Below are 57671 nucleotides of genomic sequence, written 5' to 3' on the forward strand. Positions count from 1 at the left end.
GTGTTTCTAAGAATGGGGATGTAAAGCTAGGCTCTTTATCGTCTTCCCCACGCACGTGGGGGTGTTTCCAGGCTGCACAGGTTTTATATCTGTCAGTGTAGGTCTTCCCCACGCACGTGGGGGTGTTTCCCTTTACCTTCAGATTTAGCCTGTAGAGTGCTTGTCTTCCCCACGCACGTGGGGGTGTTTCGATGTAGTCAGGGTTATACATGAAGAGTTGACCGTCTTCCCCACGCACGTGGGGGTGTTTCTTGGGTTGGTCGGCATCTTTTATCGCGGAGTTGGTCTTCCCCACGCACGTGGGGGTGTTTCTTACTTTGTCAAGAGGTTCTGTGAAATGAATCTGTCTTCCCCACGCACGTGGGGGTGTTTCCACTTTCGACGCTCTATCGTCTTCAGTGTTGTGGTCTTCCCCACGCACGTGGGGGTGTTTCTTACGATGGCTCTTGGTTTATTTATAAAGGCCCGTCTTCCCCACGCACGTGGGGGTGTTTCCAAACTATGGCATTCATCAATAACAAAGGTTGCGTCTTCCCCACGCACGTGGGGGTGTTTCTGCGGCGGCGCTCCTTGCGGTTTTCCTCGTTTAGTCTTCCCCACGCACGTGGGGGTGTTTCTAAACAAAATAGAGAGAGTATAAAAATACGATAGTCTTCCCCACGCACGTGGGGGTGTTTCTCAGCCGTCCGATCTCCTCCCCGGCCTCAAGACGTCTTCCCCACGCACGTGGGGGTGTTTCCCGATTTTGCATTGACAACTTCAATCTGCACGCGTCTTCCCCACGCACGTGGGGGTGTTTCGTTTATTGGCGACTTTCATCACCGGGATAAAATGTCTTCCCCACGCACGTGGGGGTGTTTCCATTGGCACGCTGAAAATTTCAGACACGTATTTGTCTTCCCCACGCACGTGGGGGTGTTTCTGGGGTCGCGTTTTGTAAACAGGGCGGCGGGTTGTCTTCCCCACGCACGTGGGGGTGTTTCCCGGAGATAAAGCCGTTTCAGTTGTGGTGAGTGGTCTTCCCCACGCACGTGGGGGTGTTTCCCGGCACCTATTTAGGAAAGACCGACGATCAAAGTCTTCCCCACGCACGTGGGGGTGTTTCTATACTGATCCAGTTCCAGCCGTTCACGCTTCAGTCTTCCCCACGCACGTGGGGGTGTTTCCGTCGATGGGATTGTCTCAAATGCAATCCGAGCGTCTTCCCCACGCACGTGGGGGTGTTTCCGAGGTTATAGCGGCGGCGCGGCCATGCAGTGTGTCTTCCCCACGCACGTGGGGGTGTTTCTATACATAAACCCAAGCGATCCGGTTTTGGGTAGTCTTCCCCACGCACGTGGGGGTGTTTCCAACACATCGCGGATTACTTCTTTTGTCCTGAAGTCTTCCCCACGCACGTGGGGGTGTTTCCGCAAAACCGCATCAAGTTCGAGCAGCAGATTGGTCTTCCCCACGCACGTGGGGGTGTTTCTACGCAACATTCCCGGCTGCGCCGTCGTTCACGGTCTTCCCCACGCACGTGGGGGTGTTTCTAGATACCGCTGCTTGTGTGGCAATACGGAAGCGTCTTCCCCACGCACGTGGGGGTGTTTCCGCCTTCCGGCGCTTTGAACTCATACTTTTCAGGTCTTCCCCACGCACGTGGGGGTGTTTCCAAAATCGGCTTTCCGGTAGTTGTCGCGCTTTTGTCTTCCCCACGCACGTGGGGGTGTTTCCGGATGGGGGCCAAAAAGGGCGTAACTGATGCTGTCTTCCCCACGCACGTGGGGGTGTTTCTCAGTCGAGGGCGCGAAAGCGTATCGGCGGAGTGTCTTCCCCACGCACGTGGGGGTGTTTCTAACTTCCTTTACCTTCATCTCTCAATCTCCAAGTCTTCCCCACGCACGTGGGGGTGTTTCTCAGATTTGCGTAACGCCTGTTGTTAAGCTGCCGTCTTCCCCACGCACGTGGGGGTGTTTCCATGTCATCATTGTACTCTACTAGCGTTAATGAGTCTTCCCCACGCACGTGGGGGTGTTTCTGTCCTGCTTTTCCATGTCGCTGATCTCTGCGAGTCTTCCCCACGCACGTGGGGGTGTTTCCAGTCCAAGTCGGCGTCGGGTCCGCCGGGGAAAGTCTTCCCCACGCACGTGGGGGTGTTTCCCGTCGCTGTTCTCAGGAGCGTGGAGAAGTTTGGTCTTCCCCACGCACGTGGGGGTGTTTCTCCAGCCAGTTTGCTGCTCAGATTACTGATTGTGTCTTCCCCACGCACGTGGGGGTGTTTCCTCTGGTTCACGTTCAACCCAAACAAAGAAACCGTCTTCCCCACGCACGTGGGGGTGTTTCCAGTGTTAGCCTGAGATTCGATTGCGTCTTGCTGTCTTCCCCACGCACGTGGGGGTGTTTCTACCTTGAGGTGAGCGGACTTGGTAATCACCCCGTCTTCCCCACGCACGTGGGGGTGTTTCTCATCAGCTTGCAGATATCCGCTGGTGTGGTGTGTCTTCCCCACGCACGTGGGGGTGTTTCCTGGCATCGAATGGCTTCGAGAAAGTAGCAGAGGTCTTCCCCACGCACGTGGGGGTGTTTCTTGATATGCCAGATTTAATTGCGTTTTTTGTGTGTCTTCCCCACGCACGTGGGGGTGTTTCCCAGCGTTGCCCTTGGCAAAACCTTCAGCACCGGTCTTCCCCACGCACGTGGGGGTGTTTCTACACAGAACTTAAGTACCAGCACGACGACGCTGTCTTCCCCACGCACGTGGGGGTGTTTCTTCAATTAGCGCCGTGATTTTCGGCCAAATGTTGGCTGGCTTCATCTGTTACCGCTTGCTTGTTTTGGCTAACTAAAAGGCGTTGGTAGTATAGCGTGCCTATTTGCCAATCTAATGCGCGTGAGCTCCAGTTTTGCTCGGCGGATTCGTGCATTTACCACTGGCGGGCGCTGTCACCTTCTACCCGCAACAGCCTGCGGTAGTGTGTCCAGCTTAATTTGGGGCTCAGCGCGTTCCGAATTGGAAAGGTTTGATAAAAACTGCGCATGTAACGCAGGTTTCTAAATAACTGCGCCTAATACCGCTCCAGTTGTCGATTTCGGGTGATGTTTGTCCAGTGATCAGCAGCAGCCGGTGAAGCCGTATGGTGGCTGGTTCTCTTGACCGGAAAAGAGCAAACCTAAGCGTAGCAAGGCCTGATGCAAGATGTAGCACAATTAGGCGCAGCTATTTAGCATCAAAGCCTTTACCAAACTCAGCGGTCAGTTGTTCTGACAATTGCGTGAGTAGTTTGCTGCCATATTGGGCGCGGTGTTCACCTTGCTGTTCAAATTAAATAATGTGCTGGCCAATTTGCCAGTAGGTTTGTACCTGTATGGTATCCACCGTGAGATAGGCTTGGTTTCTAGCTTGTTAAATGATGTCTGTGAGTTGGTAAATTAATGGGTTAATCGTTAGCAGAGTCCGCTCTTAAATTAGTAATACAATTGCTGCTGAAGTTGTTTAAAAGCTGCCAATAAGTGAATGGTTTTACCGCCAAAGGCAGTCGAGGCATCGTTAACTTAAGATACAAAAGCTGTCTGGAGATGGCGGGTCAAGATCAGAATCTGGCTTTAATTTTCAAACGTTGGGGTTAATCGAAGGTGGGCAGTGGATCTAGATGGTTGCCGATCAGTCTCTCAAAAGCTGATATTTCATCAATTCCCCTCCGTAAAAAAACGAGAGGGGAATTGGTGCTGTGTTTACTGGCTTACATTATTTAACATGATATTTAAATTCTGTATTGCAGCGCGGGAGGCTCCTTTTCCGAGGTTATCGAACACCGCCGCCAAAAGAATTTTCCGGCCTCTTCATTGGCGAACACATAAATATCGAGAGAATTTGTGCCATTCAAATATTCTGGCTCTAGCTGTGTCACCTTTGCAGCCTGTTCCACTGGAATAACATTGATGTGCTTAGCGTCTGAATAAAATTCAGACAGGCAGTCATGGATCTGTTTCGCACTGATGCCGGCTAACGCGCGCTCCAGTTCTGGCTGATGGCCTCTTGCATATACCAGGTGCGGGCAGCGTGATTGTCAACTTTGCTGAGCTGGTTATAATGCGACCAACTTAATTCGAGAGACACTGTCTCCTGAATAGGAAATGTCAGATAAAACCGCCACATATTATGCAGAGTGGTGATATCAAAGCCTTTACCTAAACGCGCTATTCACTGTTTTGTGTACTTGTGCGCGTCTGTGCAATGTTGGCAGCAAATGCTATCCGCGAGGGTGGTGATGGTTCTGTTTATTGATGTTACGCAACAGAGTGAAGGGCTGGTGGAGCAAGGCAATATTGTGATGGTTTGGCCGCCCCTAATAAATCAGGCTTTAATTTTCAAACGTTGGGCGTTAATCCAAGCGGGACGCTGGATCTGGATGGTTGCCGAACAGTCTCTCCAAAGCTGCTATTTCATCAATTCCCCTCCGTAAAAAAACGAGAGGGGGATTGGTGCTGCGTTTACTGGCTTACATTATTTAACATGATATTTAAATTCTGTATTGCAGCGCGGGAGGCTCCTTTTCCGAGGTTATCGAACACCGCTGCCAAAAGAATTTGTCCGGCCTCTTCATTGGCGAACACATAAATATCGAGAGAATTTGTGCCATTCAAATATTCTGGGTCTAACTGCGTCACCTTTGCAGTCTGTTCCACGGGAATAACATTGATGTGCTTAGCATCTGAATAAAATTCAGACAGGCAGTCATGGATCTGTTTCGCGCTGATACCGGCCTGCAAAAGTCTTACATGCAGAGGCACATACAGGACTATTCCTTGCCGGTATTTTCCGTAAGAAGGCGTGAATAAGGGGGGATAGGTTAATAATGCCTGTTGTTGCATTTCCGGAACGTGCTTATGCTTCAGACTCAAACCATATCCACGAAAAGCCGCGCTGATCGGCTCGGGATGGTTTGGATCTTCATAGGCTTCAATCAATGAACGTCCGGAACCGGAATAGCCGGAAATGGCATGTACATTAACAGGGTAATCACGTGGAACCATGCCCCGTTCAGTAAGAGGACGCAGCAAAGCAATAGCCCCTGTAGGATAGCAGCCGGGGTTAGTGACTCTGTTGGCCTCCGCAATCAACGCCGCCTGGCCGGAGGTCAGTTCTGGCAGACCGTAAACCCAACCAGGGGTAGAACGATGAGCCGAGCTTGCATCCAGAATTCGCACCCGAGGATTTTTAACCAATGACACGGATTCACGTGCTGCATCGTCAGGCAGGCATAGAATCGCAATGTCACATTCGTTAAGCGCCTGGCTACGTTTCTGCGGATCCTTGCGTTCTGCACGGGGCAGCTCAAGCAACTCAATGTCATCACGGTTGCTGAGCTGAGAGTGTATCTGCAAACCTGTAGTTCCTGCCTCACCGTCTATAAAAATACGTGGTTTCATAGTGTTAGTGCCAATGTAATGGTGTAATCCAGTTCCGCACGCGGCTTCTTCTCTGGCTGCCTGAAGCTTTATGACGGATTTAAGTCCGTTAACCCCCTAATTTCCATAAATTTGTTCGAAGCGACCTGCCATAGAGTCGCTTTGATCAACATAAGGGACCGGTTTAAAAAACATATCACGTCCAAGCAGTTTCGCTAATGTTAATCTTGACGTAAACGTAGTGGCCAGCAGGCATGACGAGCTCAGTGAAACGACTTTCCGGCTTTCATAGTCGAGTTGGGATGAGTCGAGATAACTACTGTGTAAGCGTAAAGAGCCCAGACCGATACCAAAATTAATAAGCTTTTGTGCTTCATCCATTTCAGGTGAGAGTGGCGAAGTACTCTTCAAAAGACATTGGTTGAGGATCGCAGTAATGTAAGGCACCACCAAATCCGATTGGGCATGAAAACATTTAGTAACCACCGTTCAATTCATCCGGGACTAGGTATTTACCGGCGTCCATAGAAAAGTTAATGGTATACTTTTTGTCAAATTTCTCACTGCCATGAAACCCGGTGGAATGAATCACTAAAGGGTAAAAATCGGCATTCTGCTGCCCATCCGCGACCGAGATTTTGTTTTCCATGCTTTCTGCCTGATTTTTAGCGTCTTGATCATCTGGGTCGATCGCCCCGGTGTTATCCATCCATGACGTCCATTGTACAACCGGGATAAATTTATCTTTGACAACAATATTCAGCGAATCATGAGTTTGTCCATAACCCTGATTCATTGCACTCATTGATTCGTGTATTGCCCATTTCCCTTGCCCTATAGTAATAACGTCTTGAAATTGACCTCCACTCTCCTGTTCGGTCGCCAGCAGAGAGAATCCCTGCGCGGTTTTTGCAAGAACATAGTAATCAGTGGGGAGCGGCGCATTGTCATATGCTATTTCACTGACATCAGGGCACATGACAATAAGATATTGTGGCGGTTGTTGGCTAACCAATTTGTTATAGCAAATGGAATAATCCAGTGCGTCAGTTTCGTCTGGATTATTTACTTTTTTATGCCAAGGGTAATCTTTGTTACTTCCCTTTTGATAAAAGTGAGCAATAAGATCATCTGCGGTATTATAATTATTGCCCGCAAATACATGCTCGGAAAAAGCGATGGGTAGTAATACTATTATGCACATCAAGGGGTTTAGCATACTCATACTCCATTTTCTGACCTGATGTTAAATATGTCACCGTCAAAACCTAGGGCAACAGGAATGAATGTTGATTTTCGTTCCCTGCCTTGCCCATTTCAGACGGTATCTGGGGGGCTTTTCAAGTGATCTAGCGGCTAAAGGGCTTTATGCCTACTGACACCACTGGCGAATGCTAAAAATTTACGCTCACTGATATTGTAAAACAAGCGTTGTTCTGCTTTATCAAGAGCATGTGGGGGCAGATTTTTGGCCTCCCAACCCGTTGGTTCGGCTCCAGCCATCTTCATCGTGCTGGATGTACACACCTTGCAGCTCAGTGTCTCAGTCAGCCATCTTTCGACATTTCTCGGAATGATGTTCAGTAACTGCTGTGCGCTGGTGGCGGGGGAGATAGTATTGCCGGGTGCTTGCCATAGCGCCTGGTACAGACCAACCACGGCGTTAGCGGCAGGTCCGATCAATGGTTCGACTAATTTACCGAAATCTTGGGGTTCCATACTTTCCAATATGACATCACGGTCAAGATATTTACCTGAAGAGGTCATTGTTACTGTCACTTCCTGCTCTGGTAATACTTTCGTGACGTTGGAAAACCAGATCGTTTGCCAGAGCCTGAGACAGTATTCCCCGCGCCAGCGGGGATAAACCGCGACAATAACTGGTGCTTATAAGCGGCTACATTGGCTTTTATCGCCTTGAAGTCGTTGTTAGCAACAACCCAAGTCACGGTTTCCCGGCCCACACCACCATCACCTTGTCATTACCCCACTCACGCACAAAGCCATAACCTTGGGAGAGTGTCACGGTGGTTTGTTTACCCATGCCAATCGCCGGATGGCGGGCACGGAATTGACCCAGTTTCTGCCAGTGCGCTACATTGGCGGCGGCGTTACCGCCAACATCCTGCCAGTTCATCTCTGAGCGTGTGCCTTGCAGAGGATCGGAGCCAGTGGGGCCAAAGGGGCGGGCTGATTCATCACCATAAAAAATTTGCACCGCACCGGGTGCCAGTAACAGTAGTTCTGCGGCTGCGCTCCCACCCTCGCGAAAAAGGCGGGTATCGTGAGAGGAAAGGTAACTCAGCACATTGAACTGCTGGAGTTTGTCTGCCATGGTCTGCCAGGTATCATCAATATCCGCCAAGCAGTCGACGGCTTTTGCGGCCTGATCCTGATAATCAAAGTTAATCATCGCGTCAAAGCCAGCATGATAGTATTTGCTTTCCATCACCCCATGTCCCCAAGCCTCACCTGTCATCCAGAAGTTTCCAGAGTCTGGCGATTTTCCTGGGTTATCGCGTTTCCATACTGCCAGCGCGCTGCTGGCTTGGTTTTTCAGTTGCTGCCACGCAGCCAGCTCCACATGTTTCGCGGTATCGATACGGAAACCATCAATACCGTATTCCCGTACCCATCGGCTAAGCCAGTGAATCAAATAATCGCGTGGCGTATACCCGGCAATGGTTGCAGCCTGGCTATCGTGTTTGTGCTGATAAAACACGGGCAGGCCGGAAGGCTCAGTAGATTCCGTTTTCAGGTCGGGTAAAAAGGAAACGGACATCGTCAAGTCATCGAAGCCAGGCCTGTCGTAATCGCCAATATCGGCACGAACCCACGCGCTTCCCCACCATTTTTGCCAGGCATGTGGATCATTGAAATTAATGTAATCATTAAAGCTGTGCCAGGTTTGTCCTGTGCCTGGCTTCCAGTCATTCCAGTGTATACCTAAGGTTTTTTTCAGCTCGTCACCTTGCAGATAGAGTGCACCGAACTGATATTGCTGCATATCCGCAAGGGTGGCATAGCCAGTATGGTTCATCACCACATCAAACAGAATACGGATGCCACGTTTGTGTGCTTCATCCACCAGGTTGCGCAGATCAGTCTCACTGCCCATATTGGCGTCAAGACGCGTCCAGTCCATGGGGTAATACCCATGATAAGCGTAATGAGGGAAATCTCCCTGACTGCCACCTCCTATCCAGCCGTGAATTTGCTCAAGTGGTGAGCTGATCCACAGCGCATTAACACCCAACTGTTGTAAATAATCGAGCTTACTGGCAAGACCCTGTAGATCGCCACCATGGAAGGTGGCAATTTCTTGCATGCCATCTTTATGGCGACCATAGCTGTTGTCGTTGTCCGAGTTGCCGTTGACGTAGCGATCAGTTAGCACGAAGTATATCGTGGCATTATGCCAGTTAAAGGGGGCAGGGCTGGCGGTGTCAGCCTGCTCAAGTAGCAGCAGACCATTGCTGTCGGCTGCCGGTTGCAGCGTAATTTTCCCATTTTGTACCTGAGCGATTTGCCCACTGTAAAATTCCCGGACATGGCTGCCCTGAGCAAAGGTATGGCCCACCTCGATGGTTAACGGTTTACCGTCCCAACGTGGGCACTGACGGGCCAAGACTTGTGGTGTCGCGTTGTCCTCGCTGGCGACACTCAACACCAGTGTCGGCGTACTGGCTTGGGTGTCTATTTTGAGCTGGTAGTGGCCATCACGGAAAATGTGCCACTGCGGTGTGGCGTCGTGGCAGGATTCAAGTGGTAAGCTCTGATTGAGCTTAATGGCGGCGGCAGGTTGCCAACACTGTTGGTCAAAATGGATTGTTAAGGGGCGTGTCCCTTTGGGGAGTGATTGCTGGCTAATCCATTGACCGCTACCTGCAGGCGTAAAAGCAGGGAAATCGGCCGCAGTCCATGAGGCAAGTGCCATTGCTGGCAGAAAAAGAGTAGCGAAAACTGCACGTTTCATCCTGACCACCTGTGGTTGCGTTTTGTGCAGTATGCGCCTGTTTTATACAAAAAAACTCATCCATACAGGGAGCTGGGCAGGGAGGACCCGGGGGGAGGATGTCAGCACTGCCCATGTAAAGCCAACAGACATCTAACTTCAAGTATGACGAGTATATACCCAATTAACTTGAAGGTGCTTGACCAAGCCTGTTATTAGGGAAAGCGTGCTGAAGGGGTCGTAGCGGCGTGAGCCGCCGACAAATTTGCCAGGAGCAAATTTGAACGACACCGGTCGGCCCGCAGGGTGGGATACAGGGAAGTATCCCATCATAGCCCCTCAGTGCGATTATCCCGGGTATCTCGGACTCAGCAAGTATTTCAAGCAACTTGAAGTATCACGGGTATATACGTGCTATTAATTATTGGGTGGTTATCTTATTTTAACCAGCCTTCGTCTTTAAAAAATTGAGTACCTTCTGTTGTTTCCAGATAAGTGGCAAACTGCGCTGCTCCAGCATCGGCATTGGGTGAAATAGCTATGTTGAAGTCACGGTAGATCCTTCTTTCTGGCTCAATGGTTACCATATCCATTTTATCAGCATTAGCTATTGGCCAGTCACTCCAAGTGATCCAGGCATCAGCCTTCAAGTCTTGGAAAGATTTAAACGCAGCACCACTCCCTTGTTCAAAAGCAACGATATTTTTACGTACCTTCTTGATATCATCCAGTTTACCCAGACGACCCGCAATATCTTCCCACAGCCCAGTGCCTGACGTATTGTAGGTTCCCTTGCCTTCAGTAACGACGATTTTCATCGGCTGGTTAATGAGATCCTCAAAACTTTTGATGTTTTTTGGGTTACCTTTGGCAACCGCAATCACCGCTGGGTGAATGAATATAGGTATCACATCTTTGCTGGAGACAAAGGGATAGTTCTCAAGATAAGCTGTCATAGATTGCTCTGATGCACTGAAAATAATGTCGGCACGTTGTTGAGCGTCTTTTGACCATTTCTTTTCTGGTCCGTAAATGACTTCAACGTGTTGCCCGGTCTTTTTTTCAAAGCTGGCAGCTGCTTTTATTAACGCGGTATGAGGGCCGCCAGGCCCATACAAACGCACCACTCCGTCTTTAGGCTGATGGGCAATGCTAGTGTCGAGGAATTGCCCGCCAGCATAGGTGGAAAATGACGCCATAATAGTCGCAGTTGCAATGATTAACTTTTTAATTTTCATAAAAATAAGCTCTTTTTTATGTGGGTGATACAGATAGTTCAATACAAACACCTTTGAACAATATCTCGCTTTGCGGGTTTTTATTGGCCGTAATAAGAACTTCACTGCTGTTTTTTACAGCATTCCATTCATTTGGTGTCAGTAATTTAGTCTGAGAGTCTTGTAATTGAATAAAGCGCCCTAATAAGGTCAGTTGCCCCGTATCTTTATCTTTTGCCCATAACATAGCCGTTTCCATATTGGCATCGGACAGATGATGGCGGGCATTCCATTTCAAGCGCATACTTGATTTTCCAGGCTTATCTCCCTTGAAAGCCATAAGCACGAAAAAATCCCTTTTTTCTGCTGATGACATCGCTGCGATATAGCTAGGAGTGGCTATTTGAGGCTCGGGCATAAACAACATTGAGCCAGATAACAGGAATAGCAATGCCGCGCAAGCTAGAGAAAATGTTGATATTCTTTTACCCCACCATTTCCCCCACAAGTACCCTTTTTCCTGCTTACCTAACGTGGCATTAATATTTCCCCATACCCACGCCGGGGGTTTCTCAGATGTCATTGGTTCCAACCCACTAAGACGTGAATGCCACTGTATAACGAGCTCATACCAGGTTATGTCATTTGCTATCAAAGATTCGAAGCGTCTTCTCGTTTTCAGCGACAAGGTACCAAGCAGATACTGACTGACCAGATGTTCCCGTATCGCCGGGTTGCTATAGCGAGCGGGAGTCAAGCGTCTATACATTGCTTCAACTCCTGGAGACCTCTGCGGATCCATGATTTTATTGTGCCTAGCGGATGCACCAAGCGCGCAACAATTTCTTCATGAGAATAACCATGAATATAAGCCAACTTAATGGCTTGCCTTTTTTCCTGATCCAAAGAGAAAAAACAGCGGTTTAACAGGGAAATGTCATCGGCAGCATCCGTTTCATTGTCTCCCTGTGCTTCTGGTAAGATATCTGTTTCTTCAAAGCGTGGGTGAAGACGGCCATGCTGTCGAACGTGGTCAATCGCCAGATTGCGCATCAACTGACACATCCATGCCCAAGGGGATATTACTGGCCCCTGTTCAGCGATAAACCAGATTTTCAGGTAACCCTCTTGCAATAATTCCGCTGCAATATCGCGGTCAGCAACAATCTTCATCAGCAACCCGTATAGTTTGCGGTTGGTTTGCCGATACAACTTTTCAAATGCTGTTCTATCCCGGAGTTTTACCCGAGCAAATAGCACCTGCAGTTCTTCATTTGCTGTGACCACGATGACTCCGTAATTAGAGATGAATTAGATGCCAGACATTCTTCACTTTATCACCAGTGACATCGCCTGGTTGTGTATCTTTGACCCACGTATAGAGAGGCGAACCTTGATAGGCCCACTGGTAAGTTCCGTCTTTACGGGCGATGACACTAAGCTCACCGCTGCCAACATCTGCTTTTTGCGCGGTCAACGGTGGCCATTTCTTTGCACAATCGTCATAACATGACGACACATTCTTGCTATCTTTAGAAAAAGTATAGAGCGACAGACTCTCTTTATTAGTCAGAATTTTTCCAGAATCAGTGGTATAAACTTTAACCGGGGCCTGATCTGCCCGAGCAAGAGACCAGATGTTTTTGACACCTGACCCGGTAATGTCTCCAGCTTGCTGATCTTTATTCCAGAGATAAAGTGGACGATGATTTAATGTCCATTGCTGCTTGCCATCTTTACGCGTAATTTTCCCCAAACCGCTCAGCTGCGTGCTCTCGTCGTTGACTAGGAGAGGAGGCCAGGCTTTGGCACAGTCCTCATAGCAATCAGATTGGTCTGCTTTGTCTTTGTCGAAAACGTAAAGAGTCATACCTTTGCTGTCGGTGTAAACCTGGCCTAATGCTGTTTCCCTTGTTGAGATGTCGGAAGCCAGTGCAGAAAATGCCAAGAGGCCGAGCATGGCCGGAATAACACGAATTTTCATCATTATTTCCTTATGTACATTGAATGTCTCTAATACAGACGTTCAGGTCAGCGATTTGGATGCACTCAAAGGAAAATATTTTTTATGGCATATCGGGGTTTGAGGGCTAATGATGGGCGTTGGACGAACTGGAGCGGGGTTGTATTGACCTTTCTAAAATCGAAAGCCGCTGGGATGAGATGATGCGGGTTACCGTTTCTCTGAAGCTGGGCACTGTTTATGCGTTAGAACTCACTCGCTATTACACTACCGGAGGATATTATGAAGCGATGGGCAGTAATACTATTATGCGCATCAAGGGGTTTAGCATACTCATACTCCATTTTCTGACCTGATGTTAAATATGTCACCGTCAAAACCTAGGGCAACAGGAATGAATGTTGATTCTCGTTCCCTGCTTTGCCCATTTCAGACGGTATCAGGGGGCTTTTCAAGTGTTCTAGCGGCTAAAGGGCTTTATGCCTACTGATACCGCTGGCGAATGCTAAAAATTTACGCTCACTGATATTGTAAAACAAGCGTTGTTCTTCTTTATCAAGAGCATGTGGGGGCAGATTTTTGGCCTCGCAACCCGTTGGTGTGGTTGAGTCAGGTTGTTGCGGCGCTCATCACTACCCATGCAGGTTGCGATAGCGCCACACGTTGCCAATTGGGAAATTAATCTTTTATTACATATCCATAGGTTCGGCTCCAGCCATCTTCATCGTGCTGGATGTACACACCTTGCAGCTCAGGGGCGAAGCCAGGTAATAAATTAATCCCTTCTTCCAATGCCAGAAAATAACGTTGTGCCGCGCCGCCCCAAACTTCACCGGGGACAACACATAATACCCCTGGTGGGTAAGGTAAGGCCCCTTCAGCAGCAATTCTGCCTGCTGCTTGTGCCAAGGCGACTAATTCCACATTGCCACGCACTAACTGCGTATTGGCATCTTGCGGGTTCATCACCACGGGTGGGAAATGTGCTTTGCGGAACATCTCTTTTTGTAATTGCTTAACATTATGGCTGACGTATAAATCGTGCATTTCCTGGCACAGTTGGCGCAACGTATAGTTGTGATAACGCGCTTGATGGTTTTTATACACCGTCGGTAACACCTCACTCAGCAATGAATCCTGTTCGATATGCTTTTCGAAACGGGCAAGCAGTGCCACCAAGTGAGCCATTTTGGCGCTGTCTTCTGCCGGCGTCAGCAGGAACAGAATCGAGTTGAGGTCACATTTTTCCGGCACAATACCGTTTTCACGCAGGTAATTAGCCAGAATAGTGGCTGGAATACCAAAGTGGCTATATTCCCCATTGCTGGTATCGATGCCGGGTGTGGTTAACAGTAGCTTGCAGGGGTCAACAAAATATTGTGAGGCGGCATAATCTTCAAAAGCGTGCCATTTCTCCCCAGGGACGAAGTCAAAAAAGCGCAGGTCATTCGCCATGGTTTCTGTGCTGTAAGATTGCCAAGGTTTGCCATCAACCTGCTCTGGCACAAAGGGTTTAATCATCGAGCAGGTTGCCAGCAGCATTTTGCGTGTTTCAATACCCAGGTGAACGCACTCTTTCCACAGGTGTGGTCCGCTCTTGCCTGCATGCATTTTGGCATTAACATCCAAGGCGGCAAACAACGGGTAGAACGGGCTGGTGGAAGCATGCAGCATAAAGGCATTATTAAAACGTTTATGGTTGCAGTAGCGATCTTGCCCTTTGATATGTTTGTCTTTTTTATGGATTTGTGAGGTCTGCGAGAACCCAGCCAGCTGTTTATGCACTGATTGGGTGACGATAATGCCCGGGTCGTTTTCATTCAGCTCCAGTAACAGTGGCGAGCAATCTTTCATCATCGGAATAAATTGCTCGTAACCCACCCAGGCAGAATCAAACAGAATGTAGTCACACAGGTGGCCAATGGTGTCTACCACTTGGCGGGCATTATAAATAGTGCCGTCATAGGTGCCTAATTGGATAATCGCCAGGCGGAACGGGCGCGCTTCATTGGCGCGTTCAGGGGCAACTTCACGGATTTGCTGGCGCAAATAGGGCTCTGCAAAGCAGTGGGAATCAATCCCACCAATAAAGCCGAAGGGGTTGCGCGCGGTTTCCAAGTAGACCGGTGTGGCCCCCGCCTGGATCAGTGCGCCGTGGTGGTTGGATTTGTGGTTATTTCGGTCAAACAGCACCAGATCGCCACGGCTTAGCAGCGCATTGGTCACCACCTTGTTGGAGGCTGAAGTCCCATTGAGCACAAAATAGGTTTTGTCGGCATTGAATACTTTGGCGGCATATTGTTGTGCCTCGCAGGGGGCACCTTCATGGATCAACAGATCCCCCAGCTTGACATCGGCATTGCACATATCCGAACGGAAGATAGTTTCACCGTAAAAATCAAAGAACTGGCGGCCAGCAGGGTGTTTGCGGAAGAATGCTCCCCCTTGGTGCCCAGGGCAAGCAAAGGTCGCGTTACCCATTTCGACATACTTGGTTAGGGTATCAAAGAAGGGCGGCAGCAGTTCACTTTCATATTTCACTGCGGCGGCTTCCAACTGTTTGCCATACAATGGGCTGTTGTTGCTACCGAGTTCAAATACCCCATACAGAGCCGCTAATACGCTGCTCTCTAGCTCTTGTTCGCCACTTACCGTGACAAAAATCGGGATATCCAGGCCAGTTTCTGCTAACTGAACCAACATACCTTGTTGTACATCTTCAATCGCCAGGACGATGGCAGCAACATCATTAAAATCACTTTGATGCACATCGATAATTTCACGTGTGGTGGTAAAGCATCCTACCGTTTTTGTGTTGGCGGCAATTTTTAGTTTTTTCATTGGTCAACGTATTCCACTGGCAAATCGGCTCGCCATCAATCAAGCTGCAGGGGGCTTTCTCACTCCTCCAGCGGTTTGGCAAGCACTGCGTATTATTTTAAGTATTAAAGGCGGGATTATAAGGCAGAATGTATCTCCATTGTTATGACATTCTTGTAACTGAATTTGCATTTTTATGCGAGATTTGATGAGAATTATGCTGTTTAGCCTTGGTGGGGGTAATCGTTAATGATGGCTCTTGGCGGTTAAACTCGGCAATAAGATATTCTCTGCTCTAGGAGACTCAGCGTGAACCCCAGCGAAGACCAACAACACATTATCCGTTTTCTCAACCAGCAGCATCTGCTCACGTTGTGTGCTGGCAACGGTTTGGATATGTGGTGCGCCAACTGCTTTTATGTGTTTGATGCGCCGCGTATGGCATTGTGGTTAATGACGGAACCCCATACCCGCCACGGCACGCTGATGCAGCAACATCACCATGTGGTGGGCACCATTGCGCCACAACCCAAGAGCATCGCCCTGATTAAAGGGGTGCAATACGCTGGTGACATCAGGTTACTGCAAGGGGATGAAGCCCAACAGGCCAGCGCACATTACTGCAAGCGTTTCCCGGTCGCCAAGGTTATGAACACCCCGGTCTGGCAGATCACCTTGCAAGAGGTGAAGATGACCGATAACACCTTGGGTTTTGGTAAAAAGCTGTACTGGCAGCGTGCGGATTAACGGCTCACCCATCAGCTTCATTCATTACGGCAAGTGGCAGCAACAAGGGGCTGGAGCCTGTCCGCCAGCGCTTTTTTCCGCCGCGTGTTAGCTTCCCACCTGTTGTGATTCTGGCGTAACAGGGCTGTCACCAAACCATCATCAAACTACACCGTAACCGTCATATTTACCCTCTAACATGCCCCTCAAACCATAATTAATCGAGTCCAGGGGAGTGAAATGATAAAGAAAGTGATGGCAAGTGCATTGACCATGGTGGCACTGAGCCAGCAGCTCTTTGCCGCCGACAATATTGCCGATTTGGAAAAAGCAGCCCGCAGAGAAGGCCAGCTCAACAGTATCGGCATGCCTGATAGTTGGGCTAACTGGAAAGATACCTGGCAGCAATTGGGCAGTATCTACGGTATCAAGCATTAGGATACTGACATGAGTTCAGCGCAAGAAATTGCCAAATTCTCTGCCGAAAAAGCCAATGCTACCGCCGATATTGGTGACGTAGGCGGCGCCTTTGGGCAAGTAGCGGTTAAGCAAGGGGTAACCCAGCCTTACAAGCCTATCACCTGGGGTGATATTCCCAACTGGGCCAAAGATGCTGACGGCCACTGGATGCTGGCCTATACCGGCACCATTGCCTTCCTGGTCAACAAAGATCTGGTGAAGTCGACACCAACCAGTTGGCAATCTCTGCTCACCGGGGACTACAAAGTAACTCTGGGGGATGTTGTTGTGGCTTCTCAGGCCAATAACGGTGTGCTGACGGCGGCCTTTGCCACTGGCGGCAGCGAGAAGAACCTAAAACTGGCTTTGGAATTGTTCGCTCAGTTAGCCAAGCAAGGCCGCCTGTCACTGAATGACCCTACCATCGCTAATATTGAGAAGGGTGAAGTGGAAGTAGCGGTACTGTGGGATTTCAACGCCCTTAACTACTGTGACCGGATCGACCCAAACAAGTTTGATGTGGTGATCCCCAGCGATGGCTCAGTGACCGCCGGTTATACCACCATCATTAACAAGTGGGCCAAGAACCCCAATGCAGCAAAATTGGCGCGCGAATACATCCTCTCTGATGCGGGGCAAATTAACCTAGCTCGTGGTTACGCCCGCCCGATCCGCAGCAATGTGATATTGCCAGATGATGTGAAGAGCAAATTAATTGCTGCCGAGCAGTATGCCAATGCCAAGCCAGTGATTGACCAGGCGGCGCGGGAGAAAAGCTCGAAAGAACTGCCGCGTAAGTGGCAAGAATTTGTCATGATCAACATGAAGTAAGGGATGAATGTGCAACACAAGGTAATAGTGGTACTTGTTGATGGCCTCAGTGCTGAGATAGCCCATACCATGGGCTATCTGGCCGGGATGGTGGAAGCGGAGCGCGGTCTTTATACCACGCTGAATTGTGCTCTACCTTCTCTTTCCCGCCCGCTTTATGAGTGCATCCTGACTGGGGTAGCGCCAGTGGCCAGTGGCATCACTCATAATGGCATCTGCCGCCTGAGCCAACATGATTCTATCTTTCATCTTGCCCGTGCGGCGGGGAAAACCACCGCGGCGGCGGCTTACCACTGGATCAGCGAACTGTACAATCGCGCTCCTTGGCAAGCCAGCCGGGATCGTTTTACCCATGATGAGCAGTTGCCGATTCAGCATGGCTGTTTTTACTGTGATGACAGCTACCCGGACAGCCATCTGCTGATGGATGGCGAGTGGCTGAGAACCCAATATGATCCCGACTTTTTGTTGATCCATCCAATGGGTGTGGATGACACTGGTCACCGCTTCGGGCTGGATTCGCGCCAATATCGTAATCAGGCGCGGCGCATGGACGGCCTGCTGGCGGATCTTCTGCCTCAGTGGTTGGCGCAGGGGTATCAGGTACTGGTGACCTCGGATCACGGCATGAATAACGACTTGAGCCACGGTGGCATTTTGCCGGAAGAGCGCACAGTGCCGCTGTGGCTGTTTGGCGATGCTTTCGTCGCACAATGGCCTGCAGGAGCCATCATCCAGCAGACTCAGCTCTGCGCACTGATGGCGGATCTGCTCGGGGTTGCTCACCAAAAATCGCGCGGCCCATCGCTACTCAAGGCGGCCTTGTTGCCTGAGGTGCATTGATGATGTCTGCAACAACCCAGACAGTGCGGGATCAACAGCGGATCCCGCACGCTGTCCGCCGCCACTGGCTTCCGGCACTGGTGTTATTGCCTTTTGCCCTGCTGATGTTCTTGTTCCAGTTGGCTCCCTTGGTGTGGGTGCTGGTGGGGAGTTTTCAGACATCAGAAGGTTGGGGTATCGATAATTACCAAGAGATACTCAGCTCCCCTTTTTACCTGCAAGCGTTCAGTAACTCATTGAGTATCGCGGGTCTTCCTGATGAACCAAGGGAAGATAGTGCAAAGCGGCAGGCCAGACCAGATTTATACGCAACCTGCCAGTGAATTTGTGGTGGGTTTTATTGGTAACTATAACCTGTTGGGGCCGGAGCAGGGCAAGTCTCTATTTGGCGCACAGTTTAGTGGCAAGCTGGCGTTGCGGCCGGAAGCGATCACTCTGTTGCCAGTGAGTGCCGCAGTAACGCTGGCGGTAGCTCGGGATCAGCTTTGTGAAGTTGCCTAGCTGATAGTTTTTTTGTTGTGGTTTATACCAAAATGATTACCAGGAACAGTAATGTCATTAGCACTATTTGATTTGGACGATACCCTGCTCTGCGGCGACTCTTCTAGCCTGTGGATGGAATATATGGTGGCGCAACAGTTGGCTCCGGCAACGATGCTTGCTGAAGAAAAAGCCATGATGACGCTCTACTATCAGGGCAAGATGGATATGCATCAATATATGGCTTTTACCTTACAGCCGCTGGTGGGCAAGTCCCGTCAGTGGCTTGGCCAACAGAGTCAGGACTTTATTGAGCGGGTGTTGCGCCAGCGTGTTTACCCGGAAGGGATAGCCCGTATCGAATGGCATCGCCAACGGGGTGATACCTTGATATTGGTTTCCGCCACCGGGGAACACTTGGTGGCACCAATGGCCCAGATGCTGGGGATGGATCACTGCGTTGCCATCCTGCTGGAAGAAGAACAGGGTAGGTTGACCGGCCAGACATACGGTACGCTGAGCTTTCGTGAAGGCAAAGTGGCCCGCATCAAGCAGCTATTCGGCGAGCAGCCAGAGCTCTGGCAGGGCAGTTTCGGTTACAGCGATTCCCACAATGACTTGCCGATGTTGCAGGCAGTAGCCCACCCCTACGCCGTCAATCCGTATCCGGGTTTACGTCAACTTGCTGATGAGCATCACTGGCCTATTCTTGAATGGCAGCTCTAACTATTCTCTCTGTTCCCTTGGCCTGAAGTTTGGCATCACTCCCCCTTCTTGGTTATCGCACTGGGTGCATACCGGTGCGCCTCCGCAGTCGGCTAACCTGCGTCACTCGCACTGGTAGCACTATTCCGCGCAGCTCTTTATATTGTGGTGAACACTTCCACTATTCCTTAATGCGGTATCCCATGAACCATAAAAAAATAGCGGCAATTATATTGGCAAGTAGTTTTGTTTCCTTGGCGATGGCGCAGGATGAGGGGGGTTCTTTTGCACACAAAAACTGGGAGCTGGTTTGTGATAACACCCATACCTGCCGTGCGGCTGGCTACAGTGAAAGTCAGGAGTCCACGGGCTCAGTGCTGATTACCCGCCTGGCTGGCCCGGGTACGCAACCTACCGGGGCGGTGACGTTGGCGGATATTGAGTCTAAGGAATCTTCCCCGGTACCTAAATTGACCCTGTGGATTAATGACAAATTGATGGGGAACGTCCAGCCCACTCAAGATGGCATCTGGCATTTATCAAGCAACCAAACGCTGGCGGTGCTCAAAACGGTCAACGGCAGTGGCAAAGTTGAATTTAAAGGCGGGCCAGTTTCTTTTGTATTATCCGGGGATGGGGCCACTGCCGTATTACTGAAAATGGATGATGTGCAAGGGCGTATTGGCACTCCGGGTGCATTAACTAAAAAAGGCGATAAACCGGAAAGCAGCGTACCAGCAGCGATTCCTGCCCCGATGATTCAATGGGTCAAAGTGAGTGATGTGCCGGAGCGTCTACTCACTGCACCAGAAATAGCAGCGTTAAAACCAAAACTGTTGGCAATGTTAAAACCGGATGATTGTGAGCACCTATGGTTTGATTTGAAGAATAATTCAGATTTAGGCACATCTGCGGACCATGAGGATGCCTTAACACTGACCCCACTGGGTAACGACCATGCGTTGATCTCTACACTCTGTTGGCGAGCCGCCTATAACCAAGGTTATGGTTATTGGGTTATCGACAATGCATTGAAAACTGACCCGGTTTTGGTGACCAATTCCGCTTCAGGCTATAGTCAAGGGGTGATTTCCCTAGGGCAAAGAGGGCGCGGGTTGGGGGATTGCTTTTCAACAGCACGTTGGCTATGGGATGGTGAAACCTTCCACAAAAGCCGTGAAGCGACCACCGGGATGTGCAGCTATATCCATTTGGGCGGCACCTGGGATCTGCCGACGTTTGTCACAGAGGTCAAACCCGCTTTATAAAGGCACCATGATTAAGCTGAAACCGCTCAGTTATTTTAAAACCGTGGTGGGGCCGGGCTCTGTTTCTGTGGCTTCCGCCATGCGGTATATCGCCCAGCCCCATTAGGTAGGGTCAACTAAGTCGGGGTCAAGAACAGTTGGAGCCAGAAACAAACAGCGAGCAACATCACGGTACGGCGCATAAGTGCATATCTTTGGGGGCATCAGTTGACCCCTGTAGGTCTTCTTCAGGAATGCGTTGGAAGGCGCGCCAGTGTGATTCATCGATCGAGACAACTGTCCCGCTATCAAGGCATAGCGATTCAACACTGTGGGGTTTGGTATCGCATTGAACGCTGCCGAGTAGGCAGCGTTCCCAGATTTTTATTTGGGTTTTCGACTTAGTGCCGGCGGTGTTGACTGTCACTGGTTTGGTGGCAATGATCATATAACTAAAGTCGCCATTGGGATAATGGCGCTTCCAGTCATCCGGCCAATATCTTTTATGTAATCCATAACCATAAATTGAAAAAGCAGGCAGTGTCGAAATCGATACCAGTATCACGATGATGGCGGCCAGGCTACGGCAGGTTTGGCCTGTTCGAGACCACACCAGCAGACCGATAACAGGGAAGATAATAGCGCATATTACAACCCAGGTTAGTAATGAGTTCAGGGCATTTATGGCGCAGGTCTCGCCACAATACTTGGGTTCGAAGGCCATATTAAGCGTTGAGATAACTACACCACAAAAGAAGCCTGCAATAATCAACAGCAGACTTGCCCAAAGACGTTTCATATGACCTCCCTGTTGTAGATTGCCCTCAGACAACCCAAGGCATGCTATACCCAAATTCCTTAAACCACTACCTGAGCAAAGTGGCGGGAAAAAGGACTATAGCCCCATTTTGAACTTTACTTAGATTTGCCAAATGACCAATGTGGGACTATATTCCCATTATTCCTTTTAAATTGGGAATATAGTCCCATTGGTGATGGTATGGCAAAGCGAGACTTACACAGTGTGCTGTTTCCAAAGCAGCGAAAAATTCTCACTCACTTTGGTGAGGATTTGTTGCTAGCGATGAAACGACGCCGATTAACCAAAAAGATGCTCTGCGAGCGAACTGGGTTTGACCATAAAACGGTAAATAAGGTATTTGCCGGCGATCCTGGTGTGGCAATTGGTACTTATTTGAAAATTATGGCTGTTCTGGGTATGGAGAGTAACTTCTCAGAGCTGGCGGCACATGACGAATTAGGCATCAAGTTGCAAAATATCAAATTACTGGAAGGTTCAAAATGAGCCGTGAACTAGTCGAGGTTTATGCAGATTGGCAACCCATTGGGCAGCCATTATTAATGGGTCTTTTGACTTATAGTGATTCAAGTCGCGGTGGTGTGTTCAGTTTTTCTTATAACAAGACATTTTTAAAGTCTCCCTACTGCCTGCAAATTGATCCCTTACTGACGCTGTATGAGGGTGAATTATACAATGACCAAGCGGATAAAAACTTTCGTGCCTTTTTAGATTCATCCCCAGATCGCTGGGGGCGTATTTTGATGCAGCATAGGGCGGCGATCGAACATCGCAAAGGCATTCGGCCGAATAATCGACTTACTGAGCTCGATTATTTGCTTGGGGTACATGATAGCTACCGCATGGGCGGCATTCGTTTTAAAAAAAACGGCTCATCTGATTTTCTGGATAACAATGCTGAATTTTCCGCGCCACCGATGGTAATGCTTCGTGAGCTAGAGCATGCCGCTATCCAAATTGAAAAAGACGATAATATTGACAGTGATGAATATTACCGATGGTTGAAAATGTTGATTTCGCCTGGCTCTTCTTTAGGTGGAGCTAGGCCAAAAGCCTGTGTTACTGACGAGCATAACCATCTGTGGATAGCGAAGTTTCCCAATTTAAATGATTCCTATGATGTCGGTGCGTGGGAGATGGTGTGTTACGAACTTGCTTTAGCGGCAGGTATTGAGATGTTTCCAAGTGAAGTACGAAAACTGTCGACACAGCACCATACCTTTTTAACCAAACGCTTTGACCGTGAGGGAAACCAGCGCCTGCATTTTTCATCGGCAATGACGCAGCTCCAATACTATGATGGCGAGCATTCACAGGGTGCCAGTTACCTTGAGCTCGCTGAATTCATTTCTAATCAGGGCGTACAAACTAAAGTCGACCTGGCTCAACTATGGCGGCGGATAGTGTTTAATATCGCCGTGTCTAACACCGACGATCACCTGCGAAACCATGGTTTTTTGCTAACGAATAAAGGCTGGAAGTTGTCACCGGCTTACGATTTAAACCCTATTGCTGGCAAGCAAGGGCTTCATCTGAACATTACCGATACAGACAACGCGCTCGATTACCAACTTGCCTTTGATGTGAAAGATTTTTTCAGGCTTTCGCAGAGTGAGGCAACGCAAATTTATAGTGAGGTGTTAAACGCGGTCAAACAGTGGCAGCAAGTTGCCCAGCGACTAGGGATCAGCCGAGCAGAGCAAGCCATCAAGCAAGAAGCATTTAATGTGTGATTCATCTTGGTTTCGCATACTACTTTGTCTTTATTGGGACTATATTCCCATTTTTTGCAAAAAATTGGGAACATAACCCTATTTCTAGCGAAGCACACTTTTTGGCTTTATTCAGCAAATGGGCGAGCTGACCGCGCAAAAAATCGAACAGTGTGCACTGCACTGCATTGCCGATGCGAGGCAAGTAACTAAAGCCAAAGCCAAAGCCCCCGCAGCCTGATTGATAACAGGTATACTCTATGCAAATGGTCAAATAGATAAAGAGGATCTGATGGCACGAGTATTAATCACCGGCGCTAGTGGGTTGGTAGGGGGCGAACTGTTGCATTTGTTGCAATTAGACAGCCAGGTCAGCCAGATAGTGGCTCCTACGCGTCATCCACTCCCTCCTCATAGCAAATTGCAAAACCCGGTAGGGAAAGATCTGCATGATTTGTTGAACTCGTTGGCGGAACCGGTGGATAAGGTGTTTTGTTGCCTGGGAACCACGCGTCGTCAGGCCGGGAGCGCCGACGCTTTCCGCCATGTGGATTACCAACTGGTGGTTGATACCGCCCTTACCGGGCAGCGGCTGGGGGCGCAACACTGCCTGGTGGTCAGCGCGCTAGGGGCGAACTCCGGTTCCCTCTTTTTGTATAACCGCACCAAAGGGCAAATGGAACAAGCGCTGCGTGAACAGCATTGGCCACGCTTGACGTTGGTGCGCCCGTCAATGCTGACGGGGCAGCGCACTCACGCCCGTTTGCTGGAGCGGCTGACTGCGCCGTTATTTAACCTGTTACCCGGCAAATGGCGTAGTGTCGCAGCCAAAGACGTGGCACAAGCCTTGTTGACCGAGGCGCTAACCCCGGGTAATGGCGTTAAGGTATTGGAGTCTGACCAAATCAAGGCGGGATAATATCCCCTCAGCTCAAATCGCCGTGAGCGGGTGCCTAGGCTGAGAGGAGCCTGGATAAACAGCGCAGAAATTAATCTTTTTTGCTTATATTGTTGTCACCGATGTGCTAACACGTCATCAGGCTGTAAACATAGAATCAAAGTAGGAGTGCTAAACGTGGAAAGCCGTATCCAATTTCGTATTGAATATGAAACCAAATTGCTGGCACAGAAAGCGGCAGAGGCTAAAGGTACCACGCTCAGTGAGGCATGCCGCCATTTAATATATCAAATGGCGGCCGAACAGCGGGTATCTGAACAGCATGAAAATTGGTTGCAGGAAAGGGTTGATGCCGCTTTTGCCCGTTTGCATCAGGGAAAGGCCGTTTATCTTGATGAACAGCAAGTTGCAGAAAGAATGGAAAACTTCAAAGCCAAAATCAGAGCAAAATACACCGCTAAATAAGGATTGTTATGCGCATCGTATGGGACGACGTTGCGTTACAGGATCGAGAACGCATTTTTGAATTGCTTTATCCAATCAATCCATTGGCGGCCGAGCAAGTTGATATTGAAATTGCGTTGGCCGTCGAGCGGTTGTCGGATAACCCACAATTGGGTAGGCCTTGGTACGGGGGGGCGCGAAAATTGTTGGTGAGTAAAGCATCGTTATTAGTGATATACGTCGTTTGGGATGAGGCAATAAAAATTTTAGCGATCACCCATCAACGAGAGAAATTCCCCGCTTAACGTAATTGATGTACCACTTGATTACTGCTGCCACGCCAAATCAGCGCCGGGTCTTTTAAGGCCTGGACAAATTTTCCATCTATCAACACATTGATCTGGTTGACGATTTCCATCTGCGCATTATCGAGATCTTCCAGCTTGTAGCCAGTCCATAACCAGATATCTTTACCGGGGCATTCAGCGCGCACGCGAGTGACTAACTGCAATATGGCCGGGACATTGGCTGGGTGCAAGGGGTCCCCCCCTGAGAGGGATAACCCTTGGCGTGGAATACGCTGATCATTGAGATCAGCAATTATCTGCGCTTCCATTTGTGGGGTAAACGCGATACCCGAATCGAGCCGCCAGGTGCTTTTGTTATAGCAGCCCGGGCATTGATGCTCGCAGCCAGCAACAAACAACGTGCAACGTGTGCCTGGGCCGTTGATCACATCAATGGGATAGTATTGATGGTAATTCATTTATCTCTTACCTGTTCCACGCCGACACCTGCGGTTGCCATGATGGGTATTATTGGCGAGCCAAGAATACCCATCGCTAATACCCATCGCTAAGACCCATCATTAAGGGCAATTAACCAAGCTGCCCGTTGGCCAGGTGTTTTATCCGGCGTTTAACTTCTTCCTGCTTACCGGCGTTAAACGGCCTGGCATCCGGGCTGCCCAGGTAGCCACAAACACGGCGGGTGACCGAGACTTTTGCCGGGTCATGGTTGCCGCATTTCGGGCAGGTAAACCCTTTGCTGGTACAAGAGAACTCGCCAGTATAGCCACACTCATAGCACTCATCGATCGGCGTATTGGTGCCGTAGTAAGGGACGCGGCTGTAGCTGTAATCCCAGACATCTTCCAACGCTTTCAGGTTGTGCTGCAGGTTCGGATATTCGCCGTAACAGATAAACCCGCCGCTGGTCAGTGGCGGATAGGGGGCCTCAAAGTCCAGCTTGTCGTAAGGGTTGACCTTTTTCTCAACATCCAGATGGAAGCTATTGGTGTAGTAACCTTTGTCGGTTACCCCTTCCACCACACCAAACTCGCTGGTATCCAAACGGCAGAAGCGATCACACAGGTTTTCACTTGGCGTACTGTACAGGCTAAAGCCGTAACCGGTTTCCGCTTTCCAGCTATCGGTGGCGGCTTTCAGGCGTTCTACAATCGCCACAGCTTTGGCGCGTAATTGCTGGTCATCGTAAACATGTTTCCCGGCACCAAACAGGGCATTGATGGTTTCATGCACACCGATATAGCCTAATGAGATCGAAGCACGGCCATGTTTGAAGATTTCGGCGACATTATCATCGGCGTTTAATCTGACACCACAGGCCCCTTCCATATATAGAATTGGCGCGACACGCGCTTTGGTACCTTCCAGGCGCGCAATGCGCGTCATCAGGGCTTTCTTGGCCAGTAACAACCGTTCATCAAGCAACTGCCAGAAACGTGATTCATCCCCCTTGGCTTCCAGGGCAATGCGCGGCAGGTTGAGGCTGATGACGCCGATATTGTTGCGGCCATCGTGAATCAGTTCGCCATTCTCTTCATAGGTACCCAGGAAGCTGCGGCAACCCATTGGCGTTTTAAATGAACCGGTGACCTGAACTACCTGGTCGTAATTAAGAATATCCGGGTACATACGCTTGCTGGCACACTCAAGCGCCAACTGCTTGATGTCGTAGTTGGGGTCACCGAACTTGTGGTTCAAGCCGTCACGAATGGCGAAAACCAGTTTAGGGAATACCGCAGTTTTACGGTTTTTGCCCAAGCCGGCAATGCGATTTTTCAGGATCGATTGCTGAATCAACCGCGATTCCCAACCGGTGCCCAAGCCAAAACCGAAAGTGACAAACGGCGTCTGGCCGTTGGCGGTGTGCAGCGTATTGACTTCATACTCCAACGACTGGAAGGCGTCGTAACACTCTTTTTCGGTACGCGCCATCGCATAGCCTTCTACATCCGGGATCTGCCACTCTTGTGCCACTTTCCGGTGTTTCTCCAGGCTTTCACTGACAAAAGGAGCCAGGATTTCATCAATGCGGTTGATGGTGGTACCGCCATAAATATGGCTAGCTACCTGTGCGATGATCTGAGCGGTAACCGCTGTGGCGGTAGAAATTGACTTCGGTGGTTCAATTTCGGCATTACCCATTTTGAAACCGTTCGTCAGCATGCCCTGCAGGTCGATCAACATGCAGTTGAACATCGGGAAGAATGGCGAGTAATCGAGGTCGTGGTAGTGGATCTCCCCACGTTCATGGGCCAGCACCACGTCACGAGGCAAAATATGCTGTTTGGCATAGTGTTTAGCGACAATACCTGCCAGCAGATCACGTTGGGTCGGGATCACTTTGCTGTCTTTATTGGCATTCTCGTTCAGTAGCGCCAAATTACTCTGTTCAACCAGGCCACGGATCTCCTGGTTCAGTCTGCCGCGCAGTTCCCTGGCCACATCGCGGTCATGACGATATTCGATGTAAGTACGGGCCAACTGTTTGTATTGGCCTGCCATTAATTGGTTTTCAACCGCCTGCTGGATTTCATGAATATCGACACGTGGTTGCTGTTCCATCTGTTGAGCGACCACTCGGGCGACGGTAGCACAGTAGTCGTCATCGACCACTCCGGCAGCCAGCGCGGCCCGCTCAATGGCCTGCTTGATGCGTATCTCGTCAAAAGAGACCTGGCAACCGTCCCGCTTAATCACTACTGGTTTCACGTTGTTACTCCTGTTCCCATTGGGGAGCGTCAGCTTATCCACAGGGCAAAACCGCAAGACACAAGGGCTGCGGGAGGTGTGGATGACATTGTGGATAACTACTATATATAGGTGTTTATATATTTTAGTGCACTATATATGGGTGTGTTGTGTTTTTTGTTGATGTAGGGCAAGGAATTTGGGAGAGAGTTTGAACGCTGTACAGCGGTACATTTCAGTAACAAGGGTAGCCCTTGCTATCAGGGGGACTGCATCTTATTGTTGCCAGATTGTCAAAACGTAAAGAAATCACCAAAGCGTGATTTAGATCACTTTAAGCATCCAAAGAGAGAGCTGGGCAAGCGAAATAGGCGGTCAATAAGGCGCTGTCTATAGCGACCTGAACCGTTGAGTCAAAATGGCTGTGGATCTCTCTGGTTGCAAACAATACGAGTATTTACCCCAGAAACTCGGCTAACCAAGTTACTGGGGCTTGGTGGTGTGGCAGCCAGGCTAGGGTTACAAAAGACCCGCGCCGATAGGGAACAGTGGGTTGGCAGAGTCATGCGGTACATCTTCTTTCTGTTCCAGCACCGCTTGCCAATTGGAGGGCAACTCGAAGGGTAATTTACCCTGTGCCTTGCTCTTACCTGTAATAACATCCAGCACGGCTTGGTCGGAAGCACCGAAGTTAGCCAGCAGCACATCCGTTTTATCGACGATATTGGTCAGGATGGCTGGGCGATCAAGGTAAACGGAAATCACCGTTGGAATATTGTGTGCCTTCACCCGTTTGATAAGCTGGTAGTCCTCACTGCCGCTGTAAGTGCCGGCTTTCTCATCCAGCACCACGGTATCGGCATCGTCAAAGCCCAATTGCCCAAAGTTGACCAGTACACCAAAGGGATAGTGGGGATCGTTTTGATGGGGAGTATCTACCCGCAGGATAGCGATTTCAGCTTCTTCTGGTGTAGCAACCACTTCCATACCATATTGTGCCGCCACGCTGGCATTAACGTTATGCAGGAACACCTTCTTACCGCTCAACGCTAAGGGTAACAGGGTACGGTTATTCTGCAGCAGGATCTGCGAACGGCGCTGTGCGTCATCCCCTTTTTGTTGGAATTCACGGTTGCCGACAATTTTCACCGCCTGAGCTTCATTGACGTAGGGTTTCTCAAACAGCCCCAGTTCAAATTTTTGCTGCAAAATACGCGTGACTGAAGCGTCGATAGTCGCCACCGGTATTTGTTGTTCGTTGATGGCGGCGATCAGATCGCTGGAGTCGGTGGTTCCGCCGAACTGGTCGATACCGGCCTCAACCGCTTTCACCACCCGTTCTTGACGCGTGAGGTTTTCAACTCCCCATGGCATCCCGATGCCAGCGGCCCAAGGTGAAACACCAGCCGCGATATCGGCATCGCTGATACCAGTGATACATTTGCCTTCGCAGCTTTCCAAAATACCCCAGTCGCTTAACACCACACCGGTGAAACCAAAGCGGCCACGCAATATTTCGCTCAATACCAGTTTGTTAAAGCCAAAACCGACCTCCTCAACCAGTTGGTCCTTGTACCACAAATTGATTGGCTGACCGTAATAAGGCATCACTGAAGCGACCTTGGCGGCAAATGCACCTTCAAACGGCACCAAGTGGTATTCCAGGTTTTCCCCCGGGTAGACCTGCTGTTTACCAAAGGCGTTGTGCGGATCCAGCCCATTCAACTGAGGGCCACCCCCGGCAAAATGTTTGACTACCGTGATAACACTATTCGGGGTCAAGCCTTTGTCGCCATTCTGGAAGCCTTCGATATAGGCTTGCACCAAACGTTTGGCCAGTTGGTTATCTTCACCAAAGGTGCCATTGATGCGCCCCCAGCGTGGTTCGGTAGACAGGTCGGCCTGCGGTGACAATGCCATATGGATCCCGACAGCCCGATATTCCTGGCGTGCGATATCACCAAAAGTTTTGACCAGAGCAGTATCATCTATTGCTGCCAGGCCAAGGGGTTCTGGCCATTGTGAGAAGCTCCCCGCTGCAATACTGGTCGCGTTGGGGTCATTAACAAAGTGGTTGCGCGGGTCGGTACTGATGGTCAGGGGAATACCCAGGCGGGTTTTCTCGGCCATTTCCTGTAATGCGTTGTTATCAGCAGAAATAAACTGGGGGTTGCCGGCCATACGGGTAATAAAGGTGTTGGCGAGGCGTTGATTAATGTCTTCTTCGGTCGCACTGAGATCGACACGCCCGGCGTTATCAAGGGCGATGGTACCGTGCATCATGGCTCCGGCTTTTTCTTCCACGCTCATGCGGGTGGTCAGGTCGTGAGCTCGGGTGGCACTGTCGAGACGCCAGTCTTCATAAGGGTCGAGCTGGCCATTTTTATTCATATCTTTAAATTTCAGCGTACCGACAGTAATAATTGGAATATTCCGACTTTCCAATTCTGCCTGAGAGCTTGGCGCCACGTAAGAATCATTATTATCACACCCGGCTAAGCTGGCCGCTAACAACCCACTGAATATCAGTATCGACTTTCTTTTAAAACGCATAAAGGAAACTCCATATCGTGATACCGATGATCCTTCAAGGTGCAGAATGATTGGCTAAACGGCGTGTTCACGCCCCGTCATTGGGGTAATAATTTCGAGACGCTTTACTGAATTGCCACTGACCTACGTCCTGAAGTCACTTAGGTAACAGGTAAAATAAACCACAGATGAAACGAACTTTCAGTAACCTGGTTTTTATCACTATTTTCAATTGGTTGGTTTTATATTTTTTTATTAATCATTACATATTATTCTTGCCGCATAAAGTAAATGCATGGCCAATTTGAGACTCTCTTCACACTTTAGCCTGAATAATTGATCTGATGCGAAGAAAATATTTTTTGGTACCGCGCCATGTGGGTTGTAAAACCCTATTTTTGCGTAGTGAGGTCTAAATTTGGTGAGGTAAAGGATTAATCCCAAGACAATTTTATCAAGCTTCTGAGAATCACTATTCAAACGGTGATGATGAGAAATGATAGGGCGGGAAAGGGTCGGTTGATATGAGAGGCGTTATTCTCTTTCAGGGGCGGAGCCTATTTTTTATTGGGTGATTTCTGTACGGGAAATATCTCTGCCGGTTGAAAGGTGGCGGGGGCGTCACCATTTAATACCTAGCAAGTATAATTATTTGTTATGTTTGGTATTTAACTTATCAAGATGCTGCTGAAAACCAGCCTGCATGGGAATAAGTTTATTCTGAAGTAATAACATTTCTTTAATATCTTGTTCCGAAAGTTTATCTGGATGATTAAGGTATTTGGTGATTTTGCTCGATAATTAATTTATCGTAATGAATTCCTCTTTCATTTCTTGTATTTCTTTGCTTTTAACTTGCCAATTAATCAGTTGTTCATTGGTTTTTTCAAAGTTGGATATCATATTTTCAAATGCTTTTTCTTTCGTTTCTTTATTAGGGCTACTCATTGCGTTCCATAACTCGTTTGGCAACTTTTTCGTGAAGGTGTCGGATTTTTTAATAATATCATTCAAAGCAGTTAAATCTGCTTTAATGTCTGGCGTGTTATCTGCTGATAACATTTCTTGCTTTGTTGATGCGTTACCCTCGGAAAAGCTTGCTGAATGAGCAGTATGACTTAATAATGCCAAGAGTGCTGTAGCACAGATAGCAGTGATTAGTTTTCTCATTATTTCTCCTTAAAACCTATGCTATCCCTGCAGATTAAGTGTCATAGTATAAAAATTGCACCACGCAAACCGATGTATTAAAAGCAGGATATATTCCTCATACTGCAAGTCGTGCGTTACTCGCCTCTTCCCTGAGGCTCTTCCAACAGCCCAATGCAAGCGTTGTGTTTTGTCTTATCACTTTATTGAACGTGGGTATAAAAATATATTTCCAGTAATTAGAGTAATTTATTGAATATTGTATTCTTTATTCAATTTGCTCAGTTTTTCCCCATATATCTTCATTAGGGTGACAGATTTTTCCTGAAGAGAATTCATTTGTTGAACCTCACTTTCAGAAAGGGATTGCCCTTTTTTATTAAGTTCAATATTCTTTTTAACGAAATCTAACAATATAATTCCGATATCATTGCTTGTAACTATGTCCATTCTGATATCTTGTAATTCTTGGCTTTTAATGGTCAGCGATTTCAATTGGTTGGTGAGTTCTATAACGCTGGATTTGACTTTATCAAATGATTTAATCATTCCATCAGCATCTTCTTTTTTTCCAGCTTCTGATAATTCACTTTTTATTTTAGCTACATCACTATTATGTGCTTTCATAAGGCGAATTAAATCAGTTAAATCTGACTTAATGTCCGCTTTGTTATCTGATGATAATGTTTCTTGCGTTGCTGAAAAGTTGCCACCTGAACTACTTGCTGAATTTGCTGTATTACCCACTAATGCCAGAAGGACTGTAGCAAAAATAATTCCTGTTACCTTTTTCATCTATTATCCCTTAAAAATAAGTCACATAGTGTAAAAACCGCACCATAAAAGCTCAAAAATGAGCCAGTGAAGAATTATAACGCTATATTTAGGAAAGTTCTAATTTGATTGGTCGGAAAGAAGTTGGCGGAAATCAAGGTGATGGGTCTTGGTAGTTCCAGGTTTATCTGCCTTTATTCAGAATGCCAGGATAGAAGCTCTGTTAAAATCGGTTTATTGCATTTTTCGACTATACCCTAAATAATTCGTTTTGCAGGAAGGCGGCGACGCAGAGAATCCCCAGGAGCTTACACGGGTAAGTGACTGGGGTGAGCGACAAATCCGCCTGGAGCGGATTTGAACGCTGCTTGCAGCGGCCCCGATAGGGGCGAGCCTCATGGATGAGGCGAGTAACTAAAGCCAACACACATGCAATTTGAAGTATGACGGATATAAATTACGCGGTAAGTTCTAATATTCCCTGGCGTGGAGTTTGAACACGACCATAATCGTGACTTGCCTCAGGTAAGAGGCGAGTCACGACACAAATGATTCCTGCGGTAATAGATTGAATTAAAATCCTTATTCCAATAACCACCAGATGGCTTCGAATGGCCGCAATAGGCTGCTTTGCGGCTGTTCGATGCAATCGTTATAGTTACTGATTAATGGCCGCCACAGTTGAGCCAGTTCAACACCTGCGGCATCCCAAGGTAAAGGTTCTCTACTCAAGTTAGCGACCACCAATAACCGTTGCCCATTCCAACTGCGTTGATAACACCACAAAGCGGGATGAGTGGGCGCCAAGTCCTGATAGTCACCATAAGTTAACAGCGGGTACTGTTTACGCAGGGCAATCAGGTGGCGATAGGCGTAAAACACCGAGTTCGGGTCAGCCAATGCCGCTTTGGCGTTAATTTGCTGGTAATTATCGGCACAACTGATCCAGGGCGTTCCACGGGTAAAGCCAGCGTTGGCGGTATCGTCCCACTGCATTGGGGTGCGGCTATTATCACGAGATTTACTGGCCAGGATTGCCAACAGTTCTTCATCACTCTTGCCTTGAGCATGCAGTTCGGCATACATATTCAGGCTTTCCACATCGCGATACTGTTCGATATGGCTAAAACCGGGGTTAGTCATACCGAGCTCTTCCCCCTGATAAATATAGGGGGTGCCTTGCATACCGTGTAGCACCATCGCCAGCATTTTGCCGGCGGTGACCCGCAGTGCGCCTTGGTCACCAAAGCGTGAAACGATACGCGGTTGGTCATGATTACACCAGAACAGCGCATTCCAGGCGTGGTTATGCATGCCTTGCTGCCAGTGATTGAAGATCCGCTTGAGCTCAACATAATCGGGGGCGGCTAATGTCCACTTTTGTCCATCGGCATAGTCCACTTTCAAGTGGTGAAAGTTGAAGGTCATCGACAGTTCTTGACCACTTTGCGCGGCATATTGCTGGCAGTGCGCCAATGAGGTGGATGACATTTCACCCACGGTCATCAAGCCGCGTGGCTGAAACACATCCCGGCTCATTTCCTGCAAAAATTCGTGGATTCGTGGCCCATCGGTATAGAAACGGCGGCCATCGCCCTGATTGTCATCAGGGAAATCTTGCTGCTTGGAAACCAGATTGATCACATCAAGGCGTAAGCCATCAACCCCTTTATCTGCCCAGAACTGACAAACCTTTTTCAGTTCTTCGCGCACCGGGGGGTGTTCCCAGTTCAAATCCGCCTGTTCGGTGGCAAACAGATGCAGATAGTATTGGCTGCTTGGTGCATGCCATTGCCAGGCGTTCCCGCCAAACTTGGAACGCCAGTTATTGGGGGGTGCGTTGTCAGTACCATCGCGCCAGATATAGAACTGGCGCAGTGGGCTGTGCTGGTCCTGCGCCGCTTTAAACCAGGGGTGCTCGGTAGAGGTATGGTTAAATACCATATCCATCACAATACGGATGCCGCGCTGGTGGGCCTGTGCGACCAGATGTTCAAAGTCGGCCAGAGTGCCGTAGGCTGGATCGATGGCGCAGTAGTCCGCCACATCGTAGCCATTATCCACTTGTGGAGAGACATAGACGGGGGTTAACCAGATAGCATCAACGCCCAATTCTTGTAGGTAGTCCAGCCGCCGGGTGACCCCAGCCAGATCACCAAAGCCATTACCGGTGCTGTCCTGAAAACTTTTGGGGTAGATTTGATAGATGACGCCATTCTGCCACCAAGGGATTGGATTGCTCATAGTCATACCTTTAGGTTGTAACCTGTTTCCCGCACCAAGCGACAGCACGGTTAGCTGTCGCTTGAGTGACGTCTGGGGGCGTTTATTGTGGTAAATCGCCACGTTTGGCTTTGTGTTTGTAAACCATCATCGTCAGTAGCAGCGGGATCACCACCGCAATCAGGATAGCCAGGGAATAGATCAACCAGAATTGGGGTTGAATCGACAGAATACCGGGCAAACCACCCACACCGATGCCATTGGCCAGCACCCCCGTCAGGCCGCAGATCAGGCCGGCAATGGCAGAACCGATCATCGCGCACAACATGGGGAAGCGGTATTTGAGGTTGATACCATACATGGCCGGTTCGGTAACGCCGAGGTAGGCGGAAATGGCCGCCGGTACCGAAATTTCGCGTTCATTCACTTTGCGGCTGACAATAATGATACCGACCACCGCCGAAGCCTGAGCAATGTTGGACAGGGCTATCAGTGGCCAGACCGGGGTTCCCCCCATGCTTTGCACCATCTGCATATCAATCGCCAGCGTGGTTTGATGTACACCAGTGATCACCAGCGGCGCATACAGGAAACCAAACAACGCAGCGCCGATCGGGGCAAAGCTGCCGGTCATCACCCATTTCACTACCCAGGCGACACCATCGCCAACCATTCTGCCAAATGGCCCGATCAAGGTATGTGCCAGGAACACCGCCAACAATAAGGACACTACTGGCACGATAACCAGATACAGATAGTCGGGCACGATCTTTTTCAAGCGGGTTTCGATCCAGCCTAAGGTGATCCCCGCGAGGATCGACGGGATCACTTGTGCCTGATAACCCACTTTCTCAATGGTGAACCAGCCAAAGTTCCACACGTCGGGTATTTGCTGGCCGAGTAGGAAGGAGTTCATCAGTTGCGGTGATACCAGGGTAACCCCCATAACGATACCCAGCACCGGGGTTCCCCCCATTTTTTTCACCGTAGACCAGCAGATGGCAACGGGCAGGAACATAAAGATGGCTTCACCCAGTAACCATAGGAAGTCGTAAATCGTTTTCCAGGCGGGGTACATCTGGGCCAGCGTTTTGCCATCGGACATCGGGATATCGCCGATCACATTGCGGAAACCGAGGATCAAACCACCGCTGATCAGTGCCGGTAACAACGGGAAGAAGATCTCGGCAAAATGGGAAATGCCGCGCTCAAACCAGGTCATATTCTGGCGAGCTGCCAGCTTGGCCTGCTCTTTATCCGCTTCCTTAAGGTCGAGGGTGGTGATTAACGCCTGATAGTAATCCCCTACTTCAGGGCCGATCACCACCTGAAATTGCCCCGCGTTGGTAAAACAACCTTTGACCATACGTAGTTCTTCGATCGCTTTCGGGTTGGCTTTGCTGGGATCGTTAAGCACAAAACGCAGGCGGGTAATACAGTGGCTGACGGTGGCGACATTTTCACGGCCACCCACCAGCACTATCAAGCGATTAATGTCCTGCTGCTGAACTTTACTCATTATGTGACCCTTCGTAATTAGTGAGACGCAGAGGTGTGATGGCTATACACTTTATTCTTCAAGCTGCTTGGGTGTTGGCTGCAGTTACTCGTCTTGTCCATGAGCCTCGCCTTAAAGGGCCAGCGCAAGCGCTGTTCAAAACGCCTAGCGTTTTATCAAGCAACTCGAATTATTTTAAGTATATGAGCTTATCCATTTATTGTTTTTTATAAAATGGGAACGTTCCCATTACGAGTGGATGATCACAGAATAAGTGCAGCGGGAAGGGCTAGGCAGTGTGTCTACCCAGACCTTTGCGGTTAGGCCAGTTGACTGGGGATAACGATTTGGCGAATACCCTGGCTACCACTCAATTGAGCAAGTAACAGTTGTGCCGCTTGTTGTCCGGCAGTGCCATAACCCAGATCGACAGAAACTGTTTCAGGGAACAGGAAGTTGAGCATTGGCGTATTGCCAATGGCGCACACTTGCAACGGGGCGATCTGCTGCTGTTGCAGATATTTTATGGCGCCGAGGGCGATGGTATCTGAGGCACACACCAGCGCGGTAGTATCAGGTTTGATCACACTGGCAACCAGTTGAAAACCACTCTGATAGCTCAATTCCCCCAGCGCGACGACGGGGGGGATTTGGTATTGTTGGCAGTGATCCAGGTAGGCCTGATGGCGACGCATCCCGGTGGTGGCATCGGTACTTTGCACGCCAAGGTAGCTAATATGGCGATGGCCTTGTTGGTGCAGACGCTGCATTAATAGTTTTACTGCACCTTCATCGTCATAACAGACTGAAGAGATACCGGCATATTCACGAGCGACTACCACCATTTTATCCTGCCATGCGCTAAACATGTCGGCAGTCAGGCCAGTAAAGCCAAACAGGATCACCCCATCGACATTACGCTGTTGCAGTATTTTAAGGTGCTCCTGCACCAGGCGGCAGTCAAATTGACTTTCCATCACGATAGGGTCAAAACCCTGTAGGTAGAGGAGTGGCAACATGGTGCGCACCGCCTGGTTTTCTGATGGAGAATCAAGACGGGAAACAATAATCGCTACCACTTTGTCACTCTGACCGCGCATCGCCCGTGCTGATTTTGAGGGGGTAAAGCCATGAGCATGGATCACCGCTTCCACCCGTTCACGGGTCTGTGGGCTTACACTGCCTTCATGATTGATGACACGTGATACGGTGGATTTACCTACGCCACTCAGACGGGCGATATCTTTGATTGTCAGCCGATTTTGCATGGTTTACTTACTGTTGAGGTTAATAGGTTCTTGTTACGTCAAAAATATACCTATTACAATAGCGCATCTTAGCCAGTAGATCCTGGTGCTAAATAGGTATCATGAGGCATATCGGGTAGGTGAACGGTGGGTTGGTATGCCGTATGGCTGGCATTAATCGTCCGATGCTCCCTTTTGCCAGCCTTCTCTGCGCGGGGTATATTACCCGCACATCGTTTTGTCCACTGGGAGTATCTATGTACGCAGAGGAGCGCCAAGAAAGACTGCTCATTATTCTGAAAGAGAAGCGCAAGTTATCCGTTGGGGAGATGAGCGAACATTTCAATGTTTCTGGCGCCACCATCCGTACCGATCTACGCATCCTGGAAGATGCTGGCATGCTGACCCGCACTCACGGTGGGGCCATTCTGCGTACCCGGGCCAGTTTTGAAATCAGTTCTGATCAACGTAACGAAGTGAACCTCGCCGCCAAGCAGCAGATTGGCCAGTTAGCGGCCAGCCTGGTAGAAGATGGCGATATAATCGTGCTGGATACCGGCACCACCACCTTGCAGATTGCCCACCATATTCGCCAACGTCGCAATATCACGGTAATTACCAACGATTTTATGATCGCTAAAAGCCTGGAAGATGTGGAATCTGTCCAGATTGTGCTGTTGGGCGGGGTGGTTAAAAAAGGCTACCACTGTGCGGTGGCGATCAATGGCCGTTCACTGCTGGATACGTTGAATATCGATAAGGCCTTTATGGGGGTGAATGCCCTTTCCCTCAATCAGGGTGCCTGTGTCGCCGACATTATGCTGGCAGAGACCAAACGTAGCATGGTGGAACATGCCAATCAGGTGATTGTGGTGTGTGACCATACCAAATTGGGCAATACCTCACTGGCGCAATTTGCTACCCCGGCACAAATCGACACTATCGTGCTGGATCGTCTGCCAGAAGATGCGGCAGATTATCAGGAAGCCGGGATTGTATTATTGAGTGCCCGAGGTCAGGCAGAGTGACAGGATTAGGCATTGATGCCCAAAACCCATGGGCGTCAATGCATGGAAGCAGGAAGCACCCGGCCATTAGCCGGGTTTGCGGAGAAATGGCTATCTCCTCTTCAGCAACATTTGCAGGCTAATCAGCAAGAACAACAGGCTCGGCAGCACGGCACCGAGGATCGGCGGTATGTTGTAGACTTGGCTCAGTTGGCCAAAGACCTGATTCAGTACATAGAAGACAAAACCAAAGCTGATGCCGAACAATACCCGAACCCCCATTGCTACGCTGCGTAGCGGGCCAAAGATAAATGACAGCGCCATCAGCATCATCACCGCCACGGAGAGCGGGGCGAAGATTTTACTCCACATATCCAACTGATAACGGTCAGACTCTTGCCCTGTTTGCTTCAGATATCTCACATAGCTGTGTAACCCGCGAATAGAGAGCGATTGAGGATCGAGCACCACCACCCCGAGTTTGTCGGGTGTCAGGTTGGTGTGCCAAACCCCGGTCAAGGTCTGCGTGCCGGTCACTTGTTTAGGATCAGTCAGGTCAGATGTTTCTACCTGGGAAAGTTGCCATTTGCCATCTTCAAAATTGGCGCTGGCAGCAAAACGCACCGTTTGCAAACGGCGTTGATCATTAAAGTGATAGATATTGACGCCGGAAAGCTCCTTTTCTCCTGATACGCGTTCAATAAAGATAAAATCGTTGCCATCCTTTGCCCACAAGCCGCCTTTAGTGGACAGCAGTGAACCGCCATACATCTGCTGTGCACGATAGTTACGTGCCATCTGTTCGCTTTGCGGTACTACCCATTCACCAATCGCCATGGTGAGTAACACCAGTGGAATGGCGGTTTTCATCACCGCCCCGGCGATTTGCAAACGGGTGAATCCCGAAGCCTGCATCACCACCAGTTCGCTGCGGGTAGCCAAAGCACCCAGGCCGAGCAATGATCCCAGCAAAGCAGCAATGGGAAAGAAGATCTGGATATCTTTTGGTGCGCTGAGTAGCGTAAACATGGCGGCACCCAAGGCAGTGTAATCCCCCTTGCCAACGTTACGCAGTTGCTCGACGAACTTGATAATGCCAGAGAGTGATACCAGCATGAACAGGGTCATCATGATGGTGTTCAGAATCGTCTTGCCGATATAACGGTCTAATACGCCAAACATCAGGCGGCTCCTCTCAGGCGCATACGCAGTCTGCGCATTGGTACGGTATCCCACAGGTTAAGTAGTAGCGCGAGTACGAAATACATCAGGTTAACCAGCCACATCCACAGCATCGGGTCCACTTTGCCCTTTCCTGCATTGGAGCGTATTGAGGTTTGCAACAAAAAGAAGATCAGATACAGCAGTATCGCTGGCAGCATACTGACTACCCGGCCTTGGCGTGGGTTGACCACGCTCAGTGGCACCACCAATAACGCCATTAATACCACAGAAATCACTAGCGTCAGGCGCCAATGTAACTCAGCACGGGCATCGGGATCGTCCGACTTCCACAGCGTTCTCATCAGCAACTTGTCACTCTGGTTGTTATCCGTAGTCACCGTTTTATGGCCGATAATTGCTTTATAATCGGTGAAGTCGGTAACGCGGAAATCACGCAGTAACGCGGTACCCTCAAAACGGGTTCCTTTATCCAGCATCACGACCTGCGAACCATCAGGATTCTGGGTGATGACCCCGTGTTCAGCCACCACTACCGAAGGACGCTGATTGCCGCTGGGGCGCAGTTGTGCCAGAAACACATCCGTGAAGGTATTATCTTTTATTTTGCTGACAAACAGCACGACATTACCGTCCTGGGAGGATTGAAAACGCCCCTCCGTCAACCCGGCAATACTGGGGTTGGCTTTGGCTTCGGCAATAACGCTATCTTGGTGACTTGCCGCCCAGGGCCCCAGCCAGAAGACGTTCACCGCTGCTACGAGTGAGGTAAACAGTGCTAATACCATCGCGGCGATAATCAGCGTGCGTTTACCGAGCCCACAGGCTTGCATCACGGTGATTTCACTTTCGGTATATAACCGGCCAAGTGTCATCAACAGGGCAAGAAACAGGCTTAATGGCAAGATGAGCTGTGCCATTTTGGGCACACCCAAGGCCAGCAGCGACAAGACTAAATTTGTTGGGATATTGCCGTCTACCGCATCGCCTAACACCCTGACCAGGTTCTGACAAAAAAAGATCAGAAGCAGGATAAACAGAATGGCAATTTGGCTTTTCAGTGTTTCCCGTACTAGATATCTAATAATAATCACGCTTGTTACGCCTGTGAAAACTTGTCTTTTTGCAGGAAAATAGATAGGTTCATCGCGAATCCGCCATTTTTTCTCATCATGTGGCAACCTTCACAGCTAAAATAGCCTTAAAATATCAAGCTGCTTGGCGATACGATAGGAATGAACCTATCAGTGCCGAAACAGAACAATTTACACCATTCAGGTTAACCTTGTTAGTTACCTCAGTGGCGGAGCTCGTGGGGAGTATATACCCAAGTTCATTCAAGTTGCAGCCTACATTCTGGCAGCACGAATGAAGGTGAGGATAAACCATTTTAGCTGTAGCTTCCGCCGTTGTCTTTAAGATTCAGGAGTGTGCATGGAGTTCAGTGTAAAAAGCGGTAGTCCGGAAAAACAGCGTAGTGCTTGTATTGTCGTCGGGGTATTTGAACCTCGCCGCCTGTCACCTATCGCCGAACAACTCGACAAAATCAGTGAGGGTTATATCAGCGCATTACTGCGCCGGGGTGAATTGGAGGGTAAGGTTGGTCAGACTTTGCTGCTGCACCATGTGCCAAACATTCTCTCTGAACGTATCCTGCTGATTGGCTGTGGCAAAGAGCGCGAGCTTGATGAACGCCAATACAAGCAGGTGATTCAGAAAACCATCAATACCCTTAACGATACCGGCTCCATGGAGGCAGTCTGCTTTCTGACTGAACTGCATGTTAAAGGCCGTAACAACTACTGGAAGGTGCGCCAGGCGGTAGAAACGGCCAAAGAAACGCTTTACACCTTCGATCAACTGAAAAGCAACAAGGTGGAGCCGCGCCGTCCGTTGCGTAAAATGGTCTTCAACGTGCCTACACGCCGGGAGCTGACCAGTGGCGAACGTGCTATCCAGCACGGGCTGGCAGTGGCTTGCGGTATTAAAGCGGCGAAAGATCTTGGCAATATGCCGCCTAATATTTGTAATGCCGGCTATCTGGCTTCGCAGGCACGCCAGTTGGCAGATGCCTTCAGTAGCCGTATCACCACGCGAGTGATCGGCGAACAGCAGATGAAAGAGCTGGGCATGAACGCCTATCTGGCGGTGGGTGCTGGTTCGCAAAATGAATCATTGATGTCTGTGATGGAATATAAAGGGGACCCCAATCCGAAGGCCAAGCCTATCGTGCTGGTGGGTAAAGGGCTGACCTTCGATTCCGGTGGCATCTCGATCAAACCCGCGGATGGCATGGATGAGATGAAGTATGACATGTGTGGCGCGGCCAGCGTGTACGGCGTGATGCGTGTGGTGGCAGAACTTAATCTGCCACTGAACGTGATCGGTGTGCTGGCCGGTTGCGAAAACATGCCGGGTGGGCGCGCTTACCGCCCAGGCGATGTGCTGACCACCATGTCTGGCCAGACCGTGGAAGTCCTGAACACCGATGCAGAAGGCCGCCTGGTGTTGTGTGATGCCCTGACCTATGTGGAGCGTTTTGAACCCGAGGTGGTGATTGATATTGCCACCTTGACCGGTGCCTGTGTGATCGCATTAGGCCACCATTTGACTGGCTTGATGTCGAATCACAATTCGCTGGCACATGAACTGGTGGGCGCGGCTGAACAGGCAGGGGACCGCGCTTGGCGTTTGCCGCTGGCAGAAGAGTATTATGAGCAGTTGGATTCCAACTTTGCTGATATGGCGAATATCGGTGGCCGCCCTGGTGGGGCGATTACCGCGGGCTGTTTCCTGGCGCGTTTTACTCGCAAATACGGTTGGGCACACTTGGATATCGCCGGTACTGCTTGGCGTTCAGGTAAAAACAAAGGGGCGACAGGCCGACCGGTGGCGATGCTGGCGCAGTTTCTGCTCAATAGGGCCGGTCTAAACGGCGACGAGTAAATAGCCGTCGCCATGCTGGCGGCAGGGGGCGATGCCATTGCTCCCTGCTGCAACTTGAACGCTATTGTGTATATAATCATGCAAGATGGGCGCACTGGTTGCGCCCCGAATTTTTCTTATCAACGGCAATCAAGTCACCATGAAACAGGCAACGTTTTACCTGCTAGAAAATGACCAGCCCATCGGTATGCTCAGTGCGCACGAGGCACTGGCCTGTGCGGTTGCTGCACAGCACTGGCGTACCGGCAAACGGGTGCTGATTGCCTGTGAAAGCCAGGAGCAGGCTGAACGGCTGGATGAAGCCCTGTGGCAGCGCGACCCTCACCAATTTGTGCCACATAATCTGGCCGGTGAAGGGCCAAATTTTGGTGCCCCAGTGGAGCTGTGCTGGCCAGGTAAACGCGGCAATGCGCCACGGGAACTGCTGATTGCCCTGTTACCCCAGTTTGTAGACTTTGCTACTGCTTTCCAGGAAGTGGTAGACTTCGTCCCTTACCAAGATACCTTGAAACAGTTGGCGCGCGAACGTTATAAAGCCTATCGCAGCGTCGGCTTCAATTTGACCACGGCTACGCCGCCAACTTACTGAACAACGATATAAAATGGAAAAAACAAACACGCATCTTGATACCGCTTATGACCCAACCCAGATCGAGCAAAAGCTGTACGATCATTGGGAGAGTCAGGGTTACTTTAAGCCAAATGGCGACACCCGCCAGGAAAGTTTCTGCATCATGATCCCGCCGCCGAATGTCACCGGCAGTTTGCATATGGGCCACGCCTTCCAGCAAACCATTATGGATACCATGACGCGCTACCAGCGTATGCAGGGTAAAAATACCCTATGGCAAGCGGGTACTGACCATGCCGGTATCGCCACCCAGATGGTGGTGGAGCGTAAGATCGCCGCCGAAGAGGGGAAAACCCGCCATGACTACGGCCGTGATGCGTTTATCGAAAAAATCTGGCAATGGAAGGCAGAATCCGGTGGCACCATTACCCGTCAGATGCGTCGCCTGGGTAACTCGGTGGATTGGGAGCGTGAACGCTTCACCATGGATGACGGCTTGTCCAATGCGGTAAAAGAAGTGTTTGTTCGCCTCTATCAGGAAGACTTGATCTACCGTGGTAAACGTTTGGTGAACTGGGATCCGAAACTGCGCACCGCCATTTCTGATCTGGAAGTGGAAAACCGTGAATCCAAAGGGTCGATGTGGCATCTGCGTTATCCACTGGCCGATGGCGCTACCACAGCGGAAGGCAAAGATTATCTGGTGGTTGCCACCACCCGGCCGGAAACCATGCTGGGGGATACTGGTGTTGCCGTCAACCCGCAGGATCCGCGTTACAAGGATCTGATCGGTAAAGAGATCATTTTGCCACTGGTTGGCCGCCGCATCCCTATCCTCGGTGACGAACATGCCGATATGGAAAAGGGCACCGGTTGTGTGAAGATCACCCCGGCGCACGATTTTAATGACTATGAAGTGGGTAAGCGTCACCAATTGCCGATGATCAACATCCTGACTTTTGACGGCGATATCCGCGAAGAAGCCGAGGTGTTTGATACCCAGGGTGAAGCGAGCACTGCATACAGCGGTGAGCTCCCAGCTCAGTTCCGTGGCCTGGAACGTTTTGCCGCCCGTAAAGCAGTGGTTGCTGCCTTTGAGCAACTTGGCCTGCTTGATGAGATCAAACCCCATGACTTGACGGTGCCTTATGGTGACCGTGGTGGTGTGGTGATTGAACCGATGCTGACCGACCAATGGTATGTGCGTACTGCGCCGCTGGCGAAAGTAGCAGTAGAAGCGGTTGAGCAAGGTGACATTCAGTTCGTACCCAAGCAGTACGAAAACATGTATTTCAGTTGGATGCGCGATATTCAGGATTGGTGTATCTCTCGCCAGCTATGGTGGGGCCACCGCATTCCCGCTTGGTATGACGCGGATGGCAAGGTGTATGTTGGCCGTAACGAAGAAGAAGTGCGCCAGAAGCATAACCTGGGGGCAGATGTGGTGCTCAACCAGGATGAGGATGTGCTGGATACCTGGTTCTCTTCTGGCTTGTGGACTTTCTCCACGCTGGGGTGGCCTGAGCAGACTGAAGCGCTGAAAACCTTCCACCCGACCAGTGTGTTGGTGAGCGGTTTTGACATTATCTTCTTCTGGATTGCCCGCATGATCATGCTGACCATGCATTTCATCAAAGATGAAAATGGCAAACCGCAAGTGCCTTTCAAAACGGTCTATATGACTGGCCTGATCCGTGACGATGAAGGGCAGAAGATGTCCAAGTCGAAAGGCAACGTCATCGACCCGCTGGATATGGTGGACGGGATATCACTGGAAGAATTGCTGGAAAAACGTACCGGCAATATGATGCAGCCGCAATTGGCAGAGAAGATCCGCAAGCGCACTGAGAAGCAGTTCCCCAACGGCATTGAGCCGCACGGTACTGATGCGCTGCGCTTTACTCTGGCGGCACTGGCATCTACCGGGCGTGATATCAACTGGGATATGAAGCGCCTGGAGGGTTACCGTAACTTCTGTAACAAACTGTGGAATGCCAGTCGTTTTGTGCTGATGAATACGGAAGAGCATGACTGCGGTTTTAACGGTGGTGAAATGCAGCTTTCGCTGGCTGACCGCTGGATCCTGGCTGAATTCAACCGCACGGTGAAGGCTTACCGTGAAGCCTTGGATAACTACCGCTTTGATATTGCAGCAAGTATTCTGTATGAATTCACCTGGAACCAGTTCTGTGATTGGTACTTGGAACTGACCAAGCCGATTATCGGTAACGGCAGCGAAGCGGAACAGCGTGGGACGCGTAACACGTTAATTACTGTGCTGGAGGCCTTGTTGCGCTTGGCGCATCCGATCATTCCATTTATCACCGAAACCATCTGGCAGCGTGTGAAGCAGATTAAAGGCATCACCGCCGATACCATTATGCTGCAGCCTTTCCCGGCGTTTGATAGCGCACTGGAAGATCAGCAGGCATTGGATGATCTGGAGTGGATCAAGCAGGCCATCACTGCAGTGCGTAATATCCGTGCTGAAATGAATATCGCGCCAAGTAAACCGCTGGAAGTGCTGCTGCGCAATGCCAATGGTGATGCCCAGCGTCGCGTGTTGGAAAACCAGAGTTTTATTGAAAAACTGGCACGCTTGAGTGCGCTTACGCTGTTACCAGCGGGTGAAAAAGGCCCGGTCTCGGTGACTAAATTGGTGGAAGGTGCTGAGCTGTTGATCCCCATGGCGGGCTTTATCGATAAGGACGCAGAAATTGCGCGCCTGACGAAAGAGATGGCTAAACTGGATGCGGAAATTACCTCGATTGAAGGCAAACTGTCTAATGAGGGCTTTGTTGCTCGTGCGCCAGAAGCGGTGGTCGCCAAGGAACGTGAGCGTCTGGCTGCTTGTCAGCAAGGTAAGGTGAAGCTGCAGGAGCAGCAAGCGACGATTGCCGCGCTGTAATCAGCGCGGGTAAGTTGCACTAAAGCTAATTGATGTCAAAAACAGGCGATATCAAAAACAGGTAACACAAAAACAGCGGCAAACCACCGCTGTTTTTGCTTTCCGGTTGCCGCTTGATTGAGGGAGGGAGTCTATGACAGCATTGATACGCATGATCACGGTTGAAGATAACGCCGCGATTGCCGATGTTATTCGTACCGTTTCAGCCGAACATGGCCTGACGGCAGATAAAGGCTATGCCGTTGCCGATCCGATTCTGGATACACTATTTCAGTTCTATAGCCAGCCACGCAGCGCCTATTGGGTGGTGGAGCTGGAGGGCCAAGTGGTGGGGGGCGGTGGGGTCGCGCCATTACAAGGGGGCGATCCGGCTATCTGTGAATTACAGAAGATGTATTTCCTGCCGATAGTCCGTGGCAAAGGCTTGGCGAAACGCTTAGCCCTTCAGGCGTTGGATTTTGCCCGCCAACAAGGGTTCCAGCGTTGTTATTTAGAGACCACTGCGACCCTACAGAGTGCGATAGACCTGTATCAGCATCTTGGTTTTGAGCTTCTCGAGTGCGCTATGGGCGATACTGGCCACGGTGATTGCGAAGTAGCGATGCTAAAAACACTGTGAACCTGGCAAGACCCGAGCAACTTGCAGTATGACGGGTATTGCCAGGATAATCAGCAGGTTGGCACCCCGCTGTGGAAACGGAACTCCGTATCTGGTGACTGGATTAACTGAGCTTCAATACGGCCAAAATAATCCACCCGTTCGCTAATATCGCCCCCCGCCACCTGCTGCGCCAGTGTCAGGTAATCTTGATAATGGCGCGCCTCAGAGCGTAGTAGCGAAACATAGAACCGGTTCAATTCATCATCCAGAAACGGCGCCAGTTTGGCAAAACGCTCACAGGATCGCGCTTCGATATAAGCCCCGCAGATCAGTTTATCGATCAAGGTGGCCGGGTCATGGGTACGTACCTCGCGGATCATCCCTTTGGCATAGCGGCTGGCGGTGATCTTTTTATACGGGATCTGCCGTATCCGCATGATTTCCAACACTTGCGAGAAATGATGAAGTTCTTCTTTAATCAGTAAGACCATCTTTTCCAGCAAATCAGCGCCATAGGCGGTGTCGTTTTTCGGCAAGATCTTTTTGGTGAGCGTACTTTGCTGGAACAGGACTTCCGGCACCTGTTGCTCTTCATGCACAAACGCCTCATAGGGCTTAAGCAGAGCCAGCAAAGCCTCACCGCTCTGTTTATCGGCTACATAGCGGCGGATCAGCCACATACCGGTTTGCGCGGCTTTTAGCTCACAAACCAGGTGGTCGGTCAGTAGCAGTGGCAAGTTTTCAGAGCGGCGTGCAATCGCTATCCAGCTATCTGGTGTTTCACAGTGCAGGAAGTTGAGAATAGGGGATAAGAGTGATGCGGTGTTCATGGTATCCAGTGGTAACCGGGCCGGTAGCTATCTAACGGCCCGTCATATTTAATTATTAATTAATGGCGTTTGCCGTCGTCGTCTTCGTCAATAAAGTCGCCGTCTTCGTCATCACCCTCTTCACCATTAGGGTCTTCATAATAGGTGCCCCAACCGTCGTAGTGGACACCATGTTTTTCTGCCAGGGTGATCAATTGTTCTACCTGACTGTCGATCAATTCGGCATTCAGGGCAACTTCACTGATCACATCACAGCACATAACCAGGTTGCCATCTTCCACTTCCAGCTCTTCAGCGTCGGTCACTTCGTAACCCAGTTTAAAAGCTTCAACGGCCGCTTGTTCCAAAACTTCAAACTTTTCAGCAGAGAAATGGTGCTCAATGGTGTAGAGCGCATCCGGATCACTGCCGTCTTCCAGCAGTTCTTCGATGATCAGGCGGGTTTCTTCGCGTTGTTCTTCCAGCAGTTCACGGTTTGCCATGTCTCTATCCTCAATAAAATGGCTTTATCTCTTCTATTTTCACATACCGTTGCCACTGCTGCCATGGTAAAGATAAAAGATTTCTTTATCAGGGTTGAATTTGAATATTCATTCATATATTGTGAATTTTAATTCAAACAAAAATAAGGATAGATGGAGATGAGCCAAATGAACCCGTTCTATAATCGGCACTTTTTGAGGTTAATGGATTTTACCCCCAGTGAGATCCAGTCCCTGCTGCAACTGGCGGCTAACTTGAAGCAGGCCAAGAAGCAAGGCCAGGAAACGCAACATCTTCAGGGTAAAAACATTGCGCTCATCTTCGAAAAAGACTCAACCCGTACCCGATGCTCTTTCGAAGTTGCCGCATTCGACCAAGGGGCTCAGGTCACCTATCTTGGCCCAAGCGGTAGTCAAATCGGCCATAAAGAATCAATGAAAGACACGGCGCGTGTCCTTGGCCGCCTGTACGACGGTATTCAATATCGTGGTTTTGGTCAGCATCTGGTGGACACACTGGCAGAATATGCCGGGGTACCGGTATGGAATGGCCTGACTAACGAGTTCCACCCGACCCAGTTGCTGGCGGATTTACTGACCATGATTGAGCATCTGCCGGGTAAGAACTTGAGTGAAATGAAACTGGCCTATATGGGGGATGCCCATAACAATATGGGTAATACGCTGCTGGAAGCAGCGGCTCTGGTGGGGTTGGATCTGCGTTTGGTGGCACCGAAGGCCTGCTGGCCACAGGCGCAACTGGTGGCTGAATGTCAGGCGCTGGCGCAGCAGACCGGCGGGAAAATTACCCTGACAGAGAATGTTGCCGAAGGGGTACAAGGTGCCGACTTCCTCTATACCGACGTTTGGGTTTCTATGGGTGAGCCCAAAGAGGTCTGGCAGGAACGAATTGCCCAGTTGCTGCCTTATCAGGTGAATATGGCGATGGTTAAACTGACCGGTAACCCACAGGTGAAATTTCTCCATTGCCTACCAGCCTTTCACGATGACCAAACCACCTTGGGTAAACAGATGGCGCAACAGTATGGCTTGTCTGGGGGCATGGAAGTGACTAACGAGGTGTTTGAGTCCCCGCATAGTGTGGTATTTGATCAGGCAGAAAATCGCCTGCATACCATCAAGGCGGTGATGGTCGCGACATTAAGTAGTAACGCCCAGTAAATTAATGAGTATAGGGGCAAAACCTGCCCCTATAGGCTAGCCCTCCCCGATATTCTCTTTAATAAACCTGCGCACTTTACCCACCAAATTGATTGAATCTGGCTATAGTTCTTTTGGCTATATGAAATAACAGATTAACCTTTGCTTGCGGCTGTGCAACGTTCTACCGTGACCCCCTGACGGTGAAAATACCGTACAAAAACAAATGCTAATTGCTCATTTTCGGTTTAATGTTCGAGTCAAAGTGACCCAAGTTCATTTAAGTTGCCATTCCCCCTGCGCAGCTTGAATTACGGACAGGGATAAAGGAATATTTTCATGAAAAATAAAGTATTGTCGCTTTTTATTCTTGCTGCTCTCTCCAGCACTGCATGGGCCGCTACGCCACCGAATACGTTGGTGGTGGTGCAGTCATTAGAGGATATCGTTAGCTTGGATCCGGCAGAAGCCAATGAACTGTCCAGTATCCAAACCGTACCCAGTCTCTATCAGCGTTTAGTGCAAGCTGATCGTGATAACCCGGCCAAGGTGATCCCCGTATTGGCAGAAAGCTGGCAGGATGATGCGGCGGCTAAAACCTTAACCATCAAACTGCGTCCGCAGGCCACTTTCTCTTCGGGCAACCCATTGACGGCGGATGATGTCATTTTCTCTTATACCCGCGCGGTGAAAATGAATAAATCACCGGCGTTTATCCTCAATGTGCTCGGTTGGCAGCCCGAGAATATTGAACAACAATTGAAGAAGGTTGATGATCATACCGTGCAACTGAGTTGGACGGCGGATGTCAGCCCGGCGGTCGCGTTGAATATTCTCTCTACCCCCATTGCCTCCATTGTCGATAGCAAAGTGGTGCAAGCCAATGTGAAAGGGGATGATCTCGGTAATACTTGGCTGAAGTTGCACTCTGCGGGCAGCGGCCCGTTTAAAATGCGCGTTTATCAGCCTCATCAAGCCATTGTGCTGGATGCCAACCTTACTTCTCCCGGTGATAAGCCGTTACTCCAGAACATCATTATCAAGAATGTGTCTGACCCGAGTGCGCGCCGTCTGTTGATCCAACAAGGGGATGCTGACATCGCTCGCGAGCTGGGCCCAGACCAGACCAGTGCGTTGAAAAACCAGCCTGGCGTGCAAGTGTTGGAAATTCCGTCGGCTGAACAGAACTATTTGGTGTTTAATACCGCCAACCGGGCCAACCCGCTGTTGAACAACCCGGCTTTCTGGGAGGCCGCACGCTATTTGGTGGATTATCAAGGCATCACCCAGGATCTGCTAAAAGGGCAATATTTTATTCACCAAAGCTTCCTGCCTGTGGGCCTGCCAGGGGCATTGGAAGATAAGCCCTTCAGTTTTGATCCGGCCAAAGCCAAGGCTATCTTGGAAAAAGCCGGCATCACCAATGCGACTCTGACCCTGGATGTAGAAAATAAGCCTCCGTTTATCACCATTGCTCAGTCGCTGCAGGCCAGTTTTGCCCAAGGTGGGGTGAAACTTGAGCTATTGCCTGCGGCGGGCAGCCAGGTCTATGCTCGTGTCCGTGCCAAACAGCATCAAGCGGCAATCCGTCTGTGGATCCCCGATTATTTCGATGCCCATTCCAATGCCAGCACCTTCGCGTATAACGATGGCAAAAGCAGCACCGTCGCCGGGCTCAATGGCTGGCAGATCCCTGAGCTGAATAAACAGACGCTGGAAGCGGTGGCAGAGGCTGATCCGGCTAAGCGTGCGGCACGTTATACTGCCCTGCAGCAGGCGTTACAGCAAAGTTCGCCCTATGTGTTTATCGATCAGGCTAAAACGCAGGTGGTGCTGCGTGATAACGTGAAAGGCTATCAACAAGGACTAAATGCAGATATGGTCTATTATGACCGTGTTAGTAAATAATCAGGATAACCATGTCGGTAGGGATAAAATTCACGCCGGGAAATATTGCCCGGCGTCGTCTTAAGGGATTGTCGCAGGGTCTGTTCACACTGGTACTGACCCTGTTCGGCCTATTATTGATTACCTTTCTGCTTTCTGCGTTGTCGCCGGTTGATCGGGTCTTGCAGATTGTTGGTGATCATGCCAGCGCTGCAACTTATGAGCAGGTTAAACACCAGCTTGGCCTCGATCGCTCTTTACCGGTGCAGTTTTGGCACTATCTACAGCGGCTCGCCCAGGGTGATCTGGGTAATGTCAGTGCTACGGGGCAACCCGTGTTGCAGGAATTGCTGCGCGTGTTCCCTGCAACCTTGGAACTCGCCACCTTGTCGCTGGTGGTCGGTGCGACCTTAGGGGTGCTGTTGGGCGTGTTGTGTGCACGTTTTGTCGGTAGCAAGCTGGATATTACTGTGCGCTTGATGACCTTGTTGGGTAACTCGGTGCCTATCTTCTGGTTGGGTTTGCTGATGTTGTTACTGTTCTACGCCAAGTTGCAATGGAGCCCTGGGCCCGGGCGGCTGGATGATATTTACCAATACAGTGTCGAGGCCAAGACCGGTTTTGCGCTGATCGACACCTGGCTTTCCGGCGATATGGGGGCATTACGCAATGCACTGGCACATTTGGTGTTACCGGTCTGTTTGTTAGGGTATTACTCGCTGGCCAGTATCACCCGTTTGACCCGTTCCGCCTGCCTGAGTGAGCTGAATAAAGAGTATGTGACACTGGCCCGTGCCAAAGGCGCCAGCGAGATGCGTATTATGTTCCACCACGTGTTGCCCAATATCAGTGGCACACTGCTAACGGTGATTGCGCTGGCTTACACCGGAATGTTGGAAGGTGCCGTGCTGACTGAAACGGTGTTTTCCTGGCCCGGCATTGGCCGTTACCTGACGATTGCGCTGTTAGCGGGTGACACCACGACCATCATGGGGGGGACACTGCTGATCGGTTTATGCTTTGTCATTATTAATAATCTCACCGATCTACTGGTGCGTTTGCTTGATCCCAGGGTAGGTTGAGATGGCGATGACATTACTTAAACGTTCACCGTCTGCCACCTGTGGTACGGTTATCCTGCTCTTACTGCTACTGATTGCGCTATTTGCGCCTTGGTTGGCACCGGTTGATCCCAACTGGCAACAGGCCGCTAACCGTTTGTTGCCGCCGGGATCCGGTCACTGGCTAGGTACCGACAGTTATGGCCGTGATGTGCTTTCCCGCCTGATCTACGGTACCCGCCCGATGTTGGGGTTGGTATTACTGGTCACGGTGATCACGCTGCCCCTTGGCCTGCTGGTGGGCGTGCTTTCTGGTTACTATGGGGGTTGGTTGGAGCGCGTATTGATGCGTTTTACCGATATCACCATGTCGATGCCACGGCTGATTCTGGCTTTTGCCTTTGTCGCCATGCTCGGGCCTGGTTTGGTTAACGGCGCATTGGCACTGGCGCTCACTACCTGGCCTGCCTATGCCCGCCAGGCACGAAGCGAGATCCAATTATTGCGGCGCAGCGACTATCTGGCTGCGGCTGAGATGATGGGGATTCGTGGTCCCCGCCTGTTGTGGGGTCATATTTTGCCAATGTGCCTGCCCTCTGCCATTGTCCGGTTAGCACTGGATCTGGCCGGGGTCATTCTGGCGGCGGCCGGCTTGGGGTTTCTGGGCTTGGGCGCGCGCCCACCGATGGCCGAGTGGGGCTCGATGGTGGCAGAAGGGATGCCCGTTATTTTTGATCAATGGTGGATCGCGGCGATCCCCGGTTGCGCGATCCTGGTAAGCAGCCTGGCATTTAACCTGTTGGGCGATGGCCTACGTGACTTACTGGATCCGCATCATGACTGAGCCTTTGATATCAGCACATAATCTGAGTATTGCGTTTAATGGTCATCAGGTGGTGGATAACCTCTCTATGCACATTGGGCGTGAAAAAGTCGCGTTGGTTGGCGAGTCTGGGTCAGGTAAATCAATGACCGCCCGAGCGCTGATGGGCTTGGTGCGTAAACCCGGAATTGTGACGGCAGATAGGCTGAGCTACTGCCAGACCGATCTGCTGACGTTACCACCGCGCCAATGGAGCCAGATACGTGGCGCAGAAATTGCCATGGTGCTGCAAGACCCGCGCTATGCCTTGAACCCGGTACGCAAAATTGGCAAACAGATTACCGAGTCTCTCATCCTGCATAATGCCCTGTCCCGGGCTGATCGCTATGAGCGGGTGTTGAACTCGCTGGCGGCGGTGGGTTTACCAGAGAGTGCTTATCACAGTTATCCCGCTCAGCTTTCAGGTGGGATGGGGCAGCGTGCGATGTTGGCGATTGCGTTGGTTAACGATCCGCAACTGCTGATTGCAGATGAGCCGACTTCGGCGTTGGATGCCCGGTTGCGCGAGCAGATCCTGGATCTGATTGTTGAACAGGCTACCAGACGTAATATGGGGCTGTTGCTGATCAGCCACGATTTGTCGCTGGTGGCGGCACGTTGTGACCGAGTGTTGGTGATGTACCAAGGCCGGTTGGTGGATCAGGGGATCGCGGCCAACCTGCCGCTGGCGACACATCCGTACACGCGTACATTGTGGGCCTGTCGCCCCAGTGCCGCGACTTACGGCCATGATTTACCGGTATTGGATCGTAGTATCGACTTTGCCCGGAGCGAATATGGCACTGATTGAGATTGAGAACCTACAAGTCAGTTTTCCGCAGGCGTTTGGTCATAAAGTTGCGGTCGAGTCGGTGAGTTTTAGCGTTGAAGCCGGGGAAACCTTTAGCTTGATTGGCGCTTCTGGCTGCGGAAAATCCACGGTGTTGCGTGTGTTGGCCGGGCTACAACGTGATTGGCACGGTGAAGTGCGCTTGTTCGACCAGGTTATTCAGCCATTGCAGCGTTTTTCTGGGCGGTTGCGTCGTGATGTACAAATGGTGTTTCAGGACCCTTATGCATCATTGCACCCGCAACACAAAATTGCCCGCACGTTAGGGGAGCCGCTCAAGATCCATGGTGAAAAGCATATTCCGGCACGGATCAGTGAAGCGTTATTGCAGGTAGGGTTGAGTGCGGCGATGGCAGAGCGCTACCCACATCAACTCTCTGGTGGCCAACGCCAGCGCGTGGCTATCGCCCGTGCTCTGCTGTTACGCCCAAAACTGTTATTGTTAGATGAACCCACTTCGGCGTTAGATATGTCGGTACAGGCGGAGATCCTCAACCTGCTCAATCAATTGAAACGGGAACATGGTATGACCTACCTCTTGGTGAGCCACGATGGCGATGTGATTGCTCATATGTCCCAACGTGCGGCTTTAATGGAGCAAGGGCATATTGTACGTCACTACAACCGGGCAGAGTTGCAAGCCGGGGAACATCTAGCCTTAACTTCTTCTCCTGTTTAATTCGCCTGGAATCATTATGCGCAAGGTTTTTCTCTGGTTGATTTTATCTCTGCTTTCAGGTGGTGGCGTGGTCATTTACGCGTTGCAACAGCAATATGAAGAGCAATCCGTAAACTACCGTATTTTATATCGTGAGATTACCGTCAAGGTATCTCAGTTGGAAACGATCCTTTCATTGCTCTCCGTCACCAGCGATCCTGCTGCTGTTCGGCAACAATTCCCACAGATCCTGGCTTGGGAACCCAAGCTAAACCTAGCGCCACATCAAACGTTGACGCCTGCTGGCAAGGGAACCTATTGGTTAGAAAATCAGCGTAACGCCTTGTTGATTGACTTCAACCTGTTATTGGCGGATATCCCTCAACGTCATGATTTTCGTCATATCAGCCTGAATCGGCAGAATAGGACGGTGTTCGAACTGGGGAGTAACAGTCAACCTGCTTACTGGCAATGGAACAAAGAGGTCAACAGTTCGTTGCAACCTTTTGAGTTATCAGCCAGTAATGATCCTGATTGGGCGGATTTACCTTGGCTAATATTGCTACTGCTGTCGGTTTTTTGGGCGGTGTTTATCCATTTTATTAGCCTGTATCGTAAGCAAAAACATCAACATAATATTGCCGTTTTACGCGAGCACTACTCCGAATTAACACGGCTAAACACCATGGGAGAGATCACTGCTGGCATCATTCATGAATTAAACCAGCCTCTGACCGCGGTGTTGAGTTATAACCAAACGGCACTACGCCTGATAGAGCAGCAGCAGGCAGAAAAAGCGGCAGCGCTGCTTGATTCTTCGGTGATACAAATTAAGCGTATCAGTACATTACTGCAGCAATTTAGACAGAAACTGGTTGATGCGCCGGTGGTTTATCAGGATGTCAATTTGCACAAAGTCTGGCTGCACGTCACGATGTTGTTGGAAGATGAGATCAACAATAGCAATGTTAAGGTGGTTAACCGGTTACCGGAAAAGTTACCCACTCTACGTGCTGATCCCCTCTGGGTTGAACAGATTATTCAAAACATTGTCGCTAACGCGATTCAGGCCCAGCAGAATAATTCCCCGGGATCTTCTTGGGTAGCCATTGATGCTAGTTACTCAGAGCAAGGTATTGAGTTAGTCATCACCGATGGTGGGCCTGGTCTTTCTGCCCAAGCATTGCGGCAAGTTTTCATTCCTTTTTTCACTACACGGGAAGAGGGATTGGGGTTAGGGATGGCACTGACAGAAACCTTGGTTCAACGCCTCAATGGCAATATTAAAGCGGAAAATAGGCTTGGGCAGGGGGCGTGTTTTACGCTGTGGTTTCCGTTTAACAGTCGGGAGGTGTAATGGAACAGTTTATTTATTTGATTGATGATGATCAGGCTATCCGTTGTGCTCTTGGTTCACTATTGGCCACCATGGGGTGGCAAACGGTCGCTTACGAAAATGCTCAGGATTTTCAACAGCAGATGGCGGATTCCCAAGCATTAAATGGCTGTCTGCTACTGGATATCCGTATGCCGGGTAAAAGTGGCATAACGCTACTGGAGGAGTGGCAACGGCAAGGGCTGAATATTCCGGTCATCATTATGACGGGTCATGGGAATATTGAATTGTGCCGCCGTGCCTTCAAAAATGGCGCTTTTGAGTTTTTAACCAAACCGATTGATGCTGATTTGCTGCTTGAAACGGTGGGCGGGGCATTGGAATTTCAGCGTGTTTCGCAGCAAAAACAGCAAGAAGTCACGGTGTTACAAGAAAAACTCAATACATTGTCTGCCAGGGAATTAGAAGTGACCCAACTGATGATGGAAGGGAAATCCAGCAAGGAAATTGCTAATGACCTTTTGCTTTCACCACGGACGGTTGAGGCTCATCGTGCCAATTTATTTGCAAAATTGGCTATCAACTCTTCGGTGAAGTTAATAAAAATCTATGGAGAGGTATTTTCCTCAAACCGAGCTAAGTAAAAATACGTAGTGAGTTAGGTATTGAACCGAATTGTTTAATTTCTCACCGATGGTTATTTTAACCGTAGCTTCATTGCTCATCGAAAATGACCTTATTAAGTGAGAAATACATGAATATAAAACCTCTTGTACTAACGATTGTTTTAACCGGACTTTCCGCTAATGTATTGGCTGATGATTATTTATCTGGCTATTACGGAGCAGTAAAACTACTGAATGCCAGACAGTCTGCCGAGAATATGGACACCAGTAGTCGCCCAGGAGTGGGTAATTTTGTCAGCGGTGATGAGAATCAGCGTTTTTATAATGGTTCCATTGCTCTGGGCTACCAGTTTGGTAATGGTTGGCGCAGTGAAGGGGAGTATGTATTCAAAAAGAGTACTGAATACACCAGCGGTTCTACCACTTTTGCCAGCAGTTTCAATCACCATAAAGTGGACGCCCAACGTGTGATGATTAATGTTTATCGTGACTATGCATTGGGTTATAACTTTTCGGTCTATGGTACCCTGGGTTTAGGTATTGCCAAGGTAACGTCTGATGGTTGGCAAGGTAATACTTCGCGCCAATATGCGGAAAGTACCCAGAATAATCTGGCTTATTCCGTGGGTGCAGGGGTTAGTTATGCACCTATGCCGCAACTTAGCCTAGACTTAGGTTATCGCTATGTCGATATGGGCAACATTGAAAGTGGTTTTAATAACTTTACCAATGTCCGTGGGCTGAAAGATGAGCAAATGAAAGCTCGCCTGGTTTCTAGTGAATTTATGTTAGGTGCCCGTTACCTGTTCTAATCAGGAATGTGAGTGCTGTTGCCAGCATGGATGGCGAAAAAACAAAAAGAGGTGTCTTAACGCTTGCAGAGAGCAAAAACGCGAGTATAATGCGCGACAATTTGCCAGGAGAAAGCATGAAAGACGAAGTTTGTTTTGTTCGCCATATTGGACAAAACCGGCTACCAAACGCCGGCCAGCTGCCGTTTTTCCTCCTGTTACAGCACCTATCATTTAAAAAAGCCCCTCAATTGAGGGGCTTTTTTTTGTCTGCAGAATTGCAATTACATTGAAAATCCCCGCGCCAAGGGTTTGATCTGAGGAGAGTGAACATGGCCAATCCGCTGTATCGCAAGAACATCATCTCTATTAGTGATCTCAGCCGTGAAGATCTGGAACTGGTACTGCGCACTGCTGCCAGCCTGAAAGCCAACCCGCAACCCGAGTTGCTCAAACATAAGGTGGTCGCCAGTTGCTTCTTTGAAGCCTCTACCCGTACCCGTCTATCGTTTGAGACCGCCGTTCATCGCCTGGGGGCATCGGTTGTTGGTTTCTCTGATAGCAGTAACACCTCACTGGGCAAAAAAGGTGAAACCCTGGCCGATACCATTTCGGTGATCAGTACCTATGTTGACGCCATTGTGATGCGCCATCCGCAGGAAGGGGCTTCCCGGCTGGCGGCTGAGTTTGCCGGTGGTATCCCAATATTGAATGCCGGTGATGGTTCCAATCAGCACCCGACTCAAACCCTGCTGGATCTGTTTACCATACAGGAAACTCAGGGCCGCTTGAGTAATATCAATATTGCCATGGTGGGTGACCTGAAATATGGCCGTACTGTGCACTCATTGACCCAGGCATTGGCAAAATACCAAGGGAACCACTTCTTTTTTATCGCACCGGAAGCCTTGGCGATGCCAAGCTATATCCTGAAAACATTATCGGAAAAAGGTATCTCTTATAGTTGTCACGCCAGTATTGA

Annotated in this window: 51 protein-coding genes, 2 pseudogenes and 1 CRISPR repeat array (1 of these 54 running past the window's edge); of the genes and pseudogenes, 29 read left to right on the plus strand and 24 right to left on the minus strand. The window is 49.8% G+C overall.

Going from position 1 to position 57671, the window contains the following annotated elements:
• Window positions 1-40 precede the first annotated feature (40 nt).
• Window positions 41-2752: a CRISPR direct-repeat array (repeat unit 28 nt; unit sequence GTCTTCCCCACGCACGTGGGGGTGTTTC).
• A gap of 154 nt (window positions 2753-2906) precedes the next feature.
• The 10 genes from AC2A06_RS01630 to AC2A06_RS01675 all read right to left on the minus strand — a co-directional run bounded on the left by AC2A06_RS01630 (window position 2907) and on the right by AC2A06_RS01675 (window position 12547).
• Entirely contained in the window at window positions 2907-3029 is a 123-nt protein-coding gene (locus AC2A06_RS01630; RefSeq protein WP_484379307.1) for a hypothetical protein, read from the minus strand.
• A 956-nt stretch (window positions 3030-3985) separates the two neighbouring features.
• The gene (locus tag AC2A06_RS01635) at window positions 3986-4183 is read right to left on the minus strand and encodes a DUF1016 N-terminal domain-containing protein (protein WP_484379308.1); all 198 of its coding nucleotides are present in this window, start codon (window positions 4181-4183) and stop codon (window positions 3986-3988) included.
• 290 nt (window positions 4184-4473) lie between these two features.
• Window positions 4474-5412 carry an N-acetyl-gamma-glutamyl-phosphate reductase gene (gene argC, locus AC2A06_RS01640; RefSeq protein ID WP_484379138.1) on the minus strand — a complete coding sequence of 313 codons (939 nt, stop codon included), beginning with the start codon at window positions 5410-5412 and terminating at the stop codon, window positions 4474-4476.
• A gap of 454 nt (window positions 5413-5866) precedes the next feature.
• Window positions 5867-6610 carry a hypothetical protein gene (locus AC2A06_RS01645; RefSeq protein ID WP_484379139.1) on the minus strand — a complete coding sequence of 248 codons (744 nt, stop codon included), beginning with the start codon at window positions 6608-6610 and terminating at the stop codon, window positions 5867-5869.
• Window positions 6611-6747: 137 nt separating this feature from the next.
• The gene (locus tag AC2A06_RS01650) at window positions 6748-7170 is read right to left on the minus strand and encodes a hypothetical protein (protein ID WP_484379140.1); all 423 of its coding nucleotides are present in this window, start codon (window positions 7168-7170) and stop codon (window positions 6748-6750) included.
• Between the two features lie 166 nt (window positions 7171-7336).
• The gene (locus AC2A06_RS01655) at window positions 7337-9367 is read right to left on the minus strand and encodes an alpha-amylase (RefSeq protein ID WP_484379141.1); all 2031 of its coding nucleotides are present in this window, start codon (window positions 9365-9367) and stop codon (window positions 7337-7339) included.
• 416 nt (window positions 9368-9783) lie between these two features.
• Complete coding sequence (locus AC2A06_RS01660; RefSeq protein ID WP_484379142.1) at window positions 9784-10626, minus strand: substrate-binding domain-containing protein; 843 nt, start codon at window positions 10624-10626, stop codon at window positions 9784-9786.
• Window positions 10601-11146 carry a hypothetical protein gene (locus AC2A06_RS01665; RefSeq protein WP_484379143.1) on the minus strand — a complete coding sequence of 182 codons (546 nt, stop codon included), beginning with the start codon at window positions 11144-11146 and terminating at the stop codon, window positions 10601-10603. Before AC2A06_RS01665 ends, AC2A06_RS01660 begins: the two co-directional genes overlap by 26 nt.
• A 170-nt stretch (window positions 11147-11316) precedes the next feature.
• Window positions 11317-11850 (minus strand): sigma-70 family RNA polymerase sigma factor, encoded by a 534-nt coding sequence (locus tag AC2A06_RS01670; protein ID WP_484379144.1) that lies wholly within the window; start codon window positions 11848-11850, stop codon window positions 11317-11319.
• A 13-nt stretch (window positions 11851-11863) separates the two neighbouring features.
• On the minus strand, window positions 11864-12547 hold the full coding sequence (locus AC2A06_RS01675) for a hypothetical protein (RefSeq protein WP_484379145.1): 684 nt from the start codon (window positions 12545-12547) through the stop codon (window positions 11864-11866).
• Between the two features lie 116 nt (window positions 12548-12663).
• Here AC2A06_RS01675 and AC2A06_RS01680 point away from each other — a divergent pair.
• Window positions 12664-12786, plus strand: a pseudogene (locus tag AC2A06_RS01680) (Tn3 family transposase); the annotation flags it as partial.
• A 418-nt stretch (window positions 12787-13204) separates the two neighbouring features.
• On the opposite strand, the gene speF reads toward AC2A06_RS01680, so the two are convergent.
• Window positions 13205-15367, minus strand: coding sequence for an ornithine decarboxylase SpeF (gene speF, locus AC2A06_RS01685; RefSeq protein ID WP_484379146.1), 2163 nt, complete (start codon window positions 15365-15367; stop codon window positions 13205-13207).
• 288 nt (window positions 15368-15655) lie between these two features.
• On the opposite strand from speF, the gene AC2A06_RS01690 reads away from it, so the two are divergent.
• The 7 genes and pseudogenes from AC2A06_RS01690 (at window position 15656) to AC2A06_RS01720 (ending at window position 20658) form a co-directional block, all read left to right on the plus strand.
• Window positions 15656-16093 (plus strand): YhbP family protein, encoded by a 438-nt coding sequence (locus AC2A06_RS01690; protein ID WP_484379147.1) that lies wholly within the window; start codon window positions 15656-15658, stop codon window positions 16091-16093.
• 219 nt (window positions 16094-16312) lie between these two features.
• Window positions 16313-17362: pseudogene (locus AC2A06_RS01695) on the plus strand (ABC transporter substrate-binding protein).
• 9 nt (window positions 17363-17371) lie between these two features.
• Entirely contained in the window at window positions 17372-18205 is an 834-nt protein-coding gene (locus tag AC2A06_RS01700; protein WP_484379309.1) for an alkaline phosphatase family protein, read from the plus strand.
• Window positions 18205-18528, plus strand: a complete 324-nt coding sequence (locus AC2A06_RS01705; protein ID WP_484379148.1) for a hypothetical protein — start codon at window positions 18205-18207, stop codon at window positions 18526-18528. Before AC2A06_RS01700 ends, AC2A06_RS01705 begins: the two co-directional genes overlap by 1 nt.
• Window positions 18529-18532: 4 nt before the next feature.
• Complete coding sequence (locus tag AC2A06_RS01710; protein WP_484379149.1) at window positions 18533-18706, plus strand: hypothetical protein; 174 nt, start codon at window positions 18533-18535, stop codon at window positions 18704-18706.
• A gap of 51 nt (window positions 18707-18757) precedes the next feature.
• Window positions 18758-19411 (plus strand): HAD family hydrolase, encoded by a 654-nt coding sequence (locus tag AC2A06_RS01715; protein WP_484379150.1) that lies wholly within the window; start codon window positions 18758-18760, stop codon window positions 19409-19411.
• 182 nt (window positions 19412-19593) lie between these two features.
• The gene (locus tag AC2A06_RS01720; protein ID WP_484379151.1) at window positions 19594-20658 is read left to right on the plus strand and encodes a DUF1176 domain-containing protein; all 1065 of its coding nucleotides are present in this window, start codon (window positions 19594-19596) and stop codon (window positions 20656-20658) included.
• 166 nt (window positions 20659-20824) lie between these two features.
• On the opposite strand, the gene AC2A06_RS01725 is transcribed toward AC2A06_RS01720, so the two are convergent.
• Complete coding sequence (locus AC2A06_RS01725; RefSeq protein ID WP_484379152.1) at window positions 20825-21436, minus strand: hypothetical protein; 612 nt, start codon at window positions 21434-21436, stop codon at window positions 20825-20827.
• A gap of 201 nt (window positions 21437-21637) precedes the next feature.
• Between AC2A06_RS01725 and AC2A06_RS01730 the strand changes: the two genes are divergently transcribed.
• From AC2A06_RS01730 to AC2A06_RS01750, 5 genes are all read left to right on the plus strand, one after another.
• Window positions 21638-21943 (plus strand): helix-turn-helix domain-containing protein, encoded by a 306-nt coding sequence (locus AC2A06_RS01730; protein ID WP_023490598.1) that lies wholly within the window; start codon window positions 21638-21640, stop codon window positions 21941-21943.
• Window positions 21940-23190, plus strand: coding sequence for a type II toxin-antitoxin system HipA family toxin (locus tag AC2A06_RS01735; RefSeq protein WP_484379153.1), 1251 nt, complete (start codon window positions 21940-21942; stop codon window positions 23188-23190). The genes AC2A06_RS01730 and AC2A06_RS01735 overlap by 4 nt, the downstream gene beginning before the upstream one ends.
• 271 nt (window positions 23191-23461) lie before the next feature.
• Window positions 23462-24088 carry a Rossmann-fold NAD(P)-binding domain-containing protein gene (locus tag AC2A06_RS01740; protein ID WP_484379154.1) on the plus strand — a complete coding sequence of 209 codons (627 nt, stop codon included), beginning with the start codon at window positions 23462-23464 and terminating at the stop codon, window positions 24086-24088.
• A gap of 156 nt (window positions 24089-24244) precedes the next feature.
• Window positions 24245-24532, plus strand: coding sequence for a type II toxin-antitoxin system RelB/DinJ family antitoxin (locus AC2A06_RS01745; RefSeq protein ID WP_484379155.1), 288 nt, complete (start codon window positions 24245-24247; stop codon window positions 24530-24532).
• Between the two features lie 8 nt (window positions 24533-24540).
• Window positions 24541-24816: a type II toxin-antitoxin system RelE/ParE family toxin gene (locus tag AC2A06_RS01750; RefSeq protein WP_484379156.1), complete on the plus strand. Its 276-nt coding sequence runs from the start codon at window positions 24541-24543 to the stop codon at window positions 24814-24816.
• Here AC2A06_RS01750 and nrdG read toward each other — a convergent pair.
• From nrdG to treR, 8 genes are all read right to left on the minus strand, one after another.
• Window positions 24813-25277: an anaerobic ribonucleoside-triphosphate reductase-activating protein gene (nrdG, locus tag AC2A06_RS01755; RefSeq protein WP_484379157.1), complete on the minus strand. Its 465-nt coding sequence runs from the start codon at window positions 25275-25277 to the stop codon at window positions 24813-24815. The genes AC2A06_RS01750 and nrdG overlap by 4 nt on opposite strands.
• 112 nt (window positions 25278-25389) lie before the next feature.
• Entirely contained in the window at window positions 25390-27528 is a 2139-nt protein-coding gene (nrdD, locus tag AC2A06_RS01760) for an anaerobic ribonucleoside-triphosphate reductase (protein ID WP_484379158.1), read from the minus strand.
• Window positions 27529-28026: 498 nt separating this feature from the next.
• Window positions 28027-30060: a glycoside hydrolase family 3 protein gene (locus AC2A06_RS01765; RefSeq protein WP_484379159.1), complete on the minus strand. Its 2034-nt coding sequence runs from the start codon at window positions 30058-30060 to the stop codon at window positions 28027-28029.
• Between the two features lie 780 nt (window positions 30061-30840).
• Complete coding sequence (locus AC2A06_RS01770) at window positions 30841-31209, minus strand: hypothetical protein (protein WP_484379160.1); 369 nt, start codon at window positions 31207-31209, stop codon at window positions 30841-30843.
• A gap of 228 nt (window positions 31210-31437) precedes the next feature.
• Window positions 31438-31983 (minus strand): hypothetical protein, encoded by a 546-nt coding sequence (locus AC2A06_RS01775; protein WP_484379161.1) that lies wholly within the window; start codon window positions 31981-31983, stop codon window positions 31438-31440.
• 561 nt (window positions 31984-32544) lie between these two features.
• Window positions 32545-34206, minus strand: a complete 1662-nt coding sequence (gene treC, locus AC2A06_RS01780; RefSeq protein ID WP_484379162.1) for an alpha,alpha-phosphotrehalase — start codon at window positions 34204-34206, stop codon at window positions 32545-32547.
• A gap of 82 nt (window positions 34207-34288) precedes the next feature.
• Window positions 34289-35704 carry a PTS trehalose transporter subunit IIBC gene (treB, locus tag AC2A06_RS01785; RefSeq protein WP_023489583.1) on the minus strand — a complete coding sequence of 472 codons (1416 nt, stop codon included), beginning with the start codon at window positions 35702-35704 and terminating at the stop codon, window positions 34289-34291.
• A gap of 299 nt (window positions 35705-36003) precedes the next feature.
• Window positions 36004-36951: a trehalose operon repressor TreR gene (gene treR, locus AC2A06_RS01790; RefSeq protein ID WP_484379163.1), complete on the minus strand. Its 948-nt coding sequence runs from the start codon at window positions 36949-36951 to the stop codon at window positions 36004-36006.
• A 236-nt stretch (window positions 36952-37187) separates the two neighbouring features.
• Here treR and AC2A06_RS01795 point away from each other — a divergent pair, with 236 nt between their 5' ends.
• Entirely contained in the window at window positions 37188-37958 is a 771-nt protein-coding gene (locus AC2A06_RS01795) for a DeoR/GlpR family DNA-binding transcription regulator (protein ID WP_023489585.1), read from the plus strand.
• Window positions 37959-38048: 90 nt separating this feature from the next.
• On the opposite strand, the gene lptG is transcribed toward AC2A06_RS01795, so the two are convergent.
• On the minus strand, window positions 38049-39119 hold the full coding sequence (lptG, locus tag AC2A06_RS01800) for an LPS export ABC transporter permease LptG (protein ID WP_473196100.1): 1071 nt from the start codon (window positions 39117-39119) through the stop codon (window positions 38049-38051).
• Window positions 39119-40213, minus strand: coding sequence for an LPS export ABC transporter permease LptF (gene lptF / locus AC2A06_RS01805; RefSeq protein WP_484379164.1), 1095 nt, complete (start codon window positions 40211-40213; stop codon window positions 39119-39121). The genes lptG and lptF overlap by 1 nt, the downstream gene beginning before the upstream one ends.
• A gap of 340 nt (window positions 40214-40553) precedes the next feature.
• Between lptF and pepA the strand changes: the two genes are divergently transcribed.
• The 4 genes from pepA to AC2A06_RS01825 all read left to right on the plus strand — a co-directional run bounded on the left by pepA (window position 40554) and on the right by AC2A06_RS01825 (window position 46163).
• The gene (gene pepA / locus AC2A06_RS01810; RefSeq protein ID WP_484379165.1) at window positions 40554-42065 is read left to right on the plus strand and encodes a leucyl aminopeptidase; all 1512 of its coding nucleotides are present in this window, start codon (window positions 40554-40556) and stop codon (window positions 42063-42065) included.
• 139 nt (window positions 42066-42204) lie between these two features.
• Window positions 42205-42654: a DNA polymerase III subunit chi gene (locus AC2A06_RS01815; RefSeq protein WP_037386431.1), complete on the plus strand. Its 450-nt coding sequence runs from the start codon at window positions 42205-42207 to the stop codon at window positions 42652-42654.
• Window positions 42655-42667: 13 nt separating this feature from the next.
• Entirely contained in the window at window positions 42668-45544 is a 2877-nt protein-coding gene (locus tag AC2A06_RS01820) for a valine--tRNA ligase (protein ID WP_473196098.1), read from the plus strand.
• Between the two features lie 145 nt (window positions 45545-45689).
• Window positions 45690-46163 (plus strand): GNAT family N-acetyltransferase, encoded by a 474-nt coding sequence (locus AC2A06_RS01825; RefSeq protein WP_200874184.1) that lies wholly within the window; start codon window positions 45690-45692, stop codon window positions 46161-46163.
• A 50-nt stretch (window positions 46164-46213) separates the two neighbouring features.
• Here the strand turns inward: AC2A06_RS01825 and miaE are convergent, their stop codons facing one another.
• Both miaE and rraB read right to left on the minus strand, forming a co-directional pair.
• A complete protein-coding gene (gene miaE / locus AC2A06_RS01830) occupies window positions 46214-46975 on the minus strand; it encodes a tRNA isopentenyl-2-thiomethyl-A-37 hydroxylase MiaE (protein ID WP_023489592.1) in 762 nt (253 codons plus the stop codon).
• Window positions 46976-47034: 59 nt separating this feature from the next.
• Window positions 47035-47457 carry a ribonuclease E inhibitor RraB gene (gene rraB / locus AC2A06_RS01835; protein ID WP_037386370.1) on the minus strand — a complete coding sequence of 141 codons (423 nt, stop codon included), beginning with the start codon at window positions 47455-47457 and terminating at the stop codon, window positions 47035-47037.
• A 159-nt stretch (window positions 47458-47616) separates the two neighbouring features.
• Here rraB and argF point away from each other — a divergent pair, with 159 nt between their 5' ends.
• The 11 genes from argF to pyrB all read left to right on the plus strand — a co-directional run.
• Complete coding sequence (argF, locus tag AC2A06_RS01840) at window positions 47617-48639, plus strand: ornithine carbamoyltransferase (RefSeq protein ID WP_484379166.1); 1023 nt, start codon at window positions 47617-47619, stop codon at window positions 48637-48639.
• Window positions 48640-48957: 318 nt separating this feature from the next.
• Entirely contained in the window at window positions 48958-50526 is a 1569-nt protein-coding gene (locus tag AC2A06_RS01845; RefSeq protein WP_484379167.1) for an ABC transporter substrate-binding protein, read from the plus strand.
• Between the two features lie 11 nt (window positions 50527-50537).
• Window positions 50538-51587 carry an ABC transporter permease gene (locus tag AC2A06_RS01850; protein WP_023489643.1) on the plus strand — a complete coding sequence of 350 codons (1050 nt, stop codon included), beginning with the start codon at window positions 50538-50540 and terminating at the stop codon, window positions 51585-51587.
• A gap of 7 nt (window positions 51588-51594) precedes the next feature.
• A complete protein-coding gene (locus AC2A06_RS01855; RefSeq protein WP_484379168.1) occupies window positions 51595-52410 on the plus strand; it encodes an ABC transporter permease in 816 nt (271 codons plus the stop codon).
• Entirely contained in the window at window positions 52403-53239 is an 837-nt protein-coding gene (locus tag AC2A06_RS01860; protein ID WP_473196092.1) for an ABC transporter ATP-binding protein, read from the plus strand. The genes AC2A06_RS01855 and AC2A06_RS01860 overlap by 8 nt, the downstream gene beginning before the upstream one ends.
• Window positions 53226-53957: an ABC transporter ATP-binding protein gene (locus AC2A06_RS01865; protein ID WP_484379169.1), complete on the plus strand. Its 732-nt coding sequence runs from the start codon at window positions 53226-53228 to the stop codon at window positions 53955-53957. Before AC2A06_RS01860 ends, AC2A06_RS01865 begins: the two co-directional genes overlap by 14 nt.
• 16 nt (window positions 53958-53973) lie before the next feature.
• Entirely contained in the window at window positions 53974-55293 is a 1320-nt protein-coding gene (locus tag AC2A06_RS01870; protein ID WP_484379170.1) for a sensor histidine kinase, read from the plus strand.
• Window positions 55293-55916, plus strand: a complete 624-nt coding sequence (locus tag AC2A06_RS01875; protein WP_484379171.1) for a response regulator transcription factor — start codon at window positions 55293-55295, stop codon at window positions 55914-55916. Before AC2A06_RS01870 ends, AC2A06_RS01875 begins: the two co-directional genes overlap by 1 nt.
• 110 nt (window positions 55917-56026) lie before the next feature.
• On the plus strand, window positions 56027-56710 hold the full coding sequence (locus tag AC2A06_RS01880) for an outer membrane protein (RefSeq protein ID WP_484379172.1): 684 nt from the start codon (window positions 56027-56029) through the stop codon (window positions 56708-56710).
• A 116-nt stretch (window positions 56711-56826) separates the two neighbouring features.
• Window positions 56827-56982 carry a hypothetical protein gene (locus AC2A06_RS01885; protein ID WP_023489650.1) on the plus strand — a complete coding sequence of 52 codons (156 nt, stop codon included), beginning with the start codon at window positions 56827-56829 and terminating at the stop codon, window positions 56980-56982.
• A gap of 39 nt (window positions 56983-57021) precedes the next feature.
• A protein-coding gene (pyrB, locus tag AC2A06_RS01890; RefSeq protein ID WP_484379173.1) for an aspartate carbamoyltransferase crosses the window boundary here: on the plus strand, window positions 57022-57671 show its 5' portion. The gene runs 286 nt beyond the window's last position; only the first 650 of its 936 coding nucleotides appear in the window; it begins with the start codon at window positions 57022-57024; the stop codon falls past the right edge of the window.

This window comes from Serratia sp. HNCC26DJ244 (genome assembly GCF_057180565.1).

Excerpts from the sequence above, each read along its gene's own strand:
- AC2A06_RS01770 (WP_484379160.1), bottom strand. The coding sequence starts at position 31,209 with ATGAGAAAACTAATCACTGCTATCTGTGCTACAGCACTCTTGGCATTA.
- AC2A06_RS01715 (WP_484379150.1), top strand. The coding sequence starts at position 18,758 with ATGTCATTAGCACTATTTGATTTGGACGATACCCTGCTCTGCGGCGAC.
- speF (WP_484379146.1), bottom strand. The coding sequence starts at position 15,367 with ATGAAAAAACTAAAAATTGCCGCCAACACAAAAACGGTAGGATGCTTT.
- lptG (WP_473196100.1), bottom strand. The coding sequence starts at position 39,119 with ATGTTTGGCGTATTAGACCGTTATATCGGCAAGACGATTCTGAACACC.
- miaE (WP_023489592.1), bottom strand. The coding sequence starts at position 46,975 with ATGAACACCGCATCACTCTTATCCCCTATTCTCAACTTCCTGCACTGT.
- AC2A06_RS01730 (WP_023490598.1), top strand. The coding sequence starts at position 21,638 with ATGGCAAAGCGAGACTTACACAGTGTGCTGTTTCCAAAGCAGCGAAAA.
- AC2A06_RS01885 (WP_023489650.1), top strand. The coding sequence starts at position 56,827 with ATGAAAGACGAAGTTTGTTTTGTTCGCCATATTGGACAAAACCGGCTA.
- AC2A06_RS01740 (WP_484379154.1), top strand. The coding sequence starts at position 23,462 with ATGGCACGAGTATTAATCACCGGCGCTAGTGGGTTGGTAGGGGGCGAA.
- pepA (WP_484379165.1), top strand. The coding sequence starts at position 40,554 with ATGGAGTTCAGTGTAAAAAGCGGTAGTCCGGAAAAACAGCGTAGTGCT.
- treB (WP_023489583.1), bottom strand. The coding sequence starts at position 35,704 with ATGAGTAAAGTTCAGCAGCAGGACATTAATCGCTTGATAGTGCTGGTG.
- treR (WP_484379163.1), bottom strand. The coding sequence starts at position 36,951 with ATGCAAAATCGGCTGACAATCAAAGATATCGCCCGTCTGAGTGGCGTA.
- AC2A06_RS01705 (WP_484379148.1), top strand. The coding sequence starts at position 18,205 with ATGATGTCTGCAACAACCCAGACAGTGCGGGATCAACAGCGGATCCCG.
- AC2A06_RS01675 (WP_484379145.1), bottom strand. The coding sequence starts at position 12,547 with ATGAAAATTCGTGTTATTCCGGCCATGCTCGGCCTCTTGGCATTTTCT.
- AC2A06_RS01725 (WP_484379152.1), bottom strand. The coding sequence starts at position 21,436 with ATGAAACGTCTTTGGGCAAGTCTGCTGTTGATTATTGCAGGCTTCTTT.
- argC (WP_484379138.1), bottom strand. The coding sequence starts at position 5,412 with ATGAAACCACGTATTTTTATAGACGGTGAGGCAGGAACTACAGGTTTG.
- AC2A06_RS01850 (WP_023489643.1), top strand. The coding sequence starts at position 50,538 with ATGTCGGTAGGGATAAAATTCACGCCGGGAAATATTGCCCGGCGTCGT.
- AC2A06_RS01655 (WP_484379141.1), bottom strand. The coding sequence starts at position 9,367 with ATGAAACGTGCAGTTTTCGCTACTCTTTTTCTGCCAGCAATGGCACTT.
- AC2A06_RS01820 (WP_473196098.1), top strand. The coding sequence starts at position 42,668 with ATGGAAAAAACAAACACGCATCTTGATACCGCTTATGACCCAACCCAG.
- AC2A06_RS01880 (WP_484379172.1), top strand. The coding sequence starts at position 56,027 with ATGAATATAAAACCTCTTGTACTAACGATTGTTTTAACCGGACTTTCC.
- AC2A06_RS01865 (WP_484379169.1), top strand. The coding sequence starts at position 53,226 with ATGGCACTGATTGAGATTGAGAACCTACAAGTCAGTTTTCCGCAGGCG.
- AC2A06_RS01775 (WP_484379161.1), bottom strand. The coding sequence starts at position 31,983 with ATGAAAAAGGTAACAGGAATTATTTTTGCTACAGTCCTTCTGGCATTA.
- AC2A06_RS01870 (WP_484379170.1), top strand. The coding sequence starts at position 53,974 with ATGCGCAAGGTTTTTCTCTGGTTGATTTTATCTCTGCTTTCAGGTGGT.
- nrdG (WP_484379157.1), bottom strand. The coding sequence starts at position 25,277 with ATGAATTACCATCAATACTATCCCATTGATGTGATCAACGGCCCAGGC.
- AC2A06_RS01795 (WP_023489585.1), top strand. The coding sequence starts at position 37,188 with ATGTACGCAGAGGAGCGCCAAGAAAGACTGCTCATTATTCTGAAAGAG.
- treC (WP_484379162.1), bottom strand. The coding sequence starts at position 34,206 with ATGAGCAATCCAATCCCTTGGTGGCAGAATGGCGTCATCTATCAAATC.
- AC2A06_RS01855 (WP_484379168.1), top strand. The coding sequence starts at position 51,595 with ATGACATTACTTAAACGTTCACCGTCTGCCACCTGTGGTACGGTTATC.
- AC2A06_RS01860 (WP_473196092.1), top strand. The coding sequence starts at position 52,403 with ATGACTGAGCCTTTGATATCAGCACATAATCTGAGTATTGCGTTTAAT.
- AC2A06_RS01750 (WP_484379156.1), top strand. The coding sequence starts at position 24,541 with ATGCGCATCGTATGGGACGACGTTGCGTTACAGGATCGAGAACGCATT.
- argF (WP_484379166.1), top strand. The coding sequence starts at position 47,617 with ATGAGCCAAATGAACCCGTTCTATAATCGGCACTTTTTGAGGTTAATG.
- AC2A06_RS01665 (WP_484379143.1), bottom strand. The coding sequence starts at position 11,146 with ATGACATCTGAGAAACCCCCGGCGTGGGTATGGGGAAATATTAATGCC.
- AC2A06_RS01765 (WP_484379159.1), bottom strand. The coding sequence starts at position 30,060 with ATGCGTTTTAAAAGAAAGTCGATACTGATATTCAGTGGGTTGTTAGCG.
- AC2A06_RS01815 (WP_037386431.1), top strand. The coding sequence starts at position 42,205 with ATGAAACAGGCAACGTTTTACCTGCTAGAAAATGACCAGCCCATCGGT.
- rraB (WP_037386370.1), bottom strand. The coding sequence starts at position 47,457 with ATGGCAAACCGTGAACTGCTGGAAGAACAACGCGAAGAAACCCGCCTG.
- AC2A06_RS01845 (WP_484379167.1), top strand. The coding sequence starts at position 48,958 with ATGAAAAATAAAGTATTGTCGCTTTTTATTCTTGCTGCTCTCTCCAGC.
- AC2A06_RS01720 (WP_484379151.1), top strand. The coding sequence starts at position 19,594 with ATGAACCATAAAAAAATAGCGGCAATTATATTGGCAAGTAGTTTTGTT.
- AC2A06_RS01735 (WP_484379153.1), top strand. The coding sequence starts at position 21,940 with ATGAGCCGTGAACTAGTCGAGGTTTATGCAGATTGGCAACCCATTGGG.
- AC2A06_RS01875 (WP_484379171.1), top strand. The coding sequence starts at position 55,293 with ATGGAACAGTTTATTTATTTGATTGATGATGATCAGGCTATCCGTTGT.
- AC2A06_RS01645 (WP_484379139.1), bottom strand. The coding sequence starts at position 6,610 with ATGCTAAACCCCTTGATGTGCATAATAGTATTACTACCCATCGCTTTT.